Annotated in this window: 51 protein-coding genes, 2 tRNA genes and 1 pseudogene (2 of these 54 only partly in view); 28 read left to right on the forward strand and 26 right to left on the reverse strand. The window is 69.1% G+C overall.

Annotated elements, in window-relative coordinates:
* Window positions 1-208 carry the 3' end of a PH domain-containing protein gene (locus ABD108_RS11840; RefSeq protein WP_343930396.1) on the forward strand. Its footprint begins 1,322 nt before the window's first position, so only the last 208 of its 1,530 coding nucleotides appear in the window; its start codon lies beyond the left edge, outside the window; the stop codon is at window positions 206-208.
* Here ABD108_RS11840 and ABD108_RS11845 read toward each other — a convergent pair.
* Window positions 180-659, reverse strand: coding sequence for a nitroreductase/quinone reductase family protein (locus ABD108_RS11845; RefSeq protein WP_220659512.1), 480 nt, complete (start codon window positions 657-659; stop codon window positions 180-182). The two genes, ABD108_RS11840 and ABD108_RS11845, sit on opposite strands and share 29 nt — an antisense overlap.
* Window positions 660-696: 37 nt before the next feature.
* Window positions 697-1,614 (reverse strand): S1 family peptidase, encoded by a 918-nt coding sequence (locus ABD108_RS11850; RefSeq protein ID WP_343930397.1) that lies wholly within the window; start codon window positions 1,612-1,614, stop codon window positions 697-699.
* A 188-nt stretch (window positions 1,615-1,802) separates the two neighbouring features.
* Here ABD108_RS11850 and putP point away from each other — a divergent pair.
* The 3 genes and pseudogenes from putP to ABD108_RS11865 all read left to right on the forward strand — a co-directional run bounded on the left by putP (window position 1,803) and on the right by ABD108_RS11865 (window position 4,186).
* Window positions 1,803-3,301, forward strand: a pseudogene (putP, locus tag ABD108_RS11855) (sodium/proline symporter PutP).
* 74 nt (window positions 3,302-3,375) lie between these two features.
* Window positions 3,376-3,900: a GNAT family N-acetyltransferase gene (locus ABD108_RS11860; RefSeq protein WP_220659509.1), complete on the forward strand. Its 525-nt coding sequence runs from the start codon at window positions 3,376-3,378 to the stop codon at window positions 3,898-3,900.
* Window positions 3,901-3,982: 82 nt separating this feature from the next.
* Complete coding sequence (locus tag ABD108_RS11865; protein ID WP_343930398.1) at window positions 3,983-4,186, forward strand: hypothetical protein; 204 nt, start codon at window positions 3,983-3,985, stop codon at window positions 4,184-4,186.
* A 69-nt stretch (window positions 4,187-4,255) separates the two neighbouring features.
* On the opposite strand, the gene ABD108_RS11870 is transcribed toward ABD108_RS11865, so the two are convergent.
* Window positions 4,256-4,331: transfer RNA gene (locus tag ABD108_RS11870), tRNA-His, on the reverse strand.
* Window positions 4,332-4,421: 90 nt separating this feature from the next.
* Complete coding sequence (orn, locus tag ABD108_RS11875; protein ID WP_220659507.1) at window positions 4,422-5,018, reverse strand: oligoribonuclease; 597 nt, start codon at window positions 5,016-5,018, stop codon at window positions 4,422-4,424.
* Between the two features lie 33 nt (window positions 5,019-5,051).
* Between orn and ABD108_RS11880 the strand changes: the two genes are divergently transcribed.
* Window positions 5,052-6,599 (forward strand): helicase HerA-like domain-containing protein, encoded by a 1,548-nt coding sequence (locus ABD108_RS11880; RefSeq protein WP_220659506.1) that lies wholly within the window; start codon window positions 5,052-5,054, stop codon window positions 6,597-6,599.
* A gap of 108 nt (window positions 6,600-6,707) precedes the next feature.
* On the opposite strand, the gene cmrA is transcribed toward ABD108_RS11880, so the two are convergent.
* Window positions 6,708-7,514 (reverse strand): mycolate reductase, encoded by an 807-nt coding sequence (gene cmrA / locus ABD108_RS11885; protein ID WP_220659504.1) that lies wholly within the window; start codon window positions 7,512-7,514, stop codon window positions 6,708-6,710.
* A gap of 136 nt (window positions 7,515-7,650) precedes the next feature.
* On the opposite strand from cmrA, the gene ABD108_RS11890 reads away from it, so the two are divergent.
* On the forward strand, window positions 7,651-8,088 hold the full coding sequence (locus ABD108_RS11890) for a DoxX family protein (protein ID WP_220659503.1): 438 nt from the start codon (window positions 7,651-7,653) through the stop codon (window positions 8,086-8,088).
* Window positions 8,085-8,486 (forward strand): PPOX class F420-dependent oxidoreductase, encoded by a 402-nt coding sequence (locus tag ABD108_RS11895; RefSeq protein ID WP_220659502.1) that lies wholly within the window; start codon window positions 8,085-8,087, stop codon window positions 8,484-8,486. The genes ABD108_RS11890 and ABD108_RS11895 overlap by 4 nt, the downstream gene beginning before the upstream one ends.
* Here the strand turns inward: ABD108_RS11895 and ABD108_RS11900 are convergent, their stop codons facing one another.
* From ABD108_RS11900 to ABD108_RS11910, 3 genes are all read right to left on the reverse strand, one after another.
* Window positions 8,487-10,517, reverse strand: coding sequence for an oxidoreductase (locus ABD108_RS11900; protein WP_343930399.1), 2,031 nt, complete (start codon window positions 10,515-10,517; stop codon window positions 8,487-8,489).
* 11 nt (window positions 10,518-10,528) lie between these two features.
* Window positions 10,529-11,095 carry a PadR family transcriptional regulator gene (locus ABD108_RS11905; protein ID WP_343930400.1) on the reverse strand — a complete coding sequence of 189 codons (567 nt, stop codon included), beginning with the start codon at window positions 11,093-11,095 and terminating at the stop codon, window positions 10,529-10,531.
* Window positions 11,096-11,157: 62 nt separating this feature from the next.
* Window positions 11,158-12,414 carry an oxygenase MpaB family protein gene (locus ABD108_RS11910; protein WP_344184947.1) on the reverse strand — a complete coding sequence of 419 codons (1,257 nt, stop codon included), beginning with the start codon at window positions 12,412-12,414 and terminating at the stop codon, window positions 11,158-11,160.
* A gap of 89 nt (window positions 12,415-12,503) precedes the next feature.
* Here ABD108_RS11910 and ABD108_RS11915 point away from each other — a divergent pair.
* A tRNA-Arg gene (locus tag ABD108_RS11915) sits at window positions 12,504-12,577 on the forward strand.
* 33 nt (window positions 12,578-12,610) lie between these two features.
* Here the strand turns inward: ABD108_RS11915 and ABD108_RS11920 are convergent.
* Entirely contained in the window at window positions 12,611-13,069 is a 459-nt protein-coding gene (locus ABD108_RS11920) for an FAS1-like dehydratase domain-containing protein (protein WP_220659498.1), read from the reverse strand.
* 221 nt (window positions 13,070-13,290) lie between these two features.
* Window positions 13,291-15,030, reverse strand: coding sequence for a carbohydrate-binding domain-containing protein (locus ABD108_RS11925; RefSeq protein WP_343930401.1), 1,740 nt, complete (start codon window positions 15,028-15,030; stop codon window positions 13,291-13,293).
* A gap of 291 nt (window positions 15,031-15,321) precedes the next feature.
* Here ABD108_RS11925 and ABD108_RS11930 point away from each other — a divergent pair, with 291 nt between their 5' ends.
* The 5 genes from ABD108_RS11930 to ABD108_RS11950 all read left to right on the forward strand — a co-directional run bounded on the left by ABD108_RS11930 (window position 15,322) and on the right by ABD108_RS11950 (window position 22,222).
* On the forward strand, window positions 15,322-16,710 hold the full coding sequence (locus tag ABD108_RS11930; RefSeq protein WP_220659665.1) for a CitMHS family transporter: 1,389 nt from the start codon (window positions 15,322-15,324) through the stop codon (window positions 16,708-16,710).
* 28 nt (window positions 16,711-16,738) lie between these two features.
* Window positions 16,739-18,373, forward strand: coding sequence for a sensor histidine kinase (locus ABD108_RS11935; protein ID WP_220659496.1), 1,635 nt, complete (start codon window positions 16,739-16,741; stop codon window positions 18,371-18,373).
* Window positions 18,363-19,022 (forward strand): response regulator, encoded by a 660-nt coding sequence (locus tag ABD108_RS11940; protein WP_220659495.1) that lies wholly within the window; start codon window positions 18,363-18,365, stop codon window positions 19,020-19,022. Before ABD108_RS11935 ends, ABD108_RS11940 begins: the two co-directional genes overlap by 11 nt.
* Window positions 19,023-19,075: 53 nt before the next feature.
* Window positions 19,076-20,260, forward strand: a complete 1,185-nt coding sequence (locus ABD108_RS11945) for an alpha/beta hydrolase family protein (protein ID WP_344184952.1) — start codon at window positions 19,076-19,078, stop codon at window positions 20,258-20,260.
* A 69-nt stretch (window positions 20,261-20,329) separates the two neighbouring features.
* On the forward strand, window positions 20,330-22,222 hold the full coding sequence (locus ABD108_RS11950; RefSeq protein WP_343930402.1) for a S9 family peptidase: 1,893 nt from the start codon (window positions 20,330-20,332) through the stop codon (window positions 22,220-22,222).
* Here the strand turns inward: ABD108_RS11950 and ABD108_RS11955 are convergent.
* Genes ABD108_RS11955 through ABD108_RS11975 form a run of 5 tightly spaced genes read right to left on the reverse strand, consistent with a single transcriptional unit; the run spans window position 22,213 to window position 28,155 of the window.
* Window positions 22,213-22,980: a MerR family transcriptional regulator gene (locus ABD108_RS11955; protein ID WP_220659493.1), complete on the reverse strand. Its 768-nt coding sequence runs from the start codon at window positions 22,978-22,980 to the stop codon at window positions 22,213-22,215. The genes ABD108_RS11950 and ABD108_RS11955 overlap by 10 nt on opposite strands.
* 1 nt (window position 22,981) lies before the next feature.
* Window positions 22,982-23,860: an ABC transporter permease gene (locus tag ABD108_RS11960; RefSeq protein ID WP_305111477.1), complete on the reverse strand. Its 879-nt coding sequence runs from the start codon at window positions 23,858-23,860 to the stop codon at window positions 22,982-22,984.
* Window positions 23,857-26,319, reverse strand: a complete 2,463-nt coding sequence (locus ABD108_RS11965; RefSeq protein WP_343930403.1) for an alpha/beta fold hydrolase — start codon at window positions 26,317-26,319, stop codon at window positions 23,857-23,859. The genes ABD108_RS11960 and ABD108_RS11965 overlap by 4 nt, the downstream gene beginning before the upstream one ends.
* Before the next feature lie 19 nt (window positions 26,320-26,338).
* Window positions 26,339-26,692 carry a universal stress protein gene (locus ABD108_RS11970; RefSeq protein ID WP_220659490.1) on the reverse strand — a complete coding sequence of 118 codons (354 nt, stop codon included), beginning with the start codon at window positions 26,690-26,692 and terminating at the stop codon, window positions 26,339-26,341.
* A gap of 32 nt (window positions 26,693-26,724) precedes the next feature.
* A complete protein-coding gene (locus ABD108_RS11975) occupies window positions 26,725-28,155 on the reverse strand; it encodes a sugar porter family MFS transporter (RefSeq protein WP_343930404.1) in 1,431 nt (476 codons plus the stop codon).
* Window positions 28,156-28,324: 169 nt separating this feature from the next.
* On the opposite strand from ABD108_RS11975, the gene ABD108_RS11980 reads away from it, so the two are divergent.
* On the forward strand, window positions 28,325-29,503 hold the full coding sequence (locus ABD108_RS11980) for a Gfo/Idh/MocA family protein (protein WP_343930405.1): 1,179 nt from the start codon (window positions 28,325-28,327) through the stop codon (window positions 29,501-29,503).
* Here ABD108_RS11980 and ABD108_RS11985 read toward each other — a convergent pair.
* Window positions 29,493-30,515 carry a sugar phosphate isomerase/epimerase family protein gene (locus ABD108_RS11985; protein ID WP_343930406.1) on the reverse strand — a complete coding sequence of 341 codons (1,023 nt, stop codon included), beginning with the start codon at window positions 30,513-30,515 and terminating at the stop codon, window positions 29,493-29,495. The two genes, ABD108_RS11980 and ABD108_RS11985, sit on opposite strands and share 11 nt — an antisense overlap.
* A 23-nt stretch (window positions 30,516-30,538) precedes the next feature.
* Entirely contained in the window at window positions 30,539-31,729 is a 1,191-nt protein-coding gene (locus tag ABD108_RS11990) for a Gfo/Idh/MocA family protein (RefSeq protein ID WP_343930407.1), read from the reverse strand.
* A 160-nt stretch (window positions 31,730-31,889) separates the two neighbouring features.
* Between ABD108_RS11990 and ABD108_RS11995 the strand changes: the two genes are divergently transcribed.
* From ABD108_RS11995 to iolG, 5 genes are all read left to right on the forward strand, one after another.
* Window positions 31,890-32,912 carry a LacI family DNA-binding transcriptional regulator gene (locus ABD108_RS11995; protein ID WP_343930408.1) on the forward strand — a complete coding sequence of 341 codons (1,023 nt, stop codon included), beginning with the start codon at window positions 31,890-31,892 and terminating at the stop codon, window positions 32,910-32,912.
* Window positions 32,913-33,036: 124 nt separating this feature from the next.
* Complete coding sequence (locus ABD108_RS12000) at window positions 33,037-34,050, forward strand: substrate-binding domain-containing protein (RefSeq protein ID WP_220659484.1); 1,014 nt, start codon at window positions 33,037-33,039, stop codon at window positions 34,048-34,050.
* Window positions 34,047-35,105 (forward strand): ABC transporter permease, encoded by a 1,059-nt coding sequence (locus ABD108_RS12005; protein WP_220659483.1) that lies wholly within the window; start codon window positions 34,047-34,049, stop codon window positions 35,103-35,105. Before ABD108_RS12000 ends, ABD108_RS12005 begins: the two co-directional genes overlap by 4 nt.
* Window positions 35,106-35,110: 5 nt before the next feature.
* On the forward strand, window positions 35,111-35,920 hold the full coding sequence (locus tag ABD108_RS12010) for an ATP-binding cassette domain-containing protein (RefSeq protein WP_220659482.1): 810 nt from the start codon (window positions 35,111-35,113) through the stop codon (window positions 35,918-35,920).
* Window positions 35,921-35,952: 32 nt separating this feature from the next.
* A complete protein-coding gene (gene iolG / locus ABD108_RS12015; protein ID WP_220659481.1) occupies window positions 35,953-36,954 on the forward strand; it encodes an inositol 2-dehydrogenase in 1,002 nt (333 codons plus the stop codon).
* Window positions 36,955-36,964: 10 nt separating this feature from the next.
* On the opposite strand, the gene ABD108_RS12020 is transcribed toward iolG, so the two are convergent.
* The 5 genes from ABD108_RS12020 to ABD108_RS12040 are packed head-to-tail and all read right to left on the reverse strand — an operon-like array spanning window position 36,965 to window position 42,349.
* Complete coding sequence (locus tag ABD108_RS12020) at window positions 36,965-38,362, reverse strand: MFS transporter (RefSeq protein ID WP_343930409.1); 1,398 nt, start codon at window positions 38,360-38,362, stop codon at window positions 36,965-36,967.
* 43 nt (window positions 38,363-38,405) lie between these two features.
* Window positions 38,406-39,452, reverse strand: coding sequence for a Gfo/Idh/MocA family protein (locus tag ABD108_RS12025; RefSeq protein ID WP_343930410.1), 1,047 nt, complete (start codon window positions 39,450-39,452; stop codon window positions 38,406-38,408).
* Window positions 39,449-40,336: a sugar phosphate isomerase/epimerase family protein gene (locus tag ABD108_RS12030; RefSeq protein WP_220659478.1), complete on the reverse strand. Its 888-nt coding sequence runs from the start codon at window positions 40,334-40,336 to the stop codon at window positions 39,449-39,451. Before ABD108_RS12030 ends, ABD108_RS12025 begins: the two co-directional genes overlap by 4 nt.
* 52 nt (window positions 40,337-40,388) lie before the next feature.
* Window positions 40,389-41,180, reverse strand: coding sequence for an SDR family oxidoreductase (locus tag ABD108_RS12035; RefSeq protein ID WP_343930411.1), 792 nt, complete (start codon window positions 41,178-41,180; stop codon window positions 40,389-40,391).
* Complete coding sequence (locus tag ABD108_RS12040; protein WP_343930412.1) at window positions 41,177-42,349, reverse strand: phytanoyl-CoA dioxygenase family protein; 1,173 nt, start codon at window positions 42,347-42,349, stop codon at window positions 41,177-41,179. The genes ABD108_RS12035 and ABD108_RS12040 overlap by 4 nt, the downstream gene beginning before the upstream one ends.
* Window positions 42,350-42,492: 143 nt before the next feature.
* On the opposite strand from ABD108_RS12040, the gene ABD108_RS12045 reads away from it, so the two are divergent.
* Window positions 42,493-43,515, forward strand: a complete 1,023-nt coding sequence (locus ABD108_RS12045; protein ID WP_343930413.1) for a LacI family DNA-binding transcriptional regulator — start codon at window positions 42,493-42,495, stop codon at window positions 43,513-43,515.
* 3 nt (window positions 43,516-43,518) lie between these two features.
* On the opposite strand, the gene ABD108_RS12050 is transcribed toward ABD108_RS12045, so the two are convergent.
* The gene (locus tag ABD108_RS12050) at window positions 43,519-44,259 is read right to left on the reverse strand and encodes a GntR family transcriptional regulator (protein ID WP_220659474.1); all 741 of its coding nucleotides are present in this window, start codon (window positions 44,257-44,259) and stop codon (window positions 43,519-43,521) included.
* A 285-nt stretch (window positions 44,260-44,544) separates the two neighbouring features.
* Between ABD108_RS12050 and iolC the strand changes: the two genes are divergently transcribed.
* The 8 genes from iolC to ABD108_RS12090 are packed head-to-tail and all read left to right on the forward strand — an operon-like array spanning window position 44,545 to window position 53,769.
* A complete protein-coding gene (gene iolC, locus ABD108_RS12055; protein ID WP_220659473.1) occupies window positions 44,545-45,519 on the forward strand; it encodes a 5-dehydro-2-deoxygluconokinase in 975 nt (324 codons plus the stop codon).
* Window positions 45,512-46,423: a Cgl0159 family (beta/alpha)8-fold protein gene (locus ABD108_RS12060; protein WP_343930414.1), complete on the forward strand. Its 912-nt coding sequence runs from the start codon at window positions 45,512-45,514 to the stop codon at window positions 46,421-46,423. The genes iolC and ABD108_RS12060 overlap by 8 nt, the downstream gene beginning before the upstream one ends.
* Window positions 46,424-46,460: 37 nt before the next feature.
* Complete coding sequence (locus tag ABD108_RS12065) at window positions 46,461-47,966, forward strand: CoA-acylating methylmalonate-semialdehyde dehydrogenase (protein WP_343930415.1); 1,506 nt, start codon at window positions 46,461-46,463, stop codon at window positions 47,964-47,966.
* 23 nt (window positions 47,967-47,989) lie between these two features.
* Window positions 47,990-48,916: a 5-deoxy-glucuronate isomerase gene (gene iolB, locus ABD108_RS12070; RefSeq protein WP_343930416.1), complete on the forward strand. Its 927-nt coding sequence runs from the start codon at window positions 47,990-47,992 to the stop codon at window positions 48,914-48,916.
* Window positions 48,913-50,865, forward strand: coding sequence for a 3D-(3,5/4)-trihydroxycyclohexane-1,2-dione acylhydrolase (decyclizing) (iolD, locus tag ABD108_RS12075; RefSeq protein ID WP_343930417.1), 1,953 nt, complete (start codon window positions 48,913-48,915; stop codon window positions 50,863-50,865). The genes iolB and iolD overlap by 4 nt, the downstream gene beginning before the upstream one ends.
* A gap of 31 nt (window positions 50,866-50,896) precedes the next feature.
* Window positions 50,897-51,820 carry a sugar phosphate isomerase/epimerase family protein gene (locus ABD108_RS12080; protein ID WP_220659468.1) on the forward strand — a complete coding sequence of 308 codons (924 nt, stop codon included), beginning with the start codon at window positions 50,897-50,899 and terminating at the stop codon, window positions 51,818-51,820.
* Window positions 51,821-51,849: 29 nt separating this feature from the next.
* Window positions 51,850-52,884 (forward strand): Gfo/Idh/MocA family protein, encoded by a 1,035-nt coding sequence (locus ABD108_RS12085; RefSeq protein WP_343930418.1) that lies wholly within the window; start codon window positions 51,850-51,852, stop codon window positions 52,882-52,884.
* Window positions 52,885-52,893: 9 nt separating this feature from the next.
* Entirely contained in the window at window positions 52,894-53,769 is an 876-nt protein-coding gene (locus ABD108_RS12090; protein ID WP_343930419.1) for a sugar phosphate isomerase/epimerase family protein, read from the forward strand.
* Between the two features lie 8 nt (window positions 53,770-53,777).
* On the opposite strand, the gene ABD108_RS12095 is transcribed toward ABD108_RS12090, so the two are convergent.
* The 3 genes in view from ABD108_RS12095 to ABD108_RS12105 are tightly spaced (at most 24 nt apart) and all read right to left on the reverse strand, a layout consistent with a single transcriptional unit that may run on beyond the window.
* Window positions 53,778-54,965, reverse strand: a complete 1,188-nt coding sequence (locus ABD108_RS12095) for an SfnB family sulfur acquisition oxidoreductase (RefSeq protein WP_343930420.1) — start codon at window positions 54,963-54,965, stop codon at window positions 53,778-53,780.
* Window positions 54,962-56,071 (reverse strand): dimethylsulfone monooxygenase SfnG, encoded by a 1,110-nt coding sequence (sfnG, locus tag ABD108_RS12100; protein WP_220659464.1) that lies wholly within the window; start codon window positions 56,069-56,071, stop codon window positions 54,962-54,964. Before sfnG ends, ABD108_RS12095 begins: the two co-directional genes overlap by 4 nt.
* 24 nt (window positions 56,072-56,095) lie before the next feature.
* Window positions 56,096-56,281, reverse strand: partial view of an LLM class flavin-dependent oxidoreductase gene (locus tag ABD108_RS12105; protein ID WP_220659663.1) — the 3' end only. Its footprint extends 933 nt past the window's final position; the window shows 186 of its 1,119 coding nt (coding positions 934-1,119); its start codon lies off the right edge, out of view — the gene reads right to left on this strand; the stop codon is at window positions 56,096-56,098.

The following is a 56,281-nucleotide window of genomic DNA, read 5'->3' on the forward strand; positions in this document are numbered from 1 at the left end:
CATCGGTTTCGTGACCACCGAGACCTTCTTCCAGCGGCGGGCACGGGTACTCACGCTGACGGTCGCGACCGCGGCGGGTGCCTTCGGCGCCGTCGACCTCCCGCCGGCCCGCGCCGCGGTGACCGCTCGCGCGGTGGAGTCCGACGTCGTGGGGCCGTTCCTGGTGCCGGCCGAATCGGCTACCGGGGCGTCAGGCGGTACAGCTTGATGGTGCGATCGCCCGCCCAGTCGATGTAGTCGTCGTACGCGGGCCACATCGCGGTGATGCTGGGCCACAGGCGCTTACGGTCCGATTCGGTCATCCTGCGCGCACGCACCGGGATGCGGCGAGTGCCGAGCAGCACCTCGGCGTCGGGGTTGGCCTCCAGGTTGTACGACCAGGCGGGGTGCTTCTCCTGGCCGAAGTTCGAGGCGATCACCACGAAGTCCTCGCCGTCGTTGACGTACAGCAGGGGGACGGCGCGCGCCACGCCACTGCGACGCCCCACCGTGGTCAGCGTGATCTGGGGGAGCAGGGCCTCGGGCACGAGATGTACGCGCCCACCGCTCAGGCGCGTGATGGCCTTGTCGAGCGGAACGGTGGCGCGAATGGCACGGGCCACCGCGCGATGGCGGCCGAGCTGCAGGAACCGGGACTTGAGCGAGGCGGGCGCGGTCATGCCGGAATCGTAGCCAGCCCCGGCCGTCCGGGTGCGTCTATCGGGTGGCGAGTTGCGCGTTCCCCGCGGCGCGGAGGACGGCGTTGATCGAGTAGTACTGCGTGAGGCGCTGCTTCACCGCGCCGCTGTCACTGTCGGTCAGGGTCACCGCGTCGGTGATGATGCCCAGCGCCGCGTTGTCCGTGGTGCGGATCAGCGGCCCGCCGCTGTCGCCCTGCGTGGTGACGATGTCGGTGACCACCCAGTCGTTCATCACCTTGGTGACGGTGCCGCAGCGGTGTCCGTTCACCGAACCCAGCTGGCACACCGGGTCGCCCGGGCGGGCCACACCGGCCAGCCGCGGCGCGATCTGCGGGGACGAGGCCAGCAGCTTCACCGACGGATCGGTGAGCCGGAAGGTGGCCCAGTCGGGTTGGAACGGGTCGACGGGGGAGAAGTGCCCCGGTCGCTTCGGGTCCTCGGTGACCTTCGGCGTCACCGATTGCACGACCTCGCCCACGATCCACTTCTTCACGCCCACGGGCTGTTCCGCGCTGCCGCAGTGGCCGGCGGTCACTCCCAGACGCTCGCCGTTGGGGGCCGTCACGGCGAAGCCCATGGTGCACTGCAGTGATTCGAAGCGGCCACCGCCGAGGGAGCGCTGGAGGATGTCGATGCGGTCTCCGGGGGCCACCGAGGTCGGCGACGGGTTCTGCGTGGGCGGTGCCGGTGCCGGACGGTTCGGGGTCGACGGCGCGGGCGCCGGGGTCGACGGTGCCGGGCGGTTCGGCGTACCGGGCGCGGGGGCTCCGGGCGTGGGTGCGCCGGGCGCCGGAGCGGCGGGGCTCGGTGGGGCGGGCGGCGCAACGGGAGCGGCGGTGGCGTGCGGCGCGGCCATGAGGCCGACCGCCGCAGTGGCGAGGAGGCACTGCGCCCATCGTCGAAGCGACTTGCTCGTGCGCGTGCCTTCGGCCAAGATCCAACCCTCCCAGGGATGTCGGTCGTGAGTGTCCGCGCGCCGAAATCGCCGCACAAATGTGTTCGCCACCATACCATTTGCCGGAAGCTGTCATCGAACCGAATCAGCTTGGCGTACTTGGTGTTGATCTGTGCATCATCCGTGTACTGGCTACCATGGCGCTGTCGACTCGAAGGGAGACATCCGTGTCGGAGTCCACGTATCAGACGATCGCAGTGACCCTGTATTTCGTCGCCATGCTGGGGATCGGATGGTTTGCGTACAGCCGTACCCGGACAATCTCGATGACTACATGCTCGCCGGGCGCGGACTCAAACCGTGGGTGGCCGCGTTGAGTGCGGGCGCCTCGGACATGTCCGGCTGGCTGCTCATGGGTCTGCCCGGCGCGATCTACGCCAAGGGGCTGATCGAGGCGTGGATCGCGATCGGGCTCACCATCGGGGCGTGGCTGAACTGGAAGTTCGTGGCTCCTCGGCTGCGTTCCTACACGGAGGTTGCGGGTAACTCGATCACCATTCCGAGTTTCCTGGAGCACCGTCTGCGGGATTCGTCGCGATCATTGCGCCTGGTGTGCGGCGTGATCATCCTGGTCTTCTTCACCTTCTACGTCTCCAGTGGCATGGTCGCGGCCGGGAAGTTCTTCGACAGCACCTTCGGCGTGTCGTACGTGCACGGCATGCTCATCGTCGCGGTGGTCACGATGGTCTACACCTTGTTCGGCGGTTTCCTGGGGGCGACGCTCACCGATGTCGCGCAGGGGCTGCTCATGCTGGCGGCGCTCATCGCGGTACCGGTCGCCGCGCTCATCCAGGTGGGCGGCGTGGGCACCACCGTCGACACGGTGGAGTCGGTGAACCCGAACTTCTTCAGCCTGGTGGCGGGCGGTTCGGTCCTGGGAGTGATCTCGGCTGCTGCGTGGGGGCTCGGCTACTTCGGTCAGCCGCACATCATCGTCCGCTTCATGGCACTGCGGTCCCCGCAGGAGGCCACGACGGCACGCCGGTTCGGTATCGGTTGGATGGTGGCCTCGGCGGGCGGAGCCATCGCCACCGCAGTGGTCGGTCTCGCCTACTTCACGATCAATCCCGAACGCGCGCCGAAGGATCCGGAGACGGTCTTCCTACTGCTGTCGCAGATCCTGTTCCACCCGTTCGTCGCGGGGCTGGTCCTGGCCGCGGTCCTCGCGGCCATCATGTCGACCGTGTCCTCGCAGCTGGTCGTGTGCTCGTCGGCCCTCGTCGAGGATCTGTTCAAGATCTTCGCCGAGAAGACGGGCCGCGCGGTCGGCATCACCGATTCGACCTACGTGCGCCTCGGGCGGCTCGGTGTCCTCCTCGTCGCAGTGGTCGCGGTGGTCCTCGCGATCGATCCGGCACAGAGCATCCTCGATCTGGTCGGATTCGCGTGGTCCGGGTTCGGGGCGTCCTTCGGACCGGTGGTCCTGCTCGCGCTGTTCTGGCGCCGGCTCACCCATCAGGGCGCGCTGGCAGGTCTCGTCACCGGTGCCGTTGTCGTCTTTCTCTGGGGCGAGTTCAAGCCCATCGACCTGTTCGAGATCGTCCCCGGTTTCATCGCCAACCTCGTGGTGGCGGTCGGCGTGAGCCTCGCGACGTACCGGACCGACGAGATCATCGACGACGAATTCGATCGCGCTGCACGGCTCGCGGAGAAGGCGCCCGCCTAGGACGGTGGCCGCGCGTCGTCGTCGCCTCGGGAAAGTCGATTGTCCGGATCGGTTGACCGATGCAGACTGCGGTCATGGACCTCGTCGAGCTGCAGACCGGCAGACTTGTCCTCCGGTGCCCGGTTGTGTCCGACGTTCCGGCGATCGCAGCGGCATGTGTCGACCCGTCGATCCAGCGGTACGTGCCGGTGCCCTCGCCCTACACCGTCGATGACGCTCGTGAGTTCGTGGCCGGATCCGCTCGGGACTGGGCGGCCGACGAGGCCTACGCCTTCGCGGTGATCGCCGGCGGCGATCTGGTGGGCACCTGTCAGCTCACTCGCAAGAGTGATGGGATCGTCGAGCTCGGATATTGGACGGTGCCGGAGCATCGGCGGCGCGGTTACACGGTTGAGGCAGCGCGGCTGTTGTGTCAGTGGGGTTTCGACACGCTCGGTATCCATCGGATCGACTGGTGGGCGGTGGTCGGCAACACGGGCTCCCGCGCCGTCGCAGAGTCGCTGGGCTTCGAGGTGGAGGGTTTGCTCCGGCAGCGCGCGATGCTGCACGGCGAACCGCAGGACTGGTGGGTCGGTGGCCTGCTGGCCCGACCTGAGTGACCATTTCGCAATCGTGTCGCGGTACAGGGGCGGGGCTTCCGACAACGATTTGCTGTGTTGAATCGATGTTATCGTCCAGTTCATGACGGACCTGCAAGCGCTCGCATTGGCGAAATCGATCCGCTTCGCGGCGGGCTGGCTCACCGCCGGAATGCTTCTGTTGGGCTTAATGATCTGGCAGCCGTGGGCGAGCCCGGAGGTGCAGAACGTCAAGTGGGGTGACGGAACATCCGGAAGCCGTGAGTGTGTCGTCCACAAGGACGCTGTTACGTGTCGGTGGCCGTAGCGAGGCGGGACCGACCACGCAAAAGAGCCGGTCGACCAACATCGCTGCTGGTCAACCGGCTCTCTCGGTTGGGGTGGATGACGGGACTCGAACCCGCGACAGCCAGAATCACAATCTGGTGCTCTACCAACTGAACTACACCCACCAGGTGCCTGGGATCGCCAGGCTCGGAGTACTTTACCCGACGCACGCCGCGGAAAGCGAATCGATATCGTCGGCGCCGTGACCTGCGGTGTCAGGCCGGACCGAGCTCCGCGACCTTCGCGGTGATCTCCTCGGTCGACGGTCCCGGTGCGGGCACGAAGGCGGTGCTCCGGTAGTACTTCAGCTCCCGGATCGATTCGCGGATATCGGCGAGCGCGCGATGGGCGAGGCCCTTGTCGGGCTGACCGAAGTAGATCCGCGGGTACCAGCGGCGGCACAGTTCCTTGATCGAGCTGACATCCACCATCCGGTAGTGCAGGAAGCCGTCCAGTTCGGGCATCTCCTGCGCGATGAACCGACGGTCCGTCGCGATCGAGTTGCCCGCCAGCGGCGTCGTGCCGGCCTCGACGTGTTCGCGCAGGTACGCCAGTACGGCCTCCTCGGCCTCACGGACCGTCACCGTCGACTTCCGGACCTCCTCGGTCAGACCCGACTTGGCGTGCATGTCCTGCACCACCGGGGGCATGCCCTCCAGCGCGGCATCGTCGACGTGGATCACCAGGTCCACGCCCTCGCCCAGGATGTTCAGGTCGCCGTCGGTCACCAGGGCCGCGATTTCGATCAGCCGGTCCGTACCCGTATCGAGCCCGGTCATCTCACAATCGACCCATACCAGTTTGTCGTCCACGCGGTTCAGCGTATCCAAGCTAGGGTTGCCGTCGTGACTGAGAACGCGAACTCCCCGGCGCAGACGATCGCGGCCGGCTACAACTTCACGGGACCGGCCCTCGAGCTCGGCACGGTCCTGGTGGACGGCACCGTCGACCCGTCGGCCAAGGTGCGTATCCCCCTGGCCATGATGAACCGCCACGGCCTCGTGGCCGGCGCCACCGGTACCGGCAAGACGAAGACGCTGCAGCTCATCGTCGAGCAGCTCTCGGCGAACGGTGTTCCCGTGGTCCTCGCCGACATCAAGGGCGATCTCGCCGGTCTGTCCAAGCCCGGCGAGGCGAACGACAAGACCACCGCCCGCGCCGCCGACACCGGTGACGACTGGAAGCCTGCCAACGTGCCCACGGAGTTCGTCTCCCTCGGCACCACCGGCGTGGGAGTCCCGATCCGCGCGACGATCAGCTCCTTCGGCCCGATCCTGCTGTCGAAGGTCTTGGGGCTGAACGCCACCCAGGAGTCGACCCTCGGCCTGATCTTCCACTGGGCCGATCAGAACCAGCTCGAACTGCTGGACCTGAAGGACCTGCGTTCGGTGATCCAGTACCTCACCTCGGCCGAGGGTAAGGCAGATCTGGAGGGCATCGGCGGCGTCAGCAAGCAGACCGCCGGAGTCATCCTGCGCGCCCTGGTGAACCTCGAAGCCGAGGGCGGCGATACCTTCTTCGGCGAGCCCGAGATCGACATGGGCGACCTACTGCGCACCGCAGGCGGACAGGGCGTGGTCACCCTCTTCGAGCTGGGCGATCAGGCCTCGCGGCCCACCCTGTTCTCTACCTTCCTCATGTGGGTGCTGGCCGACCTGTTCCAGTACCTGCCCGAGGCGGGCGACCTGGACAAGCCCAAGCTCGTCTTCATCTTCGACGAGGCGCACCTGCTGTTCGCCGACGCCAGCAAGGCGTTCAAGGATCAGGTCGAGCAGACCGTGAAGCTGATCCGCTCGAAGGGCGTCGGCGTGTTCTTCTGCTCGCAGTTGCCCACCGACATCCCCAACCCGGTGCTCAGCCAGCTCGGCGCGCGCATCCAGCACGCGCTGCGCGCCTTCACGCCCGAGGATCAGGCCGCACTGTCGAAGACGGTGAAGACCTACCCGACCTCGCCCGCGTACAAGCTCGACGAGGCGCTCACCAGCCTCGGCATCGGTGAGGCGATCGTCACGGTGCTCTCGGACAAGGGCGCTCCCACCCCGGTGGCGTGGACCCGCCTGCGGGCCCCGCGCTCACTGATGTCGGCGATCGGCGACGATGCGATCCGCTCTGCGGCACAGGCGTCTCCGTTGTGGGGCAAGTACTCGCAGACGGTGGACAATCTCTCGGCGTTCGAGAAGCTGTCGCAGAACGCTCAGCAGGCTCAGCAGGAGAACGCGCCCGCCGAGCAGGCGCCCCCGCCGCCGCCCGCACCGAAGAAGGAGGAGGACGAGTCCGGCTGGGTGTCCGACGTGATGAAGAACCCGGCGGTCAAGTCCTTCCTGCGGTCCGCTGCGTCCAGCGCCGGTCGTGAGCTCTCCCGCAGCATCTTCGGCACCAAGCGTCGCCGCTGATCGATCACCGCACACGAAAGTCCGGTCACTGAGCCCCACGATCCTGGGGCCCGGTGACCGGACTTCGTTGCGCCGAGCTTCTTACGGCCGCAGAGTCGCGGCGACGGGCTAGTTGCCCGCGAGCTTCTTATACACCTGTCCGACGATCGGAGCCATGATGCGGCGCGGGGTGTAGAAACCGGCCAGCGACATGCCCTTCGAGAGCAGGCCGGGCACGATGCGCATCTGGTTCTTCTCCAATGCATCGATGGAGATCCGCGCGGTGTATTCGGTGTTGACCCAGAGGAATTCGGGAACGACCTTCTCCACGGTGGAGCGGTCCTCGGGATCGGGCAGCTCGGTGCGCACGGGGCCGGGGGCGAGCAGGGTGACGTGCACGCCCAGCGGCTTCACCTCGCCGCGCAGCGACTCGGAGAAGGTGTTCGCGAAGGCCTTCGAGGCGGCGTAGGTGGCGTTGTTCGGGATCGGCATGTTGCCCGCCGCCGAGCCGGTGATCAGGATGCCGCCGGCGCCGCGCTTGACCATCTGCGGGAGCACGGCCAGCGTCAGGTCGTGCACCGCATTGGCGTTGAGTTCCAGCTGCGCGCGCTCGTAATCGGCGTCCAGGTCGATCACCTTGCCGAAGGTCGCGGTGCCCGCGTTGTTGCACAGGATCGAGATCTCGCGACCCGACAGCTCCTTGCAGAGCTCGCCGCGCGCCGTGGGATCCGAGAGGTCCACGCCCCGCACCTCGGCCTCGACGCCGAACTGCTCGCGGAGCTTGGCCGCCAGCTCCTCCATGGGACCGGTGCTGCGCGCGACCAGGATCACGGAGTGGCCGCGGCGCGCGAGTTCGGTGGCGAGCGCCACGCCGATGCCGGAGGAACCGCCGGTCACGACGGCGCGGGCGGACGAATTGGGTGCGGGTACTGGCATGGGTCCCGATCGTAACGGAGCGCCGGGGGAGGTTTCGATCACGCTGGACCTGGTGTGACGCGTCTTCGAGTGGCGACCCGCACCAACCTCGTTTAGGTTAGCCTCACCATTTCCGATTCAAGCAAAGGTCAACGAAATGAATCGCTGGGCGCCGTACTACCTCTCCGCCCTCCGCATCGTGGTGGGCGTGCTCTTCGCGCTGCACGGAGCTGCCACCTACTGGGGATTCCTCGGAGGCAAGCAGTCCAGCCCGGAGGTCTTCGCGTGGCCCTCCTGGTGGGGCGCGCTGATCCAACTCGCCGGAGGCCTGCTGATCGCCTTCGGCCTGGCCACGCGCCCGGCGGCGATCATCGCCTCCGGCTCCATGGCGTACGCCTACTTCGCCTACCACGCGGGCGACGGCCTCTCGCCGCTCGCCAACAACGGCGAGCTGTCGGTCCTGTACTGCTGGGTCCTGCTGCTCTTCGCCTTCACCGGTCCGGGGCCGATCAGCCTGGACGCTCTGATCGGCCGCGCCCGTAACGGCGATCCGGCGCCCGCCGCGCAGAAGGATGCGGCAGAGTCGACGGTATGACCGTCGCAGTCCCCGAAGCAGCCCGCGTCCTGCTCGACCAGCCACTCGTCGTTGATCTCGCCACCGTCCGCCCGGACGGCGCACCGCAGGTGAACCCGATGTGGTTCCTGTTCGAGGACGGCCTGATCTGGTTCACGCACACCGACTACCGGCAGAAGTTCCGCAATCTGCAGCACGAGCCGCGGGTGGCGATCTCGATCCTGCCCGAGGGTGATCCGTACAACTATCTGGAGATCCGTGGCGGGCTCGAGCGCATCGAGCCCGACCCCACGGGTTCGCTGTACACCCGCCTCGCCGAGCGGTACGGCCAGGGATCGATCGTGCCGCCGGATGCGGCGGACCGCGTGAAGATCGCGATCCGCCCCACCCGGTTCAGCGGCAACGCCCTGAAGAAGTAGCTACAACGCAGCGGCCACCTCGGTGCCCTGCCGGATCGCGCGCTTGGCGTCCAGCTCGGCGGCCAGTGCCGCCCCGCCGATCACGTGCGCCGTGACGCCGCGCTCACGCAGCGCGTCGTCGAGGTCGCGCACCGACTCCTGGCCGGTGCACAGGATCACGGTCTCGACGTCGAGTACGCGGGCGTCCTTGCGGTCCTCGCCGAAGCTGATGTGCAGGCCGGCGTCGTCGACCTTCTCGTAGTTCACGCCCGAGATCTGCTCGACCTTCTTCATCTTCACCGAGGCGCGGTGCACCCAGCCGGTGGTCTTGCCGAGGCCGATCCCCTGCGGGGTGGTCTTGCGCTGCAGCAGGTACACCTTCGAGCGGGTCGACGGTGCCGGGTTCGGCTTGGTGACGAAGCCGGGCACGTCGCCCTGGCGGGTGACGCCCCACTCGGCGTTCCACTCGTCGAGGTGCAGGGTGGGGGACTTGTCGGTGGTCACGAACTCCGCGACATCGAAGCCGATGCCGCCGGCGCCCATGATCGCCACGGTGTCGCCGATCTCCTTGCGGCCACTGATCGCCTCGGCGTAGGTGATCACCTTCGGGTGATCGACGCCGGGGAAGGAGGGCACGCGCGGCACCACGCCGGTCGCGATGATCACCTCGTCGAACTTGCCGGCGAGATCGTCGACGCCGGCCTCGGTGTTCAGGTGCACGGTGACCTGGTTCCGGTCCAGCATCGTGGTGAAGTACCGGATGGTCTCGTTGAACTCCTCTTTGCCGGGGATCTTCGCGGCGTAGCCGAACTGGCCGCCGATGTGCTCGCTGGCCTCGAAGAGCTCCACCTTGTGCCCGCATTCCGCTGCGCTGACGGCGGCCGAGAGCCCGGCCGGTCCGGCGCCGACCACGGCGACCCGCTTGGCCGAACGCGTCGGCGCGAGAACGAGATCCGTCTCGCGGCCCGCGCGGGGATTCACCAGGCAGGAGACCTTCTTGTGCACGAAGGCGTGATCGAGGCAGGCCTGGTTGCAGCCGATGCAGGTGTTGATCTCGTCGGCGCGCTCCTCGCGGGCCTTGTTCGCCCACTCGGGGTCGGCGAGCAGGGGGCGCGCGATCTGCACCAGCTGCGCGTCGCCGCGATCGAGGATCTCCTCGGCGGTGGCGGGCATGTTGATCCGGTTCGCCGCGCACACCGGGATGTTCACGGCGCGGGTGACGTCCGCGGTGAAAGCCGCGAAGGCCGCACGAGGCACCGAGGTCACGATGGTGGGTACGCGGGCCTCGTGCCAGCCGATATCGGTGTTGAGGATGTCGACGCCCGCCGCCTCCAGCCTGTGCGCCAGCGAGATGATCTCGTCGCGGGTCTGGCCGTCCTCCACGAAATCGGCCATCGACAGCCGGAAGACGATGATGAAGTTCTCGCCGCAGCGCTTGCGGATCTCCTTGACGATCTCCACCGGGAAGCGCTGCCGGTTCTCGGCGGAGCCGCCCCACTTATCGGTGCGCTTGTTGGTGCGTGCCGCGAGGAACTGGTTGATCAGGTAGCCCTCGCCGCCCATCACCTCGACACCGTCGTATCCGGCCTTCTGGGCGGTGCGCGCGGCGTTCCCGAAGTCCTTGATGGTCTTGCGCACCTCGAGGTCGTGCATCGCCCGCGGCTTGAACGGGTTGATGGGCGCCTTGATCGCACTCGCCGAGGCGCTCAGCGGGTGGTACGAGTAGCGGCCGGCGTGCAGGAGCTGCATCGCGATCTTGCCGCCCTCGGCGTGCACCGCGTCGGTCACTCGCTTGTGCAGGATCGCGTCGATCGGGCTGGACATCTTGGCGCCGGCGGGCAGCAACCAACCGGTGATGTTGGGGGAGTATCCACCGGTGATGATCAGGCCCACACCGCCTTTGGCGCGGGCGGCGAAGTAGGCGGCCAGCTTGCCCAGGTCCCAGGGCAGGTCTTCGAGGCCGGTGTGCATCGACCCCATCACCACGCGGTTCTTCAGTGTGGTGTGGCCCAGATCGAGGGGCTCGAACAGAAGCGGGTACTTGCTGGTCATGGGCGAGTTCCTTATTCGGCTGAGATGGACTGGAGCTGAGTTGCTGCAGGGGTGAGGGCTGCCAGGACCTCGTCGAGCCATTCGACGGTGCCCTGCTCGGAGAGCACGCCGCCGCGCAGCACCAGGTACTGCTGGAGCGCCGTGCCGGAAAGGGTGCCGGGGTCGGGGTAGTCGTCGCTCTCGAAGGTGCGGAACAGGGCGGCCCGGTCGGCGTGCAGATCGCGGATCCGCCGGATCTCGGCGGTCAGGTCGGGGAGGTCCGACGGTGCGGCTCCCCGGATCTTGGTGGCCAGTTCGCGGCGATCGGTGACGTCCTTGCCCGGTGTGCGGATCCACTCCGAGAGGGCGGCACGGCCCGCCTCGGTGATGGAGTACTCCTTCTTATCGGGCTTACCGTCCTGCGCCTGTTCGACGAAGGTGACCAGCCCGCTCTCGGTCATCCGCCCCAGCGTCTTGTAGATCTGCTGGTGCGAGGCCCGCCACCAGTGCCCGATGGACCGATCGAAGCGCCGGGTGAGCTGATACCCGGTGCCGGATCGCTCGCTCAGGGACACGAGCAGCGCATGTTCGAGGGCCACGCCGCCGACGTTACGCCGCAGCGACGCGCTATGCAACTAGTTGCAGTGCGCGTGAATGCGTATCAACGGCGGAGTGTGCCGGCCTGGAACGCCGTCTCCTCGTTCCCCAGCGCCCAGGCGTGCCAGCGCTCCCATGCCGCCACCGAGCGACGTTGCCACGCGCGGTCCACGGCCGGACTCAGATGTCGCGCCGCCTCGATCCCCGCGATGAACGGGAATCGTGCCGCCAGGTAGGCCACGCCCGGCAGTGACGGAGGAAGGCGGAACAATCGGCGGTTCCACGGCAGCATGAACAGCCGGGTGTGGCCGGCCTGGACCGTCGCGTGCCAGCGGGAGCGCGCGCGATCGCGCCGTGACTGGCCCGGCTGCGGAGCGAAAGCCGGGACGAACGATTCGACGAGTTCCGTTCCAGCCGAACCGGAATCGTGTGAACGCGAGGCGTCGAACATGTACAGCAGGCGCAGCCCGTCGGCCACCGTCGACGGGAAGATGGCATCCGCCCGAGCGCCGAGCAGGTGGCCGAGGTAGCGGTTGAAGTGCAGCGCCGCGCGGATCTCGGCAGGCGAGGTGAGGTATCCGAGCGCGTACAGCCCGCTCGCCGGTCCGACGCTGCCGCCGAGCAGCGTGAGCAGCATTTCGGCCTGGCTGATCGGCAGGCCCCACCGCTGCGCGTCCCACTCCGGATGGCGCTGGACGCCGCGGCGAACCGAGACGTGCATGATCCGCACCCGCATCGACAGGCTGCGGCCGAGCGAACCCGGGGTGAGCAGCGCGCCGGGCCGGCTCACCTCGATCCACCAGCGGCTCGTCTCCAGGAAGCGGTGCAGGGCCGAGGCGCCCGCGTAACCGCCGGACAGTGAGAGCGGCACCGCGAGCGAGCCCTCGGTGTATGTGTCCAGCGTGCCCGCATTGCCGACGGCTCCCAGGTCGTAGCCCCACCGTCGCCACACGGCGGCGCCCTGCTCGATCAGTGCGGGATCCACCCAGTCGGGAACCGTCTCGAACTGCTCGAACAGCTCGCGCGCGGCGCGCTCGGTCCCGGGATCGAGATCCACCGTGCGCAGCGCGGCATCGATGCCCTCGGCCAGCGCGAGATCCACGAGGGCGCGAGTGCCCTCCGGTCCGAGATCGCCGTAGGTGGTCGCGTCGACGAATCGTTCGGCCTCGGGGTCGCCGACGGTGCGCAGTCGTGCGAACTCCTCTCCGACACCGTCGGCGGGGAAGAGGTCGACGCCGGTCATGCGGAGCACCGCGTCCCGGACACGACGATGGCCGCCGCGCGTGCGGGCGGTCTCCCAACGGAAGGCGGTGGGCGTCACGGCACCAGGCTAGCAACGCCGACAACGAGTGTTGTCGAAATGACGGAGTCGGGGCGCGTCCGGTGCCTCCGCTAATATCGCTACGCCAAGCCTCCGTAGCTCAGTTGGATAGAGCAAGGGCCTTCTAATCCCTAGGTCGCAGGTTCGATTCCTGCCGGGGGCGCTCGAGAAAGACCAGCGCACCTGAGGTCCCGCGTCAGGAATGGGCCCGCTGGGCGCTGGGCCCGGTGCCGGCGAGCATCACCTCGTCGACGACGGCATCGCTGAGGGCGAGCACATCGTCGGCCTCGCCGGCGTACACGATCCGGCTGGTGCCGAGGACCCGGAGGGCGCCGTCGACGAACGCCCCGGTCTCGACCACGAAGAAGTCCGCGCCGCCCCGCTGGGTGTGCTCCACCAGGCGCGCGCCGATATCGATCCGCTCGCCGATCCGCGGGTGCTCGATGTAGGTGTACGACTGTCCGGCATGCAGGATGCGCGACATGTTGGGGCTGCTGATCGCCTGGGACACGACGGCGGCCACCGCGTGCAGGGTCGGCGCGGCGAGCAGCGTCGAGGGCACCGGGGTGTCGTCCGGCGGTATCCCGAGCGACGGTGACGGCGTGTGCCAGCAGCCCGTGGCGCGGCCGAAACTGCGCACGCCCTCGGTGGTCACCTGGAATGCGTCACTGAACCAGACTTCCCAGGGGCTGTGAGAGTCGGTGGGCTGAGTACTATCATCCACAGGTTGGTTTTATAGGAGTCCGGGCGCGCTGCCAAATCGGGCGCAGCCGCCCTCCGTGCGTAGCTGCAAACATCGGACTCCGTTGTGGCGCATTCCCGCTGGACGATCGTACCGCCGTGGTGACGGCGGTCACGACGCGACCGTGGAGTGAATTACCGCTGCTGGTTGCAGGTGGGATCGTCGGCGCGGTCGAGATACATCTGCGTCGACGAGAGGGTGGGCGAGAGGAACCGCATGTGCCGGAGCAGGGCATCGGGCAGCGGTTGGATCGGCTGGGCGTAAGTCGTGCCGTCCGCGGTGCTGCGCGCCGAGACCACGAACGAACCGGCGTGATCGGAGTTGAATCCGCCGTACACCTGCATCGCCCGGGCGAGCATGAGCTGGAACGGCGAGAGCCCGAACTGCGTGAGGTCGAGACTCGGATCGAGCTGGATCCGGGTGCCCTGCGGGACGCCACCCATCGTGGAACCGTCGGATCGGGTGCCGGGGTAGACGTAGGTGGGGGCGCCTTCGGGCAGGGCGTATCGCACCGCGTGGTCGATCACTCCGGACTGCACGTCCTGGGGAGTGATCATGCCTGCCAGGTAGGAGATCTCACCGCCGGCGTGCGACGGTCCGGCGGTGTGTCCGCCCGATCCTGTGTACGCCTTGTAGGTGGCCTGGGCGATGGCGGTCTTGGTGACCGGATTGAAGCTCTGGAACTCGTAGAGGCAGCCCGTCGCATCGTCGATCACCGACAGGTGCGCATCCGCATCGCGGGTGGGCCGGTACGACGGCAGGTACGGGATGGTCACCTTGCGATTGGTGTTCGTCACGGTGATCTCTGTGGTCGGCGTTCCGGGCGGCGCGTTGTACACGGTGGTCGTCCAGTCGGTGCTGTTGACGAACATCCCGTCGTTGCCGCCGTCCAGGGTGTTGACCCAGCCCGCGCTCCGGGGGTCCACCGCCGCGCCGGGCGGGATCGGCTGGTTCCACGGGGAGTCGGCTGCGAAGTAGTTGCCGTTGTTCGATGCGGGGCCGGGCGCTGCACGTGGAAGGGAGATGCCGAAGTGCGCGATTCCGGAGGTGTTGACGTAGGTAGCGCGCACCTGGTGCGGTCCGCGCGTCATCGTCCGCTGGATGTTGGTGGTTCCCCACTGCGGCGACCATTTGTCGACGACGAGTGCATCGTCGATCCACACGCGAGTACCCACATTGCCCAGGGTGGTCGAGACGATGTAATCCGCTGTCGCGGGGAAGTCGACGGTCCCGGTGTACTCGACCGAGAAGTTGTCGGCGTTCACGCCCGGGAGTGGAGATCCGGTGAACGAACCGCCGGGGCCGTTCTCGCACTGGGTGGCGACCGGGGTGCCCGTGGCGGTGGTGTTGTTGAAGTATCTCGCCCGGAATTGGTTGGGGGGACACATCTCCGGAGCTCCGGCATCGTCCACGGTGACCGACGCGACGTAGAGGTTCCGGTCGCACCGGAACAACGCGAAGTAGTCGTTCGCATACTCGATCGTGAGCGTGTTCGCGCCGGGCGGCACCGAACCGCTCAGCGGATAGGTCGCCCAGGAAGCGGAGTTCACGTCGATCGTTCCCACGACCGTCCCGCCCACCCTCACGGTGGCGATGGGTGATCCGCTGCAGAGGTCGGCCCGCGCCCGGACCGCGAGGGTGGCCGTCCCGGTGGGGGCGATCGGCATCGAGATGGTGCCGTTGTTCGACAGCCGCATGACGGTGCCCGCACTCGAGTCGTAGGTGGGGCCGCCCGCGTACAGCGAGCTCGCCCGCATCGATCCGGCGGGGACTGTGGTCTGCGCTGCGGAGGCGGTGCCGGCAACGGCGGTCGTCACGAGTAGGGCGGCGACGGCGGGGGCGGTCAGGCGTAACGGAAGGTTTCGGCGGGTCATGGCGGGCTCCTCAGGTGCTCACTGTCTTGAAGCATCGATGCCCGCCGGCGCTCACTCGATCGCCGCGCGGAAATCGCCCATCGAGTCTCTTTCTATCACAATAACCCCACAAGTAACACCAATCATAATGTGTTGTGCGGACTTTCGGCGTTCCCCTCCAGGGCTGTTACCGCCGTCCCTCGCCGCGTGCGAAACGCGCAAAAGAACGGGAATCGCGCACAAGCGCGCGCTGTGCCGCCGCTCACCCCGATGCTCCTCTGTGACCACGATCACTGTGCGAGGAGATGGATGATGTTGACAGCCCTGGGACTGACGATGGTGGCGGCCTTCATGGCCGTCATCATGACCCGCCGAGCGACACCGATCGTGGCGTTGATCGCCGTGCCGGTGGTCTTCGGGCTCCTCGCGGGCGCCGGAACCGGGATCGGGAAGATGATTACCGACGGCATCAAAGATCTCGCGCCCACGGCGGCGATGCTGTTCTTCGCGATCGTCTTCTTCGGCGTCATGATCGATGTCGGCCTGTTCGACCCGGTCGTGCGGGCGGTGGTGCGCCTGGTGCGCGACGATCCGGCCCGGCTGGTGATCGGCACGGCGGTGCTCGCCGCCGTGGTCTCCCTCGACGGGGACGGCTCGACCACCTTCATCGTGACCACCTCCGCGCTGCTCCCGCTGTACCTCAAGCTCGGTGTGAGTCCCGTCGTGCTCACGGTGGTCGCGGGCCTGGCGAACGGCACCATGAACATCTTGCCGTGGGGCGGCCCGACCGCACGAGCCGCGGCGGCGCTGAAGATCTCGCCGTCGGAGGTCTTCGTGCCGATGATCCCGTCGCTGATCGCAGGCATGGTGCTGGTCTTCGCCTTCGCCTGGCACCTGGGACTGATGGAGCGCAAGCGAATCGGAACGATCACCGTGCGCGAGAGCGTCCTCGCCGGCGTCGGCGGCGGTATCGGCGGCGGGGCGGCGGGAAGCGGCGGCTCCTCCGGCGCAACCGGATCGGACCGTCCGGCAGTCGCCGAAGAGCCGGGCGATTCGGCCCTGACGCCCATCTCCGGCGCGTTCGCCCGGCCGAAGCTGCTGTGGTTCAACGCCGCCCTCACCGCAGCCCTGCTGTCGGTGCTCACGCTCGACCTGCTGCCCATCCCGGTGCTGTTCATGATCGCCGCCGCGATCGCCCTCATCGTGAACTTCCCGAAGGTCGCCGAGCAGCAGGAGGCCATCACCCGGCACTCGAAGTCGATCGTCTCCGTGGTGGGCATGGTCTTCGCCGCGGCCGTGCTCACCGGTGTCTTCAAGGGCACCGGCATGGTCGAGGCGGTCGCCGCGTGGGTCACCGGCATCATCCCGTCCTCGATGGGGCCGCACCTCGCGGTGATCACCGGCGTGCTGTCGATCCCCTTCACCTTCCTGATGTCCAACGACGCCTTCTACTTCGGGATCCTGCCCGTGCTGTCGGAGACCGCGAGCCACTACGGCATCAGTGCGGCCGAGATGGCACGCGCCTCCATCACCGGGCAGCCCTTCCACATGCAGAGCCCCCTGGTTCCCGCGATCCTGCTGCTCGTCGCCCTCGCCGGTGTGGGCCTGGCCGATCATCACAAGAAGGTGCTCTGGCGGGCCGCGGCCGTGTCCATCCTCATGCTCGTGGTCGGTGTGGGACTCGGTCAGATCCCCTTCTGATCGGGTGCCCGATGGCTACGCTGTCCCAATGCCCGGGCTCCGGCTGCGCACGCAGATCCTCCTACTCCAAGTAGTGATCCTGGTGGCCAGCCTGGCCGCCGGTTTCGGATTGGTGCTGCACCGGGTGGACACCGAGACGCGTGGTGAGCACGCTCAGCGGGCACGGGTGATCGCCGAGACGGTGGCCTCCGACACCGACGTCCGCGCGGCCGCCGCCGCGCAATCGGAGGCACGTCGCGCGGGCCGTCCGGCGACCGCCGAACAACTCGCCGCCACCCCACTCCAGCGGCAGGCGGCCGACATCACCCAGCGCACCGGCGTGCTCTTCGTGGTGATCGCCGACGACGCGGGGTACCGGATCGCGCATCCCGATGCCACGCAGCTCGCGAAACCGCTCAGTACCGATCCGACCACGGCGCTCGCGGGCCAGGTCGAGATGACCGTGCAGAAGGGAACACTCGGCGATTCGGTGCGGTCGAAGGCGCCGGTCTACGGCGCAGACGGGCGCGTCGTCGGGTTGGTCAGCGTGGGCATCTCGACGCACACGGTCACGGCTGCGGCCCGCCGGAACCTCCTGCTGCTGATCGGGGTCGTCGTCCTGGCCTTCGTGATCGGGCTGGTCGGTTCCGCGTTGCTGGCCCGACGGTGGCGTCGCCTCACCCTCGGGCTCGAGCCCGAGGAGATGGCGGAGCTCATCCGGGAGCAGGACGCCGTCCTGCACTCGGGTTCCGAGGGCGTGATCGCCATCGATGCCGACGGGATAGCGCGCGTGATCAATCCGCGTGCTCGCGAGCTGCTCGGGGTCACCGCCGAACCGGGCACTCCACTGGGGGAGCTGGGACTCACCGAGCGCGTGGCCGCGGTGGTCGCCGCACCTGCGGCGGCGCCCGTGGCCGCCGCCGTCAACGAGCGGGTCGTCCTGGTGTCCTCGCGGCGCGTGCAGCGCGGCGACGCCGATCTCGGAACCGTGCTCACCGCCGTCGACCGCACCGATGTCGAACAGCTCACCCGGGAACTGGATTCCGTGCAGGCGATGAGTTCCGCACTGCGGGCCCAACGCCACGAGGCGGCCAACCGCATCCACGTGGTCTCGGGCCTGCTGCGCGACGGACGTACGGAGGAGGCGCTCGCCTACCTCGACGAGCTCACCGGCCATTCCGGCGTCGCACCGGTGCCCGGCATCGACCGGCTCGATGAGCCGCACCTGCGAGCCTTCGTCGCCGCGAAGGCCGCGCGGGCCCGCGAACGCGGTGTCACCCTGCGCGTCGGCGCCGACACGGGCGTGCTCGGCACCCTCGCGCATCCCGTCGACACCACCACGCTCGTCGGGAATCTGCTGGACAATGCGATCGATGCGGCCGCCGACGGCCAGGAACCCAGGGAGGTGGAACTCGACGTGCTCTCCGGCGGAGACGAATTGGCCATCGTGGTCACCGATAGTGGACCGGGATTCACGGTGGCCGACCCCTTCGCCGAGGGGGTCACCACACGCGTGGACCCGACGGTGCCCGGCGGTCGCGGCCTCGGGCTCGCCATCGCCCGCCAGGTGGCGCGCGGGCACGGGGGAGAGGTGACCGTCTCGTCGCGCGGCGGCCCCTCGTCGAGCGAACCGACCACGGTGATCGCCACGCTGCCGGCGGGGGTGCGCGCCGATGCGTCCTGAACTCCGCGTCCTGGTGGTCGACGACGATTTCCGCGTCGCCGCCCTGCACGCCAAGATCGTCGATACGATGAGTGGGCTCGCCACCGTGGGATCGGCGCGCACCCTGTCCGAGGCCCGCGCGCTGGTGGCCCGGGAGGAGATCGACCTCGCGCTCGTCGACGTCTACCTCCCGGACGGATCCGGCATCGACCTGGTGCGCGAGCTGCGGGCCGATGCCTTCGTCCTCGGGGCCGCGGACGACGCGGCCAGCGTCCGTGCGGGATTCGCCGCCGGGGCCCTGCAGTACCTGATCAAGCCCTTCCCGGCGACCGAACTGGCCCGCCGCCTGGGCGCGTACACCGCGTACCGCCGGATCCTGGACACCGGCGAGGTGACGCAGGAGCAGGTGGACGCCGCCGCGGCGGTGCTGCGCTCCGAACGCGCCGTGCCCCGCCGGGACGAGGGCGCATCCGTCACCGAACGGGGGATCGTCGACATCCTGCGGGCCGCGGCGGAGCCGATGCTCGCGGACGAGATCGCCGCAGCCGTCGGCGTCTCGCCCGCCACCGCCCGGCGCTACCTGGCGGAGCTGGTGCGCGACGGCACGCTCACGATGGCCCTGCAGTACGGCGCGACCGGGCGTCCCCGGCAGCGGTACGCGCTCGCATGAGCGGCTCCGCGAAGATGCGACCGCATGCGCGGCCGCTCGTTAGGATCCTTCGCATGAGAACGAATCGGTGGATGATGTCCGGTATCGCGATCGCCGTGGGTGCGGCGGTCGCCGTGGCACCCGCCACCGCGGCTCCGGACTGGTCCGGCCTGGACGCCGCGAACTACGCGGGCCACGTGCCCGCTCGCGGAGGAAAGCTGATCACATCCGTGCCGCTCGCCCCTGCCCTGTCGCTGCCCGGGGCGGGCACGGCCAAGCGCGTGCTCTATTCCACCACCGATCAGCACGGACGCCCGGCCACCAGTACGGGCGCGATCTTCACGCCGAAGGGCACACCGCCGGAGGGCGGATGGCCCGTGATCGCCTGGGCGCACGGCACCGTCGGCCTCGGCGACAGCTGCGCACCGTCGGCGAACCCGCGGTCCGAGCGCGACGCGCAGTACCTGGGCCACTGGTTGCAGCAGGGCTACGCCATCGTCGCCTCCGACTACGCCGGCCTGGGTACCCCTGGCCTGATGAGTTACCTCAACAGCGTCGCCACGGCGCACAGCGTGGTCGACTCCGTGGTGTCCGCGCAGGGCGACCCCTCGCTGAAGCTGGCCAAGAAGTGGGCCATCGTGGGCCAGTCGCAGGGCGGCGCCGCGGCGGTGAACAGCGCGCGGTGGGCGACCCGGTTCAGCGAGGGCAGCGGCCTCGACTACCGCGGGGTGGTCTCCACCGGGACGCCGTTCAAGATCGAGGAGATCATCAAGAAGGCGGGCCCGAACCTGAAGCTCCCGGCCGGTCTCGGATCCGCGGCCACGGCGTACACCGCGTACATCCTCGCGGGCTTCCGCGAGGCCAACCCCGCGATCGACGTCGACTCCGTGCTGAGCCAGCAGGGGAGGGCAGCCGCCGCCAAGGCCGAAGTCCAATGCTATGCGCAGCTGAGCGATTCGCTCACGGGAGTCACACCCACCAGCTACTTCACCAAGGACCTGACCACCCTCCCGGGGGCCGCCGAGGCGGTCGACCGGTACATGGGCACGCCCACCTCGGGCTACGACCGGCCCGTCTTCCTCGGCGTCGGCCTGCAGGACCGCGACGTGCCCGTCGAATCGTCGATCGCGCTCGCCGCCGCACTGCGCAAGAGCGGGGCACAGGTGGAACTGCACCAGTACCCGAACGCCGACCACAGCGGGGCGGTGCTCGAATCGATGAAGGACTCCACCCGGTTCCTCGCACGGATCATGAAGTAGCCGCTGCTTGACCATGCCCCGACGGCATGGTTTCTCCTGGAGGCACACCACCGACGTCAGGAGAGCGGCATGGCACTGCCCGACACCATCACCATCGAGGAGTTCTTCGACTCGCCCGTCCGTGCGGCCGCGAAGATCTCGCCGGACGGCACCCGGATCGCCTTCCTCGCGCCGTGGGGGAACCGGCTCAACGTGTGGATCGAGGACCTGGACGGCGACTCGCCCGCACGGTGCGTGACGGCCGACTCCACCCGCAGCGTGCAGATGTACTACTGGACCGACGATCCGCGCTGGCTGCTGTACCTGCAGGACGACGGTGGCAACGAGCAGTGGCACATCCACCGGGTGGACCTCGACGATCCCGCCGCGCCCGCGGTCGATCTCACACCCTTCGACGGGGCGACCGCCTTCCTCATGGAACTGCCGCCGTCGCGGCCGGGCGTCGCGATCGTTTCCCTCAACTCCCGCAAGGTGGACGAGTTCGACGTCTACGAGCTCGACATCGCCACCGGCGAACTGACCCTCGTGGAGCGCAACCCCGGGAACGTGGCCGGGTGGGTGTACGGACCGGGCGGAAACCTGTTCGCCGCCACCCAGAACGAGGACGGCGACATCGAGATCTGCCGGTGGGATTCCGGCACCCGCGAGCTCGGGCTCATCGCCCGGTTCGACGGTGCCGACTACCCGCTCGGCATCTTCCCGGTGACCGCCACCCCGGACGGAGACCTGTGGCTCGGCTCCAATACCGGCACCGACCGCACGCGCGTGGTGCGGCTCGACGTCGCGAGCGGCACGGAGATCGAGGTCGACAGTCACCCCACGCTCGATCTCGACACCACGGGGCTGGTCTCGCCCGTGCTGCCCTCGCCGCTGATCCTGGACCGCCGGACCGGTGCACTGTTGGGCGTGCGCTACCTCGGCGAACGACAGGAGATCCACGCGCTCGACGAGGGCTTCGCCGCGGTTCTCGCGAACCTCCGGTCGCTGTCCGAGGGGGACATCGGCGCCCTGTCCTCCGATCGCGACGGCGACCGCTGGGTGGTGTCCTTCGTGCACGACCGCGACCCCGGGGTCACCTACCTCTACGACCATCGGACGGGGAGCTCGCGACTGCTGTTCCGCCCGTTCCCGCACCTGGATCCGGAACGGCTCGCCCCGATGCGCCCGGTCTCCATCCCCGCCCGCGACGGCCTCACCCTGCCCGGCTACCTCACCCTTCCCGTCGGAGTGGAGCCCGCCGGACTGCCCTTGGTGCTGCTGGTGCACGGCGGCCCGTGGTTCCGCGACTCCTGGGGCTACCACGGCGACGTGCAGATGCTCGCCAATCGCGGCTACGCCGTGCTCCAGGTGAACTTCCGCGGCTCCACCGGCTACGGCAAGGCCTTCACCAAGGCGGCGATCGGGGAGTTCGCCGGCGCCATGCACGACGACCTCATCGACGGCGTGAACTGGGCGGTCGAGCGCGGCTACGCCGATCCGGCACGAGTGGCGATCTTCGGCGGCTCGTATGGCGGGTACGCGAGTCTGGTGGGGGTGACCTTCACGCCCGAGGTCTTCGCCGCGGCGATCGACTACGTGGGCATCTCGAGCCTGCCGAACTTCATGCGCACCGCACCCGAGATCGCGCGGCCCTACCTGACCAACAACTGGTACCTCTACGTGGGCGATCCGGCGGATCCGGTGCAGGAGGCCGACATGCTGGCGCGCTCACCGATCACGCTGGTCGGTCGCATCCGCACCCCGCTCCTGGTGGTGCAGGGCGCCAACGATCCCCGGGTGGTGCAGGCCGAATCCGACAACCTGGTCGAGGCGTTGCGCGCCCGCGGCGGCGATGTCGAGTACATGATCAAATCCGATGAGGGACACGGCTTCGTGAACCCCGAGAACGTGATCGAGATGTACCGCGCCGCAGAGGGCTTCCTGGCCCGTCACCTCGGTGGGCGCGTCGGCGATCAGGTCTGATCGGCCGCGCGGTCCTCCCGCGCGGCGCGGTGCGCGTCCATCAGCCTGCCCAGCCGGGCCAGCACGTCCTGCTGCGCGGGGTTGTACAGGTCGCGCATCGCCTCGGCGACGGTCCGGGCGAAGTGTCCGGCGCCCCGCGGGGATTCGGCGGTGGCCGTGGCGATCGCCGGATTGTTCTCGATGAGGTCGATCGAGTGGGGCAGCATCCGTTCGGCGAGCGCCTGCCGGGTGGCGTCGTCCGAGTCGACGGTGAGCGCGTCGAACTCCGGTGTCGGATCGGCGGGCGGCTTCAGCTTCGACGAGTAGCGCAGCATATCGGCGTAGGCGGTGATGCCCGACGGTCCGAGCACCCGGGTCATCACCACGATCAACGAGCGGTCCGCCTCGGACATGCCCTCGGCGAATGCGGCGACCTCGGCCGGGAGGTCGGTGGGCATCTCGTCGCGGTGCATGGTCGCGAGCTCGTCGCGCACCTGCTGCATCCGCTCGATCGACTCCTTCAGCTCCGCGTCCAGCGCGTGCACGGCATCCGCCGTGAGGGTCTGGGCGTCGCCCATCCCGCCGATCTGCTGGAGCGAGAAGCCGAGCTCGGAGAGCCGTTTGATCCGGACCAGCCGCAGCAGGTGATCGACCCCGTACTGCTTGTAGCCGTTGCTCTGCCGGATCGGCTCGTCGAGCAGGCCCACGTGGTGGTAGTGCCGGACGGCGCGCACCGTGGTGCCGGCGAGATCCGCCAGCTGCTTGGTGCTCCACGGCATGTCAGCTCACCACGTCCTTGTAGCGGAAACCGCGCACGGCGAGGGCGAAGAAGACCACCGCGATGCTCACCGAGAGCGACAGTCCCTGCGCCATCCCGGCCCATTCGATCGACGGCTGCAGCAGATCGGTCCAGGCGTACTGCCAGTGCGCGGGCAGCGCGGCGCGCAACCCGCCCAGGGCGGTCACCTGATCGAGCACACTGCCGATCACGGTCAGGCCCACCGCGCCGCCGACGGCCGCGAGCGGGGCGTCGGTGCGGGTGGAGAGCCACAGCGCGAGCCCCGCGGTGGCGAGCTCGGAACCGATGATGAAGGCCGCCGCCAGCAGCAGCCGCCACAGACCCTCACTCGCGGGGAGCGATGTCCCGGTGGGGGATTGCAGCGGACCCCATCCGTAGGCGAGGGTCCCGGCGACCAGCGCGACAGCGGTGAGCAGAGCCACGGACGCCACCGACAGGATGAGGGCGACGATCGCCTTCGTGATCAGCAGCCTGGTCCGGGGCACGGGCGCCGCCAACAGGTACCGCAGGGACGACCAGTCGGCCTCCGAGGCGATGGCATCGCCGAAGAACAACGCCACCGGGATCACGAGGAGGAATCCGGTGCCCGCGATGAGCACCGTCGCCGTCAGATTGAGCCCGGACGCGGTGGCCACATCGAACATCGACGGCCGGCCTCCCCGGCGGCTCTCGTCGTCACTGCCCACGGCGAGGGCCACGATGAGCACGATCGGCAGCGCTGCGAGCAACCCCGCCATCACCAGCGTGCGGCGCCGCCGGAACTGGCGTGCCAGCTCCACCCGCACCGTGAGCGTGCGCCCCGGCGCGTACCCGGGTGCGGCACCGTCGTGTTCGGTCACCGAATCGGTCTGTGCGGTCATTCGTCGTCACCACCCGTCAACTGGAGGAAGGCGTCTTCGAGGCTGCGCGGTGCCCCGGAGCCGTCGGCGTGCACGATCTCGTCGACGGTGCCGGCCGCGATCAGCTGCCCGCGCCGCAGCACCACCACGTGCGAGCAGGTCTGCTCCACCTCGGCGAGGAGGTGGCTCGACACGATCACGGTGCGGCCGGTGGCGCCGTACCGCACGATGGCGGCGCGCATCTCGCGGATCTGGGAAGGATCGAGTCCGTTGGTCGGCTCGTCGAGCACGAGGACGTCCGGAAGGCCCAGCATCGCCTGGGCGATCGCGAGTCGCTGCCGCATGCCCTGCGAGTAGGTGCGCACCGCACGATCGAGTGCGGACCCCAGGTCCGCGATCGCCAGGGCGTCTTCGAAGTGCGCGTCCTCGATCGGCCGGCCGGTGGCACGCCAGTACAGGTCGAGATTCGCGCGACCCGAGAGATGGGGCAGGAAGCCCGCGCCCTCCACGAAGGCACCCACCCGCGAGAGCACCGGTGCGCCGGGCCGGATCACGTGCCCGAAGACGCGGATCTCGCCCTCGTCGGGGGTGATCAGTCCCATCAGCATCCGCAGCGTGGTGGTCTTGCCGGCACCGTTCGGGCCGAGCAGTCCGAGTACCTGGCCGCGGTCCACGCGGAAGGTCACATCGCGCACGCTGTAGCCGTCGCCGCCGGCGTACTTCTTGGACAGGCCGGTGATCTGCAGCGCCACATCGGCCAGATCGGGATCGGCGGGTGCGGATGTGCGCCGGCGCCCGATGAGGACGAGGGCCGCCGCCACCGCGAGCGCGATGATGGGCAGTGCCCACACCCACGTCGGCAGGGGCCGCGGCGCCGACACCAGGCCCGGAACTTCGGGCACGGTGAGCGGCCCGGTAGCCGAGATCGTGTACATCGCCGGAGCATTCGGTGACTGGTAGCCGAGATCGGTGGTGGAGAACGCGACGCGCAGGCGGTGCCCGGCGTCGAATTCGTGGTCGATGACGGGCAGGCGCACCGTGGTGGTGGCGCTACCGCCCGCCAACGGTATGCGGATCGGCGCGGCGAGCTGCTGCGGCAGTGCCTGCGATCCGTCGGGGCCCACGTCGTAGAGCTTGGCGAAGAGCACGGCGTCCGGGGCGGCGGAGTCGACCTTGATGGTGATCGACGGGGCGCCCGTCACCGTGAGATTGGTATCCAGCGGTGCGGATTCGAAGCCCGCGGACTGGGCGGGCAGGTCGCGAGAGAGTCCGGCCGAGCCCAGAAGTGCGCCCGCGGCGCCGAGGCTGCCGCCGAGCCCGGGGACACCCGAGATCGACGGTGGTGCGCCGCCGGGCGGATTCTCGGCGTTCTGCGGGCCGCCGGTCAGTTCGACGGTGCGCGTCCGCGTTCCTTCGAGTCCCGGATAGCGGTCGGTGCTGGCCGAGCGCAGGGCCTGCGTACCGGTCTCGGAGTCGATGCCGCCTGTGCGGGTCACCTGATAGGCGGGAACGGCGGGGGCGTCCTCGCCCTTGAGGTAGCGGTCGAACCAGTCCTTGGTGCGGGCGTTGACGCGAGCATCCTCGCGATCGCCGCCGTCGTGGCCGCCCGCGATCCAGTCCATCGCCACGGGCGAGCCGTTCTCGGCGATCCGCCGTGCCGCCTCGTCGGCGTGGTCCAACGGGAACAGCGAATCGCTCTCGCCCTGTGCGAGATACGTGGGAACACGGATGGACGAGCCCACCGAGGCCGGGCTTCGCGCCGCGAGCAGGGCGCGGTCGCCATCGGTGAGCGCTCCGCCCTGGGCGACCCGGTTGTACATCTCGCAGACCGCGGGCTCGAACTTCGCGCAACCGCCACCCATGGTGAACAGGATTCCGGCCCACTGCTTCTTGTACACGCCGCCGGGGAAGAGGGCCTGTTCCAGATTCCAGTACGTGATCCGTGGTGCGATGGCGTCCACGCGACGGTCATGGCCGGCGAGCAGGAGGGCCAGGGCGCCGCCGTAGCTGCCGCCCGCCACGCCGACCCGCGGATCGCCGGGGCCGTCCTGGCGCACCCCGGGCCGGGTGCTCAGCCAATCGAGCAGCTTGCGGGCATCGGCGACCTCGGAGTCGGGGGAATCGAGTCCCACCAGACCGGTCGACTTCCCGAATCCGCGTGCCGTGTACGTGAGGACGGCGTAGCCGCCCGCCGCGAGCTGTTTCGCTTCCGCCTCCACATCGGCCTTGGAGCCGCCGAAGCCGTGTGCCAGGAGCACCGCCGGGAGGGGGCCGGCGGCACCGTCGGGAACGAAGAACGAGGTGTCGAGCGCCACCCCGGCGCCGTCGAGCATCGCCTCGGTCTGGCGGACCGACGGACCTCGGTCGGGCGAGCAGGCGAACACCAGACCGCCGACCAGCACCAGGACCGCGATCAGCGCGGCGACGGTGGTGGATCGGCGGCCGGACGGGGCGGCCCAGGGGGCGCGTGGTCTCGGCACCGCCCCAGGATAGGTCGAATCAGTCGACCTTGACCGCGAGCACGGGGACGGGGCAGTTGAGCAGCAGCCGCTGGCTCAGGCTGCCGAGGATCGCCTTGCCCACCGGGGACCTTCGTTTCATCCCGATCACGAGGCGTTCGATGCCACGTTCCTGTACCTCGTCGAGCACGGCGTCGGCGGGATCGCGGTCGCCGCGGCCGTGCCGGTCGACCACCGTGATGGCGACGGCCTCCTTGTACCGAGCCACGTCCAGGGGGCGCAGCCCCAGGTTCATCGCCACCAGATCGGTGTCGAGCATCTTCGCCTCCGCGACGGCCTGCGCCAGCGCGGCGCGACCCTCCGGGGTATCGGAAACGGCGACCAGAATCGTCATGCGGGCATTCCTCTCGTGAGCGGATGGTCGGATCAGCGGAAATCGCCGGAGGCGAAGGACTCCTCGAGCTGCTCCAGCGAGCGGCCCGAGGTATTGGGCAGGAACTTCCACAGGAAACCCACGAAGAACACGCCGAGCACGAAGAAGACCATGAACGATCCGGTGATCCCGGTGGCGTACACCATGATCGGGAAACCGAAGGCCACGATGGCGTTCGTCACCCACAGCACCAGGACGCTGAGCCCCATGCCGAATCCGCGCATCCGCAGCGGGAACAGCTCGGACAGGCACACCCACACCGGCACGTTGAGCGCCAGCTGCATGCAGAAGACGAACAGCACGACCAGGGCCAGGATCACGTAGGCCTTGACGATGCCCTCGGGGATCAGCAGCGAGGCGATCACGATGAGCCCGTGACACGTGGTGGTGGCGATGAGACCGCCGATGATCATGGTGCGGCGGGGCACTCGGTCGATCAGGAAGAACAGACAGATCGCGGAGCCGACCACGGCGATGACGCCGGGGGCGATGTTGGCGAGCAACGCCGAGTTCGCGTCGAACCCGGCCACGGTGAGCAACTGACTGCCGTAGTACATGACCGAGTTGATGCCGGTCACCTGCTGCGCGATGGCCAGACCGATGGCGGCGATCATGATCCGCCGGATCCACGGCACGGACAGGTCGTACCACCCGCCGGTCTTCGTGGCGGCCTCCTCCTCGGCCAGATGCCCGACCTCGGCCATCTCGGCCCGGGCGCGGTCCTCGGAGCGGATCTGCATCAGCACGCCGAGCGCCTCGTCGTCGCGGCCCTTGGAGATCAGCCAGCGCGGCGACTCCGGCATCCGGAGCATGCCGATGAACAGGAAGACGGCCGGCACCGCACAGACGGCCAGCATGTAGCGCCAGACGCCCTCGTGCTCGCCCCACACGTTCGCGATGATCGCGTTGATGATGAAGGCCGACATCTGACCGATCACGATCGCCAGTTCGTTGCGGCCACTGAGCGCCCCGCGCCGTTCCGTGGGCGCGAGCTCGGACAGGTACACGGGCACGGTGACGGAGGCGCCGCCCACGGCGAACCCGAGGACGAAGCGCGCGGGAAGCATCACCAACAGATCCGGCGCGAAGACGGCGCCCATGGTGCCGCCGAAGAAGATCACGGCCAGCAGCGTGAGGGTCCTCTTGCGGCCCAGTCGGTCGTTGAGTCGCCCGCAGGCGAGTGCGCCGACCGCCGCGCCGATCAGCAGCGTGCTGGTGACCAGTCCCTCCGTCACCGAGGTGAGGCCGAGATCCTTCTTCATCGGCTCCAGCGCGCCGTTGATGACGCCGGTGTCGTAGCCGAAGAGCAGGCCGCCGAAGGTCGCCACCACCGCCACCAGGTCGAGGCGCCGCTGATGCGGTCCCGGTCTCAGCGGCGGGAGTGCGACGCCGCCGTGCGGAGTATCGATGCTGCCGTGGGCCATGTGGGGGTTCCCTTCACCTGTTCGGTGATGTTGATCACAACAGAAGAAGTCGAGTTTGGGAAGTGTTTCGTTGAATTTGAACGAATGTTAGGACAAAAGGTGAATTCGAGTCGGATATCTGCCATCATGGGAGTCGACGACGTAGGTGATCCGACAACGGAGGTGCTCCATGACCGATTCCGCACAGCCCGGCGGTGCGCTCCAACCGGTGCGCGTGGCAGTGATCGGCATGGGATGGATGGGCCGCGTGCACGCCCAGGCCTACACCCGCGTTCCGCATCACTACCCGCAGGGCCCGGCCCGTCCGGTGCTGGTCGCGGTGGCCGATGACGTTCCCGGCCGGGCCGCCGAGTTCGCCGATCGGTTCGGTGCCGAGCGCGCGTACACCGACTGGCGCGACGTGCTCACCGACGACGACATCGACGCGGTCTCGGTCACCGTGCCCAACTTCCTCCATCGCGAGATCGGCACGGCTGTCCTCGAAGCCGGTAAGCACCTGTGGATCGAGAAGCCCGTGGGGCTGACCGCCGACGATGCCCGCGCTGTGGACGAGGCGGCGCGGTCGCGCGATCTGGTGACCGCGGTCGGCTTCAACTACCGCAATGCGCCGGCCGTCGAGGCCGCGCGCACGATGATCGCCGACGGTGCGATCGGCACCGTCACCCACGCTCGCTTCCGCTTCTTCAGCGACTACGCCGCGCATCCCGACGGCGCGCTCACCTGGCGGTACCAGCGCGCTCGCGGCGGCAACGGCGTGCTCGGTGATCTCGGTTCGCACGGTGTCGACCTCGTTCGCTTCCTCTTGGGTGACATCGACTCCCTGGTGGCCGACGCCGCGATCTTCATTCCGGAGCGGTCCGAGCCCTCCGGTGCCACGTCCGGTCATCAGCTTGCCACCGGCGGTGTGCGCGGCACGGTCGAGAACGAGGACTACGTGGGTGCCCAATTGCGCCTGGCGTCGGGGGCGCGGTGCGTGCTCGAGGCCAGCCGGATCGCGGTGGGCGAGCAGAACTCCTACGGTTTCGAGATCCACGGGACTACCGGAATGATCCGGTGGGACTACCGCCGGATGGGCGAACTCGAGACCTCGCTGGGCGCAACGTTCCAGGACCAGCCCGTATCCACGGTCTACGTGGGGCCGGGGAGCGGTGATTTCGCGGCGTTCCAGCCGGGTTCGGCCAATCCGATGGGCTACGACGATCTCAAGGTGATCGAGGCGCAGCGGTTCATGCGGTCGATCGTGACCGGAACACCCGAGGGGGCGACGGCGGCCGACGCGGTACGCAGCGCCCGCGCTCTGGACGCGATGACCGAGTCGATCGCCGCCGGGTGCTGGGTCACGCTGTAGGAGGCAGGAGCGATCGCTCCAGGGCGGCATCGGCTGCCCGGAGCACGCCGGCCGCCACCGCCACTCCCTCGACGCGGTCGAGCTCGGTGTCCTCGTGCTCGATGTTGACCATCATGTCGGGGTCCACCTCGTGCAGGGCGCGGAGGAACTCGGTCCAGTAAGCGGTGTCGTGCCCCTTGCCGAGCGCGACGAAATCCCACGCGGACCGTTCCGGCCACTCGTTCGCCCACTCGTCGCCGCCGAGGTTGGTGCGGGGCTCGTCGGAGGACAATCGCCGGAAGCCGTTGTCCAGCACACCGTTGAGGGCGGCGTGCTCGGCGTTGATCCGTACGTCCTTGGCCGCCGCGTGCACCACGAGATCGCCCAGATGGCGCACCACCGCGACCGGATCCATCTGCTGCCAGAACAGGTGCGAGGCGTCGAGTTCGACTCCGATGTTCGTGGCCCCGGTCAGCTCGATCAGGCGGTGCACGGAGTCGCTGTTGAACACCACGTTCTGCGGATGCAGTTCCAGCGCCACCTTCACGTCGTGATCGCGGGCCAGCCGGTCGATCTCGCGCCAGAAGTCCGCGACGATCGCCCACTGGTGGTCGAGCACGTCGAGCGCGGCGGAGTTCCACGCGTTCACGATCCAGTTGGGCCGGGTCGCGCCCGGCTCGCCGCCGGGCAACCCCGACATGGTGACCACGCGATGCTGCCCGAGCCGCGCAGCCAGCCGGATCGATCGCCGCACGTCCTCGGCGTGCTCGCCCCCGATGGCGGGATTCGGATGCAGCGGATTGCCGTTGCAGTTCAACCCCGCGATGTCGACACCGGTCCCCTCGAATCCGCCGAGGAAGTCGTCGCGGGCGGTGTCGCTCACCAGGATGTCGTCCATCGTCGGGACGTGGACGGCGGGCAGGAACCCGCCGGTGTTGATCTCGATCCCGGTGAGACCGAGGCCGGCGATCACGGCGAGCGCGTCGGGCAGCGGTCGATCGTGCAGGACGGCGTTGTACAGGCCGAGTTTCATGGCGATTCCTTGGTTCGTGGGGATCAGTGCGGGACGGCGATCTCGGCGCCACCGGCCAGCGCGGAGCGGGCCGCGGCGTCGAGCAGTCGCATGGTGCGCAGACCGTCGGGGAAGCCGGCGTTGCGCGGAAGGGCCTGTGCGGCGGGGACGCCGGCGATCTCCTCCAGGAAGGCGCGTGCCTGGAAGACGAAGCCGTCGTTCTGCCCGATGCCCACGCCGGGCGCGTCCATCGGGAGGCCGCCGCGCCAGTACGGGTGGTCCGGACCGAGCGTGATCGTGCGCTCGCCGGCGACGGCGTGGTCGGCCTCGGGGAGACACAGCCGCACCCGGCCGGGATCGCGGAAGTCGAAGGATGCGGATCCGCGTGCGCAGAAGACCTCGAACTTGAGCGTGTTCGCGTGCCCGGCGGCCACGCGCGAGACCTGCAGTGCACCCGTCCCGCCGCCCGCGAACTCCACGAAGAAGCCGGCTGCGTCATCGTTCTCGACGAGCTCGCGCTCGGTGCTCACCTCGGCGTGCTCATGGCCGACTACTCGGCCGAGGGGCTTCGGCCGGGAGGTGAACGCGGTGGTCAGGGTGCCGCCGCGCACCGTCGCGACCGGACCGCCGAAGAGCTCGGCGATGTAGGTCAGGTGGCTTCCCACATCCGCGAGGGCGCCGGACCCAGCGGGTCCTTTGAACCGCCAACTGATCGGGGCCTGCGGATCGCAGGCGTAGTCGGTCCAATAGGCGCCGTCGAAGGTGATCAGCGGGCCGAGGCGTCCGCTGCGGACGAGATCGCCGAGGAAGGCGATGCCGGGGGAGCGGAGGTAGGTGAGCCCGATCCGGCCGAGAGCGGACGAGCTCTCGGCCGCCGCGGTCATCGCTTCCGCGTCGGTCATGGTGTCGGAGAGCGGCTTTTCGCACAGCACGTGTTTTCCGGAGGCGAGCAACGTCTCCACGATCTCGCGGTGCAGACGGTTGGCCACCACCACGCTCACGGCGTCGATCGCGGGATCGTCGGCGATCGTCCGCCAATCCGTGATGTGGCGGCGATAGCCGTACCGCCGGGCGGTCTCCTTCGCGAGTGGTTCGTGGGCGTCGGCGACGGCGACGAGCCGCACGGGTGGCAGCTCCGTCCCGTAGACGGTGGAGGCCGTGCGGTAACCGGCGGCATGGGCCTTGCCCGCCATTCCGGCGCCGATGACGGCGACACCTATCCCGTTCTCGGTCATTGTTCTCCTCGGGTGCGCGGCCGTGGGGTTCAGCGACCCCGGCGCGGGCGATGATTGTGAGTGCGCTGCATCACACGTAGGATTCGGTGTGAGTTGGAGCGCTCCAACAATGATGCGAAATGTCGCTATGTCCTGTCAAGACTCGATCGCCGGAGGTTCGATGAGCGAGAAGCGGCCCACCATCTACGACGTGGCCGCGCGGGCGGGAGTATCGAAGTCGTTGGTCTCCCTTGTGCTCCGGGATTCGCCGCGCGTGGGTGAGGAGTCCCGTCGGGTGGTGCAGGACGCGATCCGCGAATTGGGCTACCGGCCGAGCCGTGCGGCGGCGGACCTCGCGGCCCGGCGCACCCGCACCGTCGGCGTCCTGATCGACGACTACACCAACCTCTGGTTCGTCGATCTGGTGCGTGGCCTGCACGCCGCCCTCGGTCCCGCCGGGTATCGGCTCGCCGTGGTCGATGTCGCGACGGCGGGCCAGGCTGAGGATCCGATCGAGTCGATGCTCGCGATGCGGGTCGACGGCCTGGTGCTCGGCATGGACCCGCCGCGATCGCTGATCGGTGCGGAGCGGCTTCCGCCCGTGGTGATCGCGGGTACTCGAGCGGCGCCGGATCTGCCCTTCGACGCGGTCGCCAACGATGACGGACAGGGTGCGCGACTGGCGGCGCGCCACCTCGTCGGACTCGGTCACCGTCGCCTCGCGCAGGTGTGCGCCGGGGGCGGGGCGGGCGCCGTCCGCCGCGAGGCCTTCGCCGCCGAGGCCGGGCGACTCGGCGTGAGCCTCGTCGAGGCCGGCCGGGACGGTCCCGCGACCGACGATGCGGGGTTCGCCGGCGCGCTGACGATCTTCGACGCCGACCCTCGGGTCACGGCGATCTTCGCCGCGAACGACGTGCTGGCGGTGGGCGTGCTCGGCGCGGCCGGGGCCGCCGGCCGCACTGTGCCCGGCGACCTCTCGGTGATCGGCTACGACGACACCTCGCTCGCGGCCACCCGTCTGATCAGCCTCACCACTGTCGACGATCGCAGCTTCGACGTGGGCGAACGGGCGGGTGGCCTGCTGCGCGCGCGAATGGGCGACGACGACGCCTTCGCACCGCTCGGAGCGGGTCCGGTGCGCACGACCTTGCCGGCGCGAGTGGTGACGCGGTCGACCACGGCGCGGCCGCGATCCTCCGACTGAGGCGTGCATCGGATTGTCGCTAATGTGCGTATGTCTGAACAAACGCTAGGCATGAAGTGTGATCTGTACTACATTCATCCTCAGCGGGTGGGTCGGTTCATCCGCGAGGTCGAAAGGGACAGACATGTTGAAGACCACGGGCCGGTTCCGGGGGCTGCTCACCGCGGCCGCCGCGAGCACCGCCGTCGTGCTGGCGGTCGCCGGATGCTCCAGTACCGGCGGCGCTCCGCGCGACACCGGCAATGGCGGGGCGGGGGTGGGCTCGGCGGGCACGAAGGCCTTGACCATCGCGATGATCACTCATCAGCAGCCCGGCGACACCTTCTGGGACCTGATCCGCAAGGGTGCGGAGATGGCCGCGAAGAAGGACAACGTGACACTGCGGTACTCGAACGATCCACAGGCCCCCAACCAGGCGAATCTCGTGCAGACCGCGATCGATTCGAAGGTGGACGGCATCGCGCTCACACTGGCCTCGCCCAGCGCGATGGCGCCGGCGGTCGCGTCCGCGCTCAAGGCCGGAATCCCCGTCACCGCGTTCAACGCGGGATTCAACGAGTACAAGGGAATGGGCATCGGCCAGTACTTCGGGCAGGACGAGACCACCGCGGGCCGGGCGGTCGGTGAGAAGCTGACGCAGGAGGGCGCGAAGAAGGCGATCTGCATCATCCAGCAGCAGGGGCAGGTCCAGCTCGAATCCCGATGCGCCGGTGTCAAGGCGGGATTCACGGGTGGCAGCGTGGAGAACCTCAATGTCAACGGTGAGGACATGTCCGACGTGCAGTCCAAGGTGACCGCCAAGTTGCAGCAGGATCCCTCGATCGACCGCATCGTGGCCCTCGGCGCACCGTTCGCGCTGGGTGCGGTGAAGGCCAAGGCGGGCACCAGCAGCAAGGCCGCCGTGGTCACCTTCGACACCAATGCCGCGATGATCGACGCGATCAAGAAGGGTGATGTCGCCTGGGCCATCGATCAGCAGCCCTATCTGCAGGGATACCTCGCCGTCGACTCGCTGTGGCTGTACCTCACCAACCGCAATACGATCGGCGGCGGCCAGCCCGTCTCGACCGGGCCGGCCTTCATCGACAAGACGAATGTCGACGCGGTCGCCGAACTCGCCAAGGCGGGCACCCGATGACCGCGAGTGACACCGTCGACGTCGCGGACGGCACAGCCGCCGCCGACGAACGGGTCAAGAAGCAGAAGGCGCTGCAACGAGTGATCGTGCGCCCCGAGGTGGGCGCGCTGATCGGCGCGATCGCGATCTTCGTCTTCTTCATGATCGTGGCGCCGCCGTTCCGCAGTCCCGAGGCCTTCGCCACGGTGCTCTACGCCAGCTCCACGATCGGCATCATGGCCTGCGGTGTCGCGGTCCTGATGATCGGCGGCGAGTTCGACCTGTCCACCGGTGTCGCGGTCACCTTCTCGTCGTTGGCCGCGTCCATGCTCGCGTACAACCTGCACCTGAACACCTGGGTGGGATCGGCACTGGCGCTGGGGCTCTCGATCGCCGTCGGCGTCTTCAACGGGTACATGGTGATGCGCACCAAGATCCCCAGCTTCCTGATCACCCTGGCCACGTTCCTCATGATCACGGGCATCAACCTCGCGGTCACGAAGCTGGTCACCGGCCAGGTCGCGACCCCGTCGATCGCCGACATGCAGGGCTACGAGTCGGCACGGTCGATGTTCGCGTCGACCATCGGCATCTTCGGCATCAACGTCAAGATCACGGTCTTCTGGTGGCTGCTGTTCACCGCCGTCGCCACGTACGTGTTGATGCGGACCCGGGTGGGCAACTGGATCTTCGCCGTCGGCGGCAACCAGGAATCCGCCCGTGCGGTCGGTGTGCCGGTCACCAAGGTCAAGATCGGCATGTTCGTCTTCGTCGGCTTCTGCGCGTGGTTCGTCGGGCAGCACCTGCTGTACTCCTTCGACACGGTGCAGTCCGGCCAGGGCGTCGGTAACGAATTCCTGTACATCATCGCTGCGGTGATCGGCGGCTGCCTGCTGACCGGCGGCTACGGCACGGCCGTCGGCGCCGCGATCGGCGCCTTCATCTTCGGCATGGTCAACCAGGGCATCGTCTACGCCGGTTGGAACCCTGACTGGTTCAAGTTCTTCCTGGGGATCATGCTGCTGTTCGCCGTGATCGCCAACAACGCATTCCGTAACTTCGCGGCGAAGAGGTGACCGATATGACCACGGACAACGACGAGATCGTCCTCGGTACCGAGCCTTCGGGGACGCCGCTGATCGAGCTGCGCGATGTGGGCAAGCAGTACGGGAACATCATCGCGCTCAAGGGGATCAATCTCCGGGTGCATGCCGGTGAGGTGACCTGCGTGCTCGGCGACAACGGTGCCGGCAAGTCCACGCTGATCAAGATCATGGCGGGGTTGCACCAGCAGTCCGAGGGCGAGGTCCTCATCGACGGGGAGGCCACGCGCCTCGAATCCCCGAAGGACGCGCTCAACAAGGGCATCGCCACCGTCTACCAGGACCTCGCGGTGGTGGGTCTGATGCCGGTGTGGCGCAACTTCTTCCTCGGACAGGAGATGCGCACCGGCGTGCTGAGGTCGCTCGATGTGCAGACCATGCGCACGACCACCAAGGACGAGCTCTTCAAGATGGGCATCGACCTCCCCGATGTGGACGCCCCGATCAGCTCGCTCTCCGGCGGCCAACGCCAGTGCGTGGCGATCGCGCGCGCGATCTATTTCGGCGCCCGTGTTCTCATCCTCGACGAGCCCACCGCCGCGCTCGGCGTCAAGCAGTCGGGCATGGTGCTGCGCTACATCACGGCGGCCCGGGACCAGGGCTTCGGCGTCGTCTTCATCACGCACAACCCGCACCACGCGCACCTGGTGGGCGACCACTTCGTGCTGCTCAACCGCGGGCGCCAGAAGCTCGATTGCACGTACAGCGAGATCTCGCTCGACAAGCTCACCCAGCAGATGGCGGGCGGCGACGAACTCGAGACCCTGAGCCACGAACTGCGGAAGTAGACGAGCGACAACGCTCGAGTGAGGAGGCGGATGTGAGCGCGACCAGGATCGCGGTCCTCGGCTGCGGCCGGATCGGGCGGGTCCACGCCGATTCGGTGGCGATCAACGAACGTGCCGAACTGGCCTGGGTGTTCGACCCGGTCGAGGCCGCGGCGAAGGACGTCGGTGGGCGGTACGGCGCCGCATGGACGACCGACGTCGACCGGATCTTCGGCGACGATCTGGTGGATGCGGTGATCGTGGCCTCGCCGACCCCCACGCACATCGACCTGCTCACCCGCGCGGTGCGCGCGGGGAAGACGGTGCTGTGCGAGAAGCCCATCGACCTCGACATCGCCCGTGTGGACGCCTGCCGCGGCGATCTCGGCGACCTCGTCGAGCGGGTCATGCTGGGCTTCAACCGTCGGTTCGATCCGTCCTTCGCCGAGGTGCGAGCACGGGTCGGTGGCGGCGAGATCGGCGCCCTCGAACAACTCACGATCATCAGCCGTGACCCGGCGCCGCCACCCGCGGAGTACGTCGCGGTATCGGGCGGCCTGTTCCGCGACATGATGATCCACGATCTGGATCTCGCCCGGTTCTTCCTCGGCGAGATCGAGTCGGTGTCCGCGCTCGGCGCCAACCTCGTCTCCGACGACATTCGGGCGGCCGGCGATGTCGACGGTGCGGTGGTCGCCCTGCGCGGAGTCGGCGGGCAGCTCGCCACGATCACCAACTCGCGACGGTGCGCGTACGGCTACGACCAGCGCCTCGAAGCCTTCGGCGCGCTGGGTGCGCTGGACGTCGCGAACCAGCGGGCCACCTCGGTGTCCTTCTCCGGCGTGGATCGCACGGGTGCCGCCGGGCGGGTCCACGACTTCTTCCTGGACCGGTATACCCCGGCGTACCGCGCCGAGCTCGACGCTTTCATCACGATGACACGCACGGGGGAACCCGCGTCGCCGGGTTTCGAGGACGGCCGCGCTGCACTGCTGCTGGCCGATGCGGCGGCCGAGTCCCTGCGGACCGGCGAGGTCGTGCGGCTCGCCACCTGAGCCGGACGGTTCAGCGCGTCGCGGCGTGCTGTCCGGCTGCCGCGGGTAGGCGCAGCGCTCCGAGGAGCGGGAGCACGAGGAGGGCCGCGAGCGGGAGGAAGGCGAGGCGGTATCCCAGCTCGGCCTCGCCCGGTCCCGCCGCCGCCGTTCCCAGCCCGACGGCCGCGGCCACCACCGCCACACCGAGCGCGGTTCCCACCTGCTGCAAGGTGGCCGACAGCGTGTTGGCCGAGCCCAGGATCGACGGCGGGACATCGGCGAACATGAGTGTGTTGTAGGCGCTGAAGCCGATCGACCGCACCGCGCCGCTGAACACCAGCAGTACCGCGATCACCACGTGCGGGGTCGCGGACGTCACCGCTGAGAACGCCGCCAGCGCGGCCGCGCCGGCCAGGATCGAACCCACCAGGGTCCGCTTGAAGCCGATCGCCCGGATGATCGGGGTGGTGAGCGGTTTGACGCCGAGGTTGCCGAGGAAGACGGCGGCCACCATCGCACCCGACGCGGAAGCGCTCCACCCGAACCCGGCCTGGAAGGTCAGGACGAACAGGAAGGGCGCACCGGTGATCACCAGCCGGTACACCGAACCGCTCACGTTGCCGACGCGGAAGGTCCGGATACGCATCACCGCCGGGTCGAACAGCGGGGCAGGGCGTCGCGACATCCCGTGCGCCGCGGCCGCGGTGAGTGCCACGGAGCCGACGAGCAGGGCGGCGACGAGTACCGGCCGTCCGCTGCGGACCAGTTCCGCCCCGCCGATCAGGCAGACCACCGCTCCCGCCGTGCACAGGTATCCCCAGCGGTCCAACGGGGTTCGGGGGAGCGCCTGCGGACGGGGGATCAGGAGGACGCCGCCGATGGCCAGGGCGATGCCGATCGGGATGTTCAGCGCGAAGATCCACCGCCAGCCCAGGCGGTCGGTGATGACGCCGCCGATGAAGGGCGCGATCACGGGCGCGATCAGCGACGGCCAGGTGAGGTACGCCATCGCGGCCAGGAGGTCGACGGGGCGCACCGTGCGCAGCACCGCGATCCGACCCACGGGGATCACCAGCGCACCCGCAACACCCTGTGCCGCGCGGAAGACGGATAGCCACACCAGGTCCGGTGCCACGGCGCAGGCCAGCGACGCCGCTGTGAATCCCACGACCGACCAGACGAAGGTGCGCCGGGCGCCGTACCGGTCGGCCACCCACCCGGCGGCCGGAAGGGCCACCGCCACGGCGAGCAGATAGGCGACGATCGCCGGGCTCACCCCCGCGGGGGTCGTGCCGAATTCGCGTGCCACGGCGGGCGCGGCGGTTTGCAGCACCGTGCCGTCCAGGTTCTCCAGGAACAGGGCACCCGCCACCAGCAGGGCGAGCGGGCGGCGGAAGGAGACGGTGGCGGGGCGGGGCAGACGGGTCATGGGTGGAACCGATCATCGCTCATCGCGATGCGGTTCGTGGGGTTCACCGTGGTGTCAGGCCCGCCGCGCGGTACGCCGAGTCCACCAGCTCCATCGTCGACACCGAGTCCTCGACGTCGATCGGGAGCGCCGCTCCCGTCCGCACGGCGTCCGCGAAGGCGGCCAACTGGTGGGTGTAGGTCGACGTGCGATCGAGGTGCTCCACCGTCTCGGACCCGTCCGCACCGGTCACGATGAACCGATCGTCGCGGTGCGGACCCAGGAAATCGGGGATCGCGATGGATCCGCCGTCGCCGCGGAAGACGAGCGCGAAGTCGTAGCGATCACCGACCATCGACACGTGCGCGTGGCCGGTCACCGGCATCGCGCCGTCGCGGCCGGGGAATCCGAAATCCACATCGCAGGCCGAGTCCACGCCCGGTGAACGCAGGACGGCGACCGCGCCGCGTACCGTCGGGCGACCTCCGGCGAAGGCGCCGAAGGTGCGCATCACGTGCGCGGCGTAGCAACCGAGGTCCATGAGTGCACCGCCCGCCAGCGCCGCCGACCACCTCGGATCCTCGTCCGGTGGCGTCGGCATCGACATCCGCACGTCGATCCGGCGCAGGTCGCCGATCGCGCCGGCGGCGAGCAGCTGCTCCGCCCGCGCGACCAGGGGATGGAACCGGTAGTGATACCCCTCGAGCACCACGACTCCCGCCGCGGTGGCGGCGTCGGCCACCGCACGCGCGGAATCGGCGTTGGCCGCGAAGGGCTTCTCGGTGAGCACCGGCTTTCCCGCACGCACCGCGGCCAGGTTCCACTGCGCGTGTAGGGAATTGACCAGCGGGTTGTAGATGACGTCCACCTCGGGATCGTCGATCACCGCCTGGTAATCACCGTGAATCCGCTCCACGCCGTGCTCTGTGGCGAAGGCCTCGGCGCGGTCGCGATCGCGCGCGGCGATCGCGACCAGCCGGTGCCCCAGGGCATGGGCGGGACCGACGATCGCGTCGGCGGCGATCCGCGCCGCGCCGAGCACCCCGATGCGCAGCGGGTCACCGGGAAGCGGAGTGCCGTCGATGCGGACCGCGGCCTCGCCGCGCGTCATGCGGACGTCGTGGCGCACACGGCCCGGAGGTGGTCGATCGACGCCGCGACATCGTCCTTCGCGGTGTCGCCGTCCGCCTCGGAGCCCAGGATCGTGTCCTGCTCCAGGACGTACCATCCCGCATACCCGGCCGCGGTGAGACCCTTGATGATCGCGGGCAGGTCCACATCGCCATCGCCCAGCGGGGTGTACATGCCCGCCCGCACGGCGTCGGTGTAGCTGAGGTCGCCCGAGCGGACGCGGGCCGCGAGCTCGGCGCGCACGTCCTTGAGGTGCACGAGGCGGACGCGATCAGCGGCGAGGGTGACCACGTCGACCGGGTCGGTGCCACCCGCGAGCAGGTGCCCGGTGTCCAGGCACAGGGTGACGGCCGAGCCCTCGATCACGCGCAGGACCTCGGGGCGCTGCTCGATCATGGTGCCCACGTGTGGATGCAGCGCGGCATCGAGGCCGCGTTCACCGGCGGCGGCGGTGAGCCGGTCCAGATTGTGCAGCAGGGTGTCCCAGCCGGACGCGTCGAGCTCAGGACGCGCGTCGTAGCCGTCGGTGCCGGTCGCAGCGGCGATCACCGCCACGCCGCCGCCGACCGCGAGGATCCGGTCGGCGGCGACGAGGAACTCGGGGAGCGGATCGACGTGGGGGTCGTGCAGCACCAGGGGGATGAAGCCGCCGACGCAGGACAGGCCGTAGCCGGACAACGTGGTGCGCAGCGCAGCCGGTTCGGCCGGCAGGAAGCCGTCGGGGCCGGTCTCCGTGGCGGTGAGGCCGAGCTCGCGCATCTCGCTGAGTACGCGATCGGGCGCGAGCTGATACCCCCAACCGGGGACCTCGCAGACGCCCCAGGAGATCGGGGCGGCGGCGAGGCGGAGGGGAAGGTCGGTCATCGGGCTTCTCGTTTCTCGAAAGTGGGGGATGGAGAGGGGAGTTCGGAACGGATCAGTCGTAGGCGCCGGGAACGTGCTGGTCCCAGTCGATCACCGAGCCGGTGACGATGCCGCTGCGATCGGAGAGGAGGAAGACGACGGCATCGGCCGCCTCGGAGGGTTGCGCGAGCCGTCCCGCGGGCAGGCCGTGGCCCGCCTCCTGCGCCCAGTCGTCCGTGGCAGCGTGGAACCGCTTCTGTGTGATCGCCTCACCCTCGGTCTCGGTCCACCCGATGTTGAGTCCGTTGACGCGGATCCGGTCGAACCGATGGGCGTGGGCGGTGTTGCGGGTGAGCCCGATCAGTCCCGCCTTCGCGGCGACGTACGGCGCGAGGTAGGGCTGTCCGCCGTGCGCGGACATCGAGATGATGTTGACGATCGCCCCCGGCGCGCCGCGACCGCGCATATCGCGCACCGCTGCGGCCATCGTGAAGAACGGGGCTCGCAGGTTCACGGCGATGTGCTCGTCGAAGAGCTCGGGGGTGGTGTCGAGCAGGGTGCCGCGGGTGGTGAGCCCGGCTGCGTTGCACAGCCCGTCGACGCGGCCGAAGGCCGCAACGGTCGCCTCGACGGAAGCCGTGGCCTGTGCCGGATCGGCGACATCGGCCATCAGGAAGCGCACGTCCGCGCCGCCCGCCCCGAGCTCGGCCGCGAGCGCGTCGCCCACGTCCGCCCGGCGTCCGGTGAAGGCCACACGTGCTCCGGCGGCCACTGCGGCACGGACCACGGCGGCGCCGACGCCCTGGGTGCCGCCGGACACGAGGACCACGCGGCCCGCGAGATCGCCTCCGGCCGCGGCACTCACGCGAGCCTCCGGGCGTCGAGCGCCGACAGCTGTGCGCTGAACTCCGCGGCGGACATGCCGGCGTCGAGGGCACGGTGGGTGAGCTCCGCCTGGGTCTCGCCGTGCATCCCGGTCACCGGCTGGTCGAGGTCGAGATTGCTGGGGAAGGCGTAGCCCTCCGCGGTGGCCGCCACGGCATGGCCCGCCCCGCGCGGATCGGACGCGGCCAGGTTCGCGATGTGCGGATAGGTCGCGCGCAGCATGGCGGAGCGATCGACCGATTCCATCGCGCGGCCGAACGCCGAGCTGACCTGCAGCAGGTTCGCCATGCGGCGGATTCCGCCGGAGACGTTCGATCCGGCCGCATGGAACAGTGCCGGGTTGAAGAAGACCGCGTCGCCGGCGGCGAGGGGGAGCTGCACGTAGTGCTCCGCGAAGTACTGCTGGAACTCCGGGAGGTTGAAGGCGAGGTACCCGTTCGGATACCGCTGCGAGTAGGGCAGGTACATGGTGGGGCCGGATTCGAGCGGCATGTCCACGTGCGCCACCGCCCCCTGCAGGGTGAGCGCGGGGGACAGTAGATGCGCCGGGATGCGGAACTGCGCGGCCGTCTCCGGCGACATGAAGCCCAGGTGGTAGTCCCGGTGCGCAGACTGCGCCCCGCCGCCCGGGTTGACCACGTTGATCGCCGAGGTCACCTGGTACATCGGTCCGAGCCAGGCCTGCGCGATCAGGTTGAGCACGTCGTTGGCGTAGTACCGCACGAAGAGGGCGGGGTCGCGGAGCGCGAGCTTCTGCAGGGCGTTCCAGATGCGATCGTTGGCACCGGGTGCGGCGAAGTGATCGCCGCCGGCGCCCCCCGCCGCGCGCTGCTCGCGGATCATCGCGGTGTACGCCGCGGTGCACTCGTCGAGGCCGTGCCGCTGATCGAAGGCGCCGGGGAAGACGACGATGCCGGGTCCGTCCAGCAGGGCCCGCACCAATTCGTCACCGAGGTCCTCGCGGAAGGCCGGGGCGTCGGCTGCGCGCCGCTGCACGTCGTGGCCGTAGGTGAGGACCCCGCGCTCGGACCCGGTGGCGTTCGGGAACGCGGCGAGGTCGGTCTCCGTGGACAGGAGCGCGACGAATTCGTCGAGGTCGCAGTCCTGCGCGCGAACCCGGACGGGCCGGGATGATGCGGTTGTGGCCATGGGCGGTGGCTCCTGTTCGGCGGCCCGGGGGCCGGATGTGCTGTGCACCACAGATGTTGCCAACCGGAGTCGTGTCGAAACACCCCGCAAACCCATCAAAAACCCCTCAGAATGGTGGAGTACCGCGCCGACAGGAGCACCCGATGCCGCATCCGTATCCGATCCGTGAGATCGCTCAGCAGGCCGGCGTCAGTGAGGCCACCGTCGACCGTGTGCTGCACGACCGGCCGGGGGTTCGGGCCGGGACCGCCGAACAGGTGCGGCAGGCGATCGCGGATCTGGACCGGCAACGCACCCAACTACGCCTGTCCGGGCGCAGGTTCATGCTCGATGTCGTGATGGAGACGCCGCGTCGCTTCTCGACGCTCACCCGCGACGCCTTGGAATCCGAGCTACCGGCGCTGCGGCCGGCGGTCTTCCGGGCGCGCTACCACTTCCGGGAGGAGTGGCCGACCGCCGAGTTGATCTCCCAGCTGGATACCCTGGCCCGCAAGGGAAGCCACGGCGTCATTCTCAAGGCTCCCGACCTCCCCGAGGTTGCGGCGGCGATCGATCGGCTCGCCGCGCGCCGGATCCCCGTGATCACCGTGGTGACCGACATTCCGGCGAGTACGCGCATCGCCTACGTCGGGATGGACAACCGGGCGGCGGGTGCGACGGCGGCGTACCTGGTCTCACAGCTCGTCGGTGAGCGGCCCGGTGCGCACCTGGTGGTCACCAGCGGCGCACTCTTCCGCGGCGAGGAGGAACGGGAGATGGGCTTCCGCAGCGAGATCCGCCGCATCGACCCCGAGCGGTCGGTGATCGAGGTGCCGAACACCGCGGGCTCCGACGAGGCCTGCCGGCGCGCAGTGGCGGCGGTCCTGGCCCGCGAACCGGAGATCGCGGGGGTGTACACGCCGGGCGGGGGCAACCGGGGCGTGATCGCGGCCTTCGACGGCGCGGACCGCGGTTATCACGCCTACATCGGCCACGATCTGGCCGAGTCGAACCGGGAGTTGTTGTGCGCGGGGCGCATCACCGCCCTCCTGCACCACGATCTGCGAGCCGACTTGCGGCAGGCCGCGCACGCGGTGATGGGGTATCACGGTGCGCTCCCGGGGCCCCAGCGCCCGCGGCCGACCGCGATCCAGATCGTCACGCCGCCGAATCTGGCCGGCCTGTGACCGCTAGCGACTGAAGACGGAGACGTCGAAGAAGTACCGCGAGGCCCGGTAGACGTGCCGGCCGAGCTCGATGGCCGTGCCGACCTCGTTGAAGGCCACGCGTTGCATCGTGAGCACGGCATCGCCGGGCCCCTCGTCCAGCAGCTCGGCCTCGTCGCCGGTCGAGATGCGCGCGCCGATCCGCTGCTCCGCCTGGGCGATGGTGATGCCACGACCGCGCAGGCATTGGTAGAGCCCCTTGGCCTGGAGCTCGTCCGGAGCCGGAGCCAGCTCGGCGGGAAGGTGGTTGGTGAGGATCGCCAGCGGTACGTCGTCGGCACTGCGCAGCCGGCGGATCGAGACCACCTGGGCGTCGTGCTCGATCCCCAGCTCGTCCGCCACCTCTTCGTCCGCCCGTCCGAGCCGGTAATCGAGCAGCTTCGTGGACGGCCGCTGCCCTGCGGCGACCAGGTCCTCGTAGAGGCTGGTCAGTTCGACGGCGCGGTGGACCTCGTTGCGCACCACCTGCGTTCCGACTCCGCGCTTGCGCACCAGAAGCCCCTTGTCCACGAGCGCCTGGATCGCCTGGCGTGCGGTGGGACGAGACAGGTTGAGCCGCTTGGCGAGATCGATCTCGTTCTCGATCCGGTCACCGGGAACGAGCCGGCCGTCCAGGATCGACCGTTCCAGCGCCTGGGCGAGCTGGTAGTACAGCGGCACCGGACTGGTGCGGTCCAGCTCGACGGGGAGGGCGTCCTGCGACATACCGACGAGTCTAGGTCACGACGTGCATTTTCTCGCGGTCCTGAGCAACGCATGTGTGGACAATCAACTTTTACGGAATTGCGCGAGTATGTCAGCACATATCGACCGGCGACGTGTGCCGCAGCCGCGTTGTCATACCCCTCGCAACCGTCCGGAGAACGTCGAAGTTCGCAGGTAGTCGTGTATCTGACGAAAATTTGTCGAGAGATGTTTGTATGACAGGACAAATGAGATACAGTGATCCACGTCGCACTCACGACGTTACCCACCAGGAGGAGCCACGCCATGACCACAGGCACCGGCGGCGCGCCGTTCGATCTGATCACCCTCGGTCGCGTCGGCATCGACATCTACCCCCTGCAGGACGGGGTCGGCCTCGATCAGGTGGAGACCTTCGGCAAGTACCTCGGCGGGAGTGCGACCAACGTCGCCGTCGCGGCCGCGCGATACGGCCGCACCTCGGCCGTGATCACCGCAACCGGCGCGGATCCCTTCGGTCGCTTCGTGCACACCGAACTGCGCCGGCTGGGGGTCGACGACCGGTACGTGGGCACCGTCGCCGGGCTGAACACCCCGGTCACGTTCTGCGAGATCTTCCCGCCCGACGATTTCCCGCTGTACTTCTACCGCGATCCGATCGCGCCCGACCTCATGGTCGACGACGATGCGCTCGACCTCGACGCGATCCGCGCCGCCCGGATCTTCTGGGCCACCGTCACCGGACTTTCCCGCGAGCCCAGCCGGTCCGCTCATCACACCGCGTGGGCGGCTCGCGGACGCACACCGCTCACCGTGCTCGACCTCGACTACCGGCCGATGTTCTGGGAGTCGCCCGAGCTCGCGAGCGCCGAGGTGGGGCGGGCTCTCGACCATGTCACGGTCGCGATCGGCAACCGCGAGGAATGCGAGATCGCCGTGGGGGAGACCGAACCCGAGCGGGCGGCCGACGCCCTGCTCGACCGTGGCGTCGAACTGGCCGTCGTCAAGCAGGGCCCGCGCGGCGTGCTGGCGAAGACCCGCGACGAGCGGGTGGAGGTGCCGCCGTACCGCGTTGACGTGATCAACGGTCTCGGCGCGGGCGACGGGTTCGGCGGCGCCCTCTGCCACGGGCTTCTGTCCGGGTGGCCGCTCGAACGGACGCTGCGCTTCGCCAACGTCGCCGGCGCCATCGTGGCCTCCCGCCGCGAGTGCTCCACCGCCATGCCCACCACCGATGAGGTGGACACCGTCATCGAGGAGCTGGACCGCAATCATGTCTGATTCGTATCTCAACGCCGGCCCGTTGGGCCCCGAGGACTTCGAGCGCCTCCGTACCGCTCGGCTGGAGGCTCCCGATGCGATCGCGGAAGTGCTCGCCGCTCGCCGCCGCCGTCCGCTGGTACGCGGCGACAAGCGCCTGATGATCGTGGCCGCCGACCACCCCGCCCGTGGGGCGCTCGGCGTCGGTTCCGACCCGATGGCGATGGCGGACCGCTACCAGCTGCTGCAACGAATGGCGCTGGCCGCCTCCCGGCCCGGCGTCGACGGGGTGCTCGGCACGCCGGACGTGATCGAGGACCTGGCCCTGCTCGGCGTCCTCGACGACAAGATCGTGGTGGGGTCGATGAACCGCGGCGGCCTGCGTGGCGCCGCGTTCGAGATGGACGATCGGTACACCTCCTACGACGTGCCCGCCATGCAGCGCGACGGGCTGGACTTCGCGAAACTGCTGGTGCGGATCAACCTCGAAGACGCCGGTACCGCCGCCACCCTGGAGGCCACCGCCGCGGCGGTCACCGCCGCCGCTGCCGCCAAGTTGCCGATCATGCTGGAGCCCTTCCTCAGCCGCTGGTCCGAGGGCAAGATCGTCAACGACCTGTCCACCGACGCCGTGATCGCCTCGATCGCGATCGCATGCGGCCTCGGCAGCACCTCGGCCTACAGCTGGCTCAAGCTGCCCGTGGTCGACGACATGGAGCGCGTGATGGCCGCCGCAACGCTGCCCACACTGTTGCTCGGAGGCGACCCCGCGGGCGATCCCGATGCGGTGTACGCGTCCTGGGCGAAGGCGCTCGGCCTGCCCGGAGTGCACGGACTCGTCGTGGGCCGCACCCTGCTCTACCCCGCGGACGGCGATGTCGCCGCCGCCGTCGACACCGCCGCGGCACTCGTCCACGGCGCCTGAACCTCTCGACCCGACGCACTCCGAGGAGACCGTACCGATGACCACCACAGAACTTCCCGTCGTTCCGCACTGGATCGACGGTGCCGCCCACCCGTCCACGAGCGGTCGCACCGCGGACGTCTACGACCCGGCCCTCGGGGTGGTCACCAAGCGGGTGGCGCTGGCCGACCGCGCCGAGATCGACGCCGCCGTCGCCTCCGCGCGCAAGGCACAGGAGGCGTGGGCCGATCTGTCCCTGGCACGCCGGCAGTCGGTGCTGTTCCGGTTCCGCGAACTGCTCGAGGCCCGCAAGCCCGAACTCGCCGAGATCATCACCAGCGAGCACGGCAAGGTCCTCTCGGACGCCCTCGGCGAGATCAGTCGCGGCCAGGAGGTCGTCGAATTCGCCTGTGGCCTGGCACATCACCTCAAGGGTGAGTTCAGCGAGCAGGTCTCGTCCGGAGTCGACGTCTACTCCACCCGGCAGCCGCTCGGCGTGGTCGGCATCATCAGCCCGTTCAACTTCCCGGCGATGGTGCCGGCATGGTTCTTCCCGATCGCCATCGCCGCGGGTAACGCGGTGGTGCTCAAGCCGAGCGAGAAGGATCCGTCGGCGTCGATCTGGATGGCCGAGTTGTGGAAGGAGGCAGGACTGCCGGACGGCGTGTTCACCGTGCTCAACGGCGACAAGGAAGCCGTCGACGGCCTGTTGACCCACCCCGATGTCGCGGCCATCTCCTTCGTCGGTTCCACGCCGATCGCCAGGTACGTCTATGAGACCGGCGCCAAGCACGGCAAGCGCGTGCAGGCCCTGGGCGGCGCGAAGAACCACATGCTGGTGCTCCCGGACGCCGACCTCGACCTCACCGCCGACGCCGCGATCAACGCCGGCTTCGGCTCGGCGGGGGAGCGATGCATGGCGATCTCCGTCGCAGTCGCCGTCGAGCCCGTGGCCGATGCCCTGATCGAGAAGATCACCGAGCGCATGGCCACGCTGCGCACCGGAGACGGCCGCCGCGGCTGCGATATGGGCCCGCTGGTCACGAAGGCGCACCGCGACAAGGTGGCGTCCTACATCGACATCGCGATCGAGGACGGCGCCACCGTCGTGGTCGACGGGCGTTCGGTGCAGCCCGACGGTGCGCCCGAGGGCTTCTGGCTCGGACCCACGCTGATCGACCGAGTGCCCACCGGTTCGCGCGTGTACACCGAGGAGATCTTCGGACCCGTGCTCGCCGTGGTCCGCGTGAACTCCTACGAGGAGGGCGTCGAACTGATCAACTCCGGCGCCTTCGGCAACGGCACCGCGATCTTCACCAACGACGGCGGCGCCGCACGACGGTTCCAGCGCGATATCAGGGTGGGCATGATCGGCATCAACGTGCCGATCCCGGTTCCCGTGGCCACCTTCAGCTTCGGTGGCTGGAAGGAATCCATGTTCGGCGATACCAAGGCGCACGGCGCCGAGGGCGTGAAATTCTTCACTCAGCTCAAGGCGATCACCAGCCGGTGGCTGGACCCCTCGCACGGAGGCATCAACCTCGGCTTCCCGCAGAACGACTGACGCATTTCGAGAAGGGAACGGCCATGGCGGCGACACCCAACGAGTGGTTCCATCCCCGCGGTGACCTGGCGCGTGATGGATGGGAATCCGTGGTCGACACCACGATCCCCGGCTGGCGGCACACCGGGATCCGGATCGCGGACCTGGCCGCCGGCGCGCTGACGCTGCCCGCGGGCGGAATCGAACGCATCGTCGTCCCCCTGACCGGCGGCTGCATCGTGGATCATGAGGGTGTCTCCACGACGCTGGCCGGGCGGCGCTCCGTGTTCGACGGTCCCACCGACGTGCTGTACATCGGTGCGGGCACCGGACTGACGGTGCGCGGCACCGGGCGGGTGGCGGTGGCGGAAGCCCCGACCACCGTCACCCGACCGACCCACCACGTCCCGGCGCACGCGGTCCCGGTCGAGGTCCGCGGAGCGGGCCGCGACACCCGCCAGGTGCACAACTTCGGTACTCCCGGCACCCTCGACGCCGCCGCACTCATCGTGTGCGAGGTGATCACGCCGGGTGGGAACTGGAGCAGTCACCCCGCGCACAAGCACGACGAGTACATCGCGGGGCACGAGACCAGGCTCGAAGAGATCTACTACTTCGAGGCCGCTCCCACCCGCGCACTGCGGGAGGCGGGATCGGCCCCCGCCGACGCGGACGCCTTCGGCAGCTTCGTCACCTACTCGTCGAACGCGGGCGAGATCGACACCAACGCCGTGGTCCGCACCGGTGACATCGCGCTGGTCCCGTTCGGCTACCACGGTCCGGCGATGGCGGCGCCCGAGTACGACCTCTACTACCTCAACGTGATGGCCGGCCCCGACCCCGAACGGGAATGGCTGATCAGTGATGATCCGCGCCAGACCTGGCTGCGGGACACATGGAGCGCACAGGAACCCGATTCCCGGTTGCCCTACGCGGCCCCCACCGGATCCAGCGAAGGAGAAGCCGAATGAGCACGCGGCGGATGACGGTCGGCCAGGCCCTGGTCGAGTTCCTGGCCCATCAATGGACCGTGGACGAGGTCGTCGGCGCCGACGGTACGAGCACCGTCGTGCGCGAGCGCACCGTGCCCGGCACCTTCGGGATCTTCGGGCACGGCAATGTCGCCGGCGTCGGCCAGGCCCTGCTCCAGGCGGCCGTCGAGGAACCCGGGCTCATGCCCTATCACCAGGCGCGCAACGAGCAGGCCATGGTGCACCAGGCCGTGGGCTACGCCCGCATGCACCGGCGGCGCGCCACGTACGCCAGCACCGCGTCGGTCGGACCGGGGGCGGCCAACATGCTCACCGGTGCCGCGCTGGCCACCGCGAACCGGATGCCCGCGCTCCTGCTGGTCTCGGACACGTTCGCGACCCGCGTGGCCGATCCCGTCCTCCAACAGCTGGAGTTCCCGCACGACACGGGGATCCAGGTCTCCGATGCCTTTCGCCCCCTCTCCCGCTATTTCGACCGCGTGCAGCGCCCGGAGCAGCTGTTCTCGATCGCGCTCGCCGCACTGCGGGTGCTGACCGATCCCGCCGAGACCGGCGCCGTGACCATCGCGCTGCCCGAAGACGTCCAGGCCGAGAGCATCGACGTGCCCGAAGAGTTCCTCGCCGACCGCGAGTGGCACCTGCGCCGCCCGCTGCCCGAGCGCGGGCCGCTGGCCCGCGCCGTGACGGCGATCCGCGGCGCGAAACGACCGCTGATCGTGGCCGGAGGCGGCGTGATCTACTCCGGCGCCGAAGACGCACTGCGGCGGCTCGTCGAGGCCACCGGGATACCCGTGGGCACCACCCAGGCGGGTGGTGGGGCGCTGATCTGGGACCACCCGCAGAACCTCGGCGGCATCGGCGCCACCGGCACCGCCGCGGCCAATGCGATCGCCGCCGAGGCGGATGTTGTGATCGGAATCGGCACCCGGTACAGCGATTTCACCACCGGTAGCCGCACCGCCTTCCAAGCCCCCGAGGTCACCTTCGTCAACATCAACGTCGCCTCGTTCGACGCCTACAAGCACGGGTCCCAGCTCCCGGTGATCGCCGATGCCCGCGAGACGCTCATCGCCCTGCGAACCGAACTCGACGGTCACACCGTGGAATCCGGCTACGCCGATCGGATCGCCGCAACAAAACGCGAGTGGGATACAGCGGTCGACGCCGCCTTCGTGCCCACCGGAGGCGAGCTGCCGGGCCAGCCCGAGATCATCGGAGCCGTGCACGCTGCCATGGATCCCCGCGACGTGATCATCCAGGCAGCGGGGTCGCTGCCCGGCGACCTGCAGAAGTTGTGGCGAGTGCGCGATCCACTCGGCTACCACGTCGAATACGCATTCTCCTGCATGGGATACGAGATCGCCGGCGGTCTCGGCGCCAAGCGCGGACTCCTGGCTGACGGTGACGATCGCGATGTCGTGGTGATGGTGGGCGACGGCTCCTACCTCATGCTGCACACCGAACTGGTCACCGCAGTGGCCGAGGGCATCAAACTGATCGTGATCATCATCCAGAACCAGGGCTACGCGTCGATCGGTCACCTCTCCGAGACGGTCGGATCGCAGCGGTACGGCACGCGGTACCGGTACGCCGAATCACCCGACGGCGATCCGGCGCACGCCGACTTCGAGCGCGGCCCCTTCCTTCCGGTGGACCTGGCCGCGAACGCCGCCAGCTACGGCGTGGACGTGATCGACATCGCGCCCGGTCCGCAGGCTCTGGGCGACCTGTCGCGGGCGGTCGCCACCGCCAAGGCCGCGAGCGGTCCCACCGTGATCCATCTGCACAGCGACCCGTTCGTCTACGCGCCCGAGGGCGGCGGCTGGTGGGACGTTCCCGTCGCCGAGGTCTCGACGATGGACAGCACCCGGGCGGCGCGCGCCGACTACGAACGGCAGCGCGTCCAGCAGCGCCCGCTCCTCGGCTAGTGCCGAACCCGCTCCGAGAAGGATCCACATCATGACCGACGACCGCGAGCACACCGCCGGACTGCGCATCGGCACCGCCCCCGACTCCTGGGGTGTGTGGTTCCCCGAACACCCCCGCCAGACACCGTGGGAACGCTTCCTCGATGAGGCCGCCGCGGCCGGATACCACTACATCGAGCTCGGCCCCTACGGCTACCTGCCCACCGATCCGGGGCGCCTCGAGGACGAGCTCGGCAAGCGCGATCTCGCGCTGTCCGGCGGCACCATCTTCACCGGCTTCCACAAGGGCGCCGATCAGTGGGACCGCGCCTGGCGGCAGGTGAGCGATGTCGCCGCCCTGGTGCAGGCGATGGGGGCCGAGCACCTCGTGGTGATCCCCGACCTGTGGCGCTCCGACGCCACCGGCGAGACCCTGGAACCGCGTACCCTGAACACCGAGCAGTGGAACCTCATGGGGGAGGGCCATAATCGCCTCGGCCGCGCCCTGGCCGAGGAGTTCGGCATCCGCCAGCAGTTCCACAGCCACGCCGACAGCCACATCGGCACCGCACGCGAGGTGCAGCGCCTCCTGGAGATCACCGATCCCGAGAGCCTGAGCCTGTGTCTGGACACAGGGCACTACGCCTACTACGGCGGCGACAACGTCGAGCTGATCACGAAACACCCGGACCGGATCGGGTACCTGCACCTCAAGCAGATCGATCCGGAACTGCGCTTCGACGTCCTCAAGAACGACGTCGCCTTCGCCGACTGCGCCGCCGAGATCATGGTCGAACCACCCTCCGGCATCCCCGATTTCGCACCGATCATCGACGCCGTCAACGGGATCGACTCGGAGATCTTCGCGATCGTCGAGCAGGACATGCCCGGCGTCGACATCGACCTCCCGGCGGGCATCGCCACCCGAACCCGGCAGCACATCTTCGGCTGCCACCCACTCACCCGCACCCGCTGACCGCCCAACCGAACAGGAGCGAAGACCCCATGAGCCAGGACCTGCGGATCGCCGTCGTCGGCGCCGGAATGATGGGCGCCGACCACATCCGGCGCATCACCACCGCCATCACCGGTGCCACCGTCTCGGCCGTCGTGGAACCCGATGCCGCGCGTCGCGGTGCCGCGCGTCGCGGTGCCGCGCTCGCCGATGCACCGGGAGCGCAGGGCTTCACGGACCTCGACGGTGCCCTGGCGTCGGGGCTCGCCGACGCGGTGCTGATCGCCACGCCGGGGCAGTTCCACGAGGAGGCGCTGCTCGCGGTGCTCGCCGCCGGGCTGCCCGTGCTGTGCGAGAAGCCCCTGACCAAGGAACCCGAGTCGTCGTGGCGCGTGGTGGAGGCGGAGATGGCGGGCGGGAAGCAGCTGATCCAAGTGGGATTCATGCGCCGGTTCGACCGCGAGTACGAGCAACTGCGGGCACTGATCGCCGATCGCGCCGCCGGTGAACTGGTCATGCTGCACGCCCGGCACCGCAACGCCTCGGTCCCGGCGAGCTACGTGCAATCGATGCTCATCAACGATTCCGTGGTGCACGAGTTCGATGTGGTGCCCTGGCTCGCCGGAGGCGTCGTGCGTTCGGTCGAGGTGAAGTACCCGCGCCGCAACAGTGGCGCTCCCGAACGTCTTCGCGAGCCGATCCTGGTGATCATGGAGCTCGACAACGGCGTCCTCGTGGACGTCGAGATGAACGTCTCCATCGGCTTCGGCTACCAGGTGTCCACCGAGGCGGTCTTCGAGCAGGGCGTGGCCAGGATCGGTGAACCGTCCGGGCTCCAGCTCTTCCAGGCGGGACGGTTCGCCGTGGCGGAGCACGCCGACTACACGACCCGATTCCGCGAGGCCTACGACCGCCAGGTGCAGGCCTGGGTCGACGGTGCGCGGCGCGGCGTGGTGGCGGGACCGTCGGCGTTCGACGGCTACAAAGTGGCCGTGTGCTGCGCCGCGGGCGTCGAGGCCCTCGACAAGGAGGGGCCCGTCACCGTCGACCTGCCCGTGACGCCGGCGTTCTACGCCGAGCGCTAGGGGGCTGTGATGGTCCGAATCGCCCTCGATCCCACGCCGTTCCACAGCACCCACGCGTTCCTCGACTTCTTCGACGTGGCGGCGAGGGCCGGATACGAATGGATCCAGCTCACGCCGCATCCGGAGTTCGTGCCCTTCTTCGGGCATCCGAGGGTGGACCGCGCTCACCTCGCCACGGTGCGCAAACGCGCCGCGGATGCGGGGGTCGGCATCGCCTCGCTGCTCCCGGTGCAGCGGATCTCGTGGCCGGACGAACCGCAGCGGGAGGCCGCACTGCGGAATTTCCGGCGCGTCATCGAGGTCGCCGAAGCGCTCGAGGTCTCCGTGATCAATACCGAATTCAGCGGACGACCTGAACGATTCGAGGAATCGGAGGCGGCCTTCTACCGGTCCATGGAACAACTGATCCCACTGCTCGAATCCGCAGGTATCACCCTGAACTTCGATCCACACCCCGACGACTTCGTCGAGGACGGCCTGGCGGCCTGGCAGATACTGCGTGGGCTGGATTCACCCGCGGTGGGATTCGTCTACGTCGGCAGCCACACCTTCCACTACGGCGATCGCGCGGACAGTCTGGTCCCGGAACTCGGCGATCGGCTCGGAGCGGTCTACGCAGCCGACACCTACGACCATCGCCGCTCGCACGGCCTGCGCTACATCACCAACCCGCCCGGCAACGCCGTGCGCGTGCATCAGCACCTGCGGATCGGCGCCGGCGACGTGGACTGGACGGCGCTGTTCGGGTTGCTCGGCCGCACCGGCTTCCTCGGCCGCGAGGACGCGATCATCTGCTCGAACGTCTTCGCCGAGGACGAGACCGCGGATGAGACCTCCCGGTACCAGCTCGGGCGCATCCGCGAGCTGGTCGCGGCGCACATCTGAGGACCGCGTCAGAGCACGCCGTGCAATGGAGGCGGCACCTGATTGAGGGTGCTGCGGCCGAGGTGGTGCACCTTGTATCGCACCGGATCGTGCAGGGTGTGCGTGCGGGCGTCACGCCAGATCCGGTCGAGGCCCAGATCGCCGCCCGCGCTGCGCGTCCCACTCACCTCGAACAGAGCGGCGGGCACCTCGGTGGCGGCGCGGTCGGCCAGGACCTTCGCGGTGGCGACGGCGATCGAGGCCTCCTGGGCGTGCTCGGCGCCGGGTTCGGCGAAGGCGGTGTCGACGGCCGCAGCGGCCACCGTGAGCGCGGCTTCGGCGGCGCGCACACTCACGGTGAGCTCGCCGAATCGCTGCACCACCAGGAGGTCGTCCTGTGCGCGGTCGACGCCCGCCTCGAACCAGGGGCGAGACTTCGTACGGACGAACTCCGCCGCCGCCTCCAGTGCGCCCCGGGCGAGCCCGGTGTCGATGGCCACATGCAGCAGCTGTGCGAACGCACCGTAGCCGGTGGGCTCGGAGACGGCGGGCGAGCGCGGCACCACCGCCCCGGGCGGGACGGCCACATCGTCGAAGCGCACCGTCCCGCTGCCGGTGGTGCGCTGGCCCAGCCCGTTCCAGTCGTCGAGCACGGTGATGCCGGGCGTCTCCGTCGGAACGAAGGCGATCACCTGTTCCCCCGAGTCGGCGTCGCGGGCCAGTACAGCGAGGATGTGCGCGTACGGCGAGCCCGTGCAGTAGAACTTCTCACCGTCGAGGCGGGCACCGTCCGGGGTCCGGGTGAGCGTCGTGGCCACCTCGGCCACCGTCTTCCCGCCCTTCTCGGATTGCGCGTTCGCGATCCGAGCACCGTCGAGCACCTGCTGGAACAGCGTGCGCTGCAGGCCCTCCGGCGCGGCCAGGCGCAGCGCGGTGAGGTACACGTAGTGGCTGTGCGGGATCTGCGCGAGCGATCCGTCGGCGGTGGCGAGGATGCGGAAGACCTCGGCCACAGTGGACGGCGGCAGATCGGGTCCGCCGAACCGGGCGGGCACCGTCAACGCGAAGAGCCCGGCGTCGGAGAGGTACTCCACCTCGGCGTGCGGAAGCCGGCGATCGCGGTCCCGGTCGGCGGCGGTCTCGGCGAACCGCTCGGCGAGGTAGCGCGCCGAATCGAATGCCGTCTGCGCCGAGTCGATTCCGGGTGCGATGGTCACACCAGCGCCCCGGCGCGGCTCGCCTCGATCTCGCGCACCAGGGGCAGCACCTTCTCGCCGAAGTACTCGATCTCCTCCTGGAAGTGCAGGAACCCACCCAGGATCAGGTCCACCCCCAGCTCCTTGTAGGCCACGATCCGTTCGGCGACCTGCTCCGGGGTTCCGATCAGCTGGGTGCGGAAGCCGTCGTTGTACTGGACCAGGTCCTCGAACGAGGAGTCCGCCCACATGCCACGACCATCGGAGGTGGACTTGCCCGCCTGCTGCACCGCGTCCCGGAAGCCCTCGACCGCGGGCTTGTTGGCCTTCTCGACGATCTCGCGCAGGGTGTCCCGCGCCTCTTTCTCGGTGTCGCGAGCGATGATGAAGCCGTTGAGGCCGAACTTCACCTCGCGCTGCGCCTCCCGTGCCACGCGACGCAGATCGTCGAGCTGGTCGGTGACGCCGTCGAAGTCCTTGCCGTTGGAGAAGTACCAGTCGGCGTACTTGCCGCCGTTCACGCGCGCCGCCGAGGAGTTGCCGCCCTGGAACAGCTCGGGATTCGGGCGCTCCGGGGTGTTGAGCGGCTTGGGCTTGAGGGTGAAGTCGCGGATCCGGTAGAAGTCGCCGCCGAAGTCGACGTTGTCCTCGGTCCAGATCTTGCGGATCACCTCGAGGAACTCGGCGCTGCGCCGGTACCGCTCGTCGTGCTCGAGCCAGGGCTCGCCGAGCGCCTTGAACTCGCCCGCGAACCAACCGGAGACCACGTTGATCGCGAACCGGCCGTTCGAGAGGTGATCCGCGGTGGCGCCGAACTTGGCCAGCACGGCGGGATGCCAGAGGCCGGGATGCACGGCGGCGATCACCTTGAGCTTCTCGGTGGCGCCCAGCAGCGCGAGGCTGAACGAGGTGGACTCGTGCTGGTACTCGGCGCCGTAGCTGGCCATGTACCGCACCTGCGAGAGCGCGTACTCGAAGCCCACGCGCTCGGCGGTCTGGGCCAGCTTCTTGTTGTACTCGAAGTCCCAGCTGGTGCGCTGCTCGATATCGCTGGTCACCAGTCCACCGGAGACATTGGGGACCCAGTAGGCGAACTTGATCTCGTCGGCGATCTTCTCGGTGGTCATGGTGTTCCTTCGGCTCGGGGCTGTCTAGGAGGTGGGGGAGAGGTTGGGCAGGAAGGCCCCGCGCACCGGCTCCGACGGCGAAGTGCCGGCGTCGAGCAGGCCGCGGGCCGCGAGGCGGGGGCGCACGCCCTCGCCGAAGTGGTAGGCCTCTTCCAGGTGCGGGTACCCGGACAGGATGAAGTGATCCAGGCCCAGCGCCGCGTACTCGGC

This window comes from Tsukamurella strandjordii, from assembly GCF_039525985.1.
Lineage (GTDB): Bacteria > Actinomycetota > Actinomycetes > Mycobacteriales > Mycobacteriaceae > Tsukamurella > Tsukamurella strandjordii.

What these genes read in the sequence shown, in the direction of transcription:
- iolB (WP_343930416.1), top strand. Translation starts at nt 47,990, where the DNA reads ATGGCGGCGACACCCAACGAGTGGTTCCATCCCCGCGGTGACCTGGCG.
- ABD108_RS12080 (WP_220659468.1), top strand. Translation starts at nt 50,897, where the DNA reads ATGACCGACGACCGCGAGCACACCGCCGGACTGCGCATCGGCACCGCC.
- ABD108_RS11980 (WP_343930405.1), top strand. Translation starts at nt 28,325, where the DNA reads ATGACCGATTCCGCACAGCCCGGCGGTGCGCTCCAACCGGTGCGCGTG.
- ABD108_RS11895 (WP_220659502.1), top strand. Translation starts at nt 8,085, where the DNA reads ATGACCGTCGCAGTCCCCGAAGCAGCCCGCGTCCTGCTCGACCAGCCA.
- ABD108_RS12010 (WP_220659482.1), top strand. Translation starts at nt 35,111, where the DNA reads ATGACCACGGACAACGACGAGATCGTCCTCGGTACCGAGCCTTCGGGG.
- ABD108_RS11975 (WP_343930404.1), bottom strand. Translation starts at nt 28,155, where the DNA reads ATGGCCCACGGCAGCATCGATACTCCGCACGGCGGCGTCGCACTCCCG.
- iolC (WP_220659473.1), top strand. Translation starts at nt 44,545, where the DNA reads ATGACCACAGGCACCGGCGGCGCGCCGTTCGATCTGATCACCCTCGGT.
- ABD108_RS11935 (WP_220659496.1), top strand. Translation starts at nt 16,739, where the DNA reads ATGCCCGGGCTCCGGCTGCGCACGCAGATCCTCCTACTCCAAGTAGTG.
- ABD108_RS11950 (WP_343930402.1), top strand. Translation starts at nt 20,330, where the DNA reads ATGGCACTGCCCGACACCATCACCATCGAGGAGTTCTTCGACTCGCCC.
- ABD108_RS11890 (WP_220659503.1), top strand. Translation starts at nt 7,651, where the DNA reads ATGAATCGCTGGGCGCCGTACTACCTCTCCGCCCTCCGCATCGTGGTG.
- ABD108_RS11970 (WP_220659490.1), bottom strand. Translation starts at nt 26,692, where the DNA reads ATGACGATTCTGGTCGCCGTTTCCGATACCCCGGAGGGTCGCGCCGCG.
- ABD108_RS12030 (WP_220659478.1), bottom strand. Translation starts at nt 40,336, where the DNA reads ATGACCGACCTTCCCCTCCGCCTCGCCGCCGCCCCGATCTCCTGGGGC.
- iolD (WP_343930417.1), top strand. Translation starts at nt 48,913, where the DNA reads ATGAGCACGCGGCGGATGACGGTCGGCCAGGCCCTGGTCGAGTTCCTG.
- ABD108_RS12040 (WP_343930412.1), bottom strand. Translation starts at nt 42,349, where the DNA reads ATGGCCACAACCGCATCATCCCGGCCCGTCCGGGTTCGCGCGCAGGAC.
- ABD108_RS11860 (WP_220659509.1), top strand. Translation starts at nt 3,376, where the DNA reads ATGGACCTCGTCGAGCTGCAGACCGGCAGACTTGTCCTCCGGTGCCCG.
- ABD108_RS12005 (WP_220659483.1), top strand. Translation starts at nt 34,047, where the DNA reads ATGACCGCGAGTGACACCGTCGACGTCGCGGACGGCACAGCCGCCGCC.
- ABD108_RS11865 (WP_343930398.1), top strand. Translation starts at nt 3,983, where the DNA reads ATGACGGACCTGCAAGCGCTCGCATTGGCGAAATCGATCCGCTTCGCG.
- ABD108_RS12050 (WP_220659474.1), bottom strand. Translation starts at nt 44,259, where the DNA reads ATGTCGCAGGACGCCCTCCCCGTCGAGCTGGACCGCACCAGTCCGGTG.
- ABD108_RS12060 (WP_343930414.1), top strand. Translation starts at nt 45,512, where the DNA reads ATGTCTGATTCGTATCTCAACGCCGGCCCGTTGGGCCCCGAGGACTTC.
- ABD108_RS11985 (WP_343930406.1), bottom strand. Translation starts at nt 30,515, where the DNA reads ATGAAACTCGGCCTGTACAACGCCGTCCTGCACGATCGACCGCTGCCC.
- ABD108_RS11925 (WP_343930401.1), bottom strand. Translation starts at nt 15,030, where the DNA reads ATGACCCGCCGAAACCTTCCGTTACGCCTGACCGCCCCCGCCGTCGCC.
- ABD108_RS12020 (WP_343930409.1), bottom strand. Translation starts at nt 38,362, where the DNA reads ATGACCCGTCTGCCCCGCCCCGCCACCGTCTCCTTCCGCCGCCCGCTC.
- ABD108_RS11945 (WP_344184952.1), top strand. Translation starts at nt 19,076, where the DNA reads ATGAGAACGAATCGGTGGATGATGTCCGGTATCGCGATCGCCGTGGGT.
- ABD108_RS12025 (WP_343930410.1), bottom strand. Translation starts at nt 39,452, where the DNA reads ATGACGCGCGGCGAGGCCGCGGTCCGCATCGACGGCACTCCGCTTCCC.
- ABD108_RS11990 (WP_343930407.1), bottom strand. Translation starts at nt 31,729, where the DNA reads ATGACCGAGAACGGGATAGGTGTCGCCGTCATCGGCGCCGGAATGGCG.
- ABD108_RS11900 (WP_343930399.1), bottom strand. Translation starts at nt 10,517, where the DNA reads ATGACCAGCAAGTACCCGCTTCTGTTCGAGCCCCTCGATCTGGGCCAC.
- ABD108_RS11930 (WP_220659665.1), top strand. Translation starts at nt 15,322, where the DNA reads ATGTTGACAGCCCTGGGACTGACGATGGTGGCGGCCTTCATGGCCGTC.
- ABD108_RS12090 (WP_343930419.1), top strand. Translation starts at nt 52,894, where the DNA reads ATGGTCCGAATCGCCCTCGATCCCACGCCGTTCCACAGCACCCACGCG.
- ABD108_RS12000 (WP_220659484.1), top strand. Translation starts at nt 33,037, where the DNA reads ATGTTGAAGACCACGGGCCGGTTCCGGGGGCTGCTCACCGCGGCCGCC.
- ABD108_RS11955 (WP_220659493.1), bottom strand. Translation starts at nt 22,980, where the DNA reads ATGCCGTGGAGCACCAAGCAGCTGGCGGATCTCGCCGGCACCACGGTG.
- ABD108_RS12045 (WP_343930413.1), top strand. Translation starts at nt 42,493, where the DNA reads ATGCCGCATCCGTATCCGATCCGTGAGATCGCTCAGCAGGCCGGCGTC.
- ABD108_RS12065 (WP_343930415.1), top strand. Translation starts at nt 46,461, where the DNA reads ATGACCACCACAGAACTTCCCGTCGTTCCGCACTGGATCGACGGTGCC.
- ABD108_RS11960 (WP_305111477.1), bottom strand. Translation starts at nt 23,860, where the DNA reads ATGACCGCACAGACCGATTCGGTGACCGAACACGACGGTGCCGCACCC.
- ABD108_RS11845 (WP_220659512.1), bottom strand. Translation starts at nt 659, where the DNA reads ATGACCGCGCCCGCCTCGCTCAAGTCCCGGTTCCTGCAGCTCGGCCGC.
- ABD108_RS11940 (WP_220659495.1), top strand. Translation starts at nt 18,363, where the DNA reads ATGCGTCCTGAACTCCGCGTCCTGGTGGTCGACGACGATTTCCGCGTC.
- ABD108_RS12085 (WP_343930418.1), top strand. Translation starts at nt 51,850, where the DNA reads ATGAGCCAGGACCTGCGGATCGCCGTCGTCGGCGCCGGAATGATGGGC.
- ABD108_RS11995 (WP_343930408.1), top strand. Translation starts at nt 31,890, where the DNA reads ATGAGCGAGAAGCGGCCCACCATCTACGACGTGGCCGCGCGGGCGGGA.
- cmrA (WP_220659504.1), bottom strand. Translation starts at nt 7,514, where the DNA reads ATGCCAGTACCCGCACCCAATTCGTCCGCCCGCGCCGTCGTGACCGGC.
- sfnG (WP_220659464.1), bottom strand. Translation starts at nt 56,071, where the DNA reads ATGACCACCGAGAAGATCGCCGACGAGATCAAGTTCGCCTACTGGGTC.